Here is a 42939-nt window from a genome sequence, read left to right as displayed (position 1 = left end):
GGCTCAGGGCCGCTGGGCGAGGAGTTCGGCCGCCCGTTCGGCGAGGTGCTGGGCATCGGGGTCGTCGGGGTAGCGGGCGAGGCGGGTGCGCAGGTCAAGGGCGGAGTCGCGGACGCGGGTCGACTGAACGCCTTCGGCGGCGTCAAGGAAGCGGGTCCAGATGGTCAGGGCGCTGTCGAGGTCGCCCTGACGAAGGTGGAGGGCGCCGAGTTGGCCGAGGACGTTGGCCCGGCTGCGGCGGGTGTCCAGCCCGTGGACGACGAGCGCCTGGTGAAGCTGGGCCTGGGCGCCGGTGAGGTCTCCCATCTGGGCGAGGATCATGCCGGAGACATGGGACCAGCGGCCGATGGTGAAATGCGATGCCCACGAGGTGCCCGAGGGTGCCTCGTGGTCGTGCTCGATGTGGGTCTGGGGTGAGGCCAGGCTACGGGTGGCGAGCCGATGGTCGCCATCGAGAGCGGCGGCCTCGGCAAGGGGGATCTCGTAGTAGGCCCGCGCCCTTCCCCACGGTCATGACCAGTCTGTTCAACAGCGCCTCCGGGGCGAGGCGGGTCACGACGTCGGCTCCGCCACCCCGCCCTCGCCTCAGCGCGGTGTCCTCACACCGGTCACAGAGGTAACCGCAGGAACTGCACCATGCTGCGCATATCAGCTGTCAGCGTTCTGCGGCCGTCCACGACCAGCCGCAGCACATCGCGGGCGTACCGCTGGTGGGGCAGCCATTCGGGGGCTCCGCCCCGGAGCGTCTGGAGCGTGTCGAACGACTCCGCGAAGCGACCCGTCCTGGCGTACGCCATGGCGACATCGAGCAGGTGACGATTGTTGATGCTTCCGCCCGGCCTGCGCAGGGGAAGAGGGGTCTGTTCGGCCAGCCGCAGGACCTCGCTCGGCTGGTCCCGCACCATGGCGTGTTCGGCGCGCATCAGATGAACGCTGGCGGGTCCGAAGAGGCTCAGATCCGTTGAGCGTGAGTGCAGTCGGCCGATCGCGGCCGCCGCCGAGTCCGCCATGCGTAAGGCGAACTCGGCGTCGCGGTCCTGGTTGTTCCGTACGGCGATGGCCGACACTCTCAGACAGAGCAGCCCCCAGGACGCGAGTTCATCGGGAGTGGCCCGGGACAGGCGCGGCTCGATCTCATTCGCCCATTGCCCGCCCAGGGCCAGTGCGGTGTCCAGCCTCCCCTGGCGCATGAGGAGCCAGCATCGGGTGCTCACCGCGGCGGCGGCATCGGGCAGGGAGTCCGCCAGTTCGAGTGCTTGTGTGAGCGCTATCTCCGCCGCGTTGTAGTGACGCGTCTGGACCATGAGCCGACCAGCCATCCGCAGTGCCTGAGATCGGATACGCCGACCGGGCTTCCCTAACTCCTCCGCGTCTCTCAGCAAGGAGGTTAGGAAGGCGGCTAGTTGGGCGTATTGATCCGCGCGGAACAGCGGCGCGGCGATGTCCAGCGTCCCCTGAGTACCACGGACCGTCGGTGGATCGTCCAGGGCGTCCGCATGCGTGGCCCTGTGCTCCAGCGCGTCCTGGACCGGTGCCCAGAGGCTGGGGTCATACTCCGGTGACGAGCCTTCGTGGCGGCCAGACGTCACGAGCTTCATGGTGGGAACCTGGAGTGCGACAGCGAGTTTCCTGAAGGACTCCATGCGCGGCGTTCCGTACTCTCCCTGTTCCAGCTTCCGGATCAAGGAGAGGGAGACTCCCGACAGTCCCGCCAACTCCCGCTGGCTGAGTCCACGACGCTTACGTACCGACTTGACGCGCTTACCCGCGGCATTGTCCATGGCGCCAGATTACGCGCCCTGGGTACTGGACTCCTCACTCCGTGTGACAAGAGCGGTGCGGGCGGCCCTGTCGGGCCTCGCATTTCACGGGCGCGGGGCCACCTCGCTCTGCCGCCGTTCCGGCGAGGGGCGCGTTCGCGCCACGAGATGGACGGCCGACGGCCCGGGCGCGCGTGCGGCCCCGCCCCTTTCCCGAACCTGGGGGGAAAGGAAAGGGGCGGGGCCCGATCGGGAATTACGGTGGTGGTGTCGCCGTCAGGGATTCCCGGGACGTTGGATTCAGCGGGCAAGTGCCTTCTTGAAGCGCTTGCCGTTCGGCGCGTCGTAAATGGTGTCCCACAGCTTCTTCGAGCTGAGGTTGGTGTAGACGCCGGGGGCGCCCTGGCCGGCGCAGCCGTGGCCCCAGGAGACGATGCCGATCTGGTACGGGGCCTCGCGGCCGCGGACCGTGCGGAAGAGCGGGCCGCCGCTGTCGCCCTGGCAGGAGTCCTTGCCCTCGACGCCCGCGCACAGGTGGGAGGTGGGGTTGTAGCCGGGGTAGCTGATGCGGCACTCGTCGTGCGAGAGCAGCGGCTTGCGGACCTCGCGCAGCCGGTCCGGGAAGGTGGGCTGGGCGGTGTCGATGTTGCCCCAGCCGGTGACGGTGGCCTTCTGGCCGGGCCGGATCAGGGCGTCGGTGCCGGGGGTCGGCAGCGTGACCGGCGTGACGGTGGAGACCCGCTTGTCGAGCAGGATCAGGGCGATGTCGTAGGCGAAGTTCTTCGCCGGGTTGTAGCGCGGGTGGACCAGGATGGAGCTGAACTCACCCTCGGACGGCGCGGCCTTGCGCAGGACGCCCTGCTTGGTGTTGCTCAGGACCGTGCGGCCGATGGCGATTTCCAGGTCCTTGGGGTCCATGCCGTCGACACAGTGGGCGGCCGTCATCACGACGTAGGGGCTGTAGAGGCTGGCGCCGCAGAACTGGCGGTCCACGGCGCTGCCCTTGCCCTTGAAGAGCAGCGCGGCCATGAAGGGGTACTTGCCGTCGGGGACCTGGGAGCCGCCTATGACGCGGGAGCCCGGGTTGGACCGCTCCGCCGGGTCGGCCTGCTGGCCCGCCTGCGCCGGGGCGGCCACGGCGAGCATGCCCGCCGTCGCGAGTGCGGCCGCCGAGGCGAGGACGGTGCGGCGGGCACGGCCGCCGGACGTTCTGAGTCGCACGATGAAACTCCGATCCTGCTGTGGGGAAGGGGATGCGGCGCGCCACGGGCAGGAAATCGAAGGGCGGCGGATAATCCGCGCGGAGGGTTGTGCATGGCCGAGCCGTCCCTCATCGAAGGGAATTGCGGCATATAAAGAACCCCCCATTCCCCAAATAGCCTGTTCCGCAACGACGTTGGGAAGCTAGCAGCCGGATCGACGGCCAGTCAAAGGATTCTCCGTATGAAATGCGCGGGAGTTTTCCGGCTGGCCGAACGGCATTCTCCGGGCCGTAGGGAGAGACGGTGGTACGCGACAACAGGTTCGGCCAGATCGCGTAATTTTCCAGCCAACTTGCTTAACTCGGACAGCAGGGAGGGCGGGACGGGACGGAGAACGGGGCGGAGAGCGGGGCGGTCAGACGAAGTTCACCCCGGCGCGCCGCAGCAGCGGGTCGTCCACCAGGTTCCACAGCGGGACGGCGTAGTTGCCGACGCCATAGCGCCCGCCGAAGTGCAGCCCGAGGACGCGGTGATCGGCGAGGTCGAAGACCGGGGAGCCGCTGTTGCCGCCGAGTGTGGAGCAGTCATGGGTCAGCACGGTCCCCTCGGGCAGCAGCGCGGTGGTGGTGCCCGGCTGGAGGCGTTTGACGTTGTAGACGTCCATGAAGATCCGGCTCATCGCGACCGGTTCGTTGCGGCGGCCGTCATAGGCGGGATAGCCGACGCAGTACACCAGGTGGCCGGGGACATCGGGCGGCGCGTCGGCGGCGATGGCGAGCGGGCGGGGCGCCGGGGCGCCGCCGTCGTCGCGCGGGGCGACCCGGAGCAGGGCCAGGTCGTGGTCGGTGTGGACCCCGTGGACGCCGGTGACCTCGTAGACGACATCGCCCGGGGCCAGGGGGCCGGGCGCGGCGCCGTTCCCGTATCCCCCCTCCGCCGTGGCGATCCGGGAGGCCATGCCCTCCTTGAAGGTCCATCCCGCGCCGCCGACCCGGGTGAACTCCACCGCGACATGACGGTTGGTCATCACGGTCTCGGGTCCGACCAGGAACGCCGTCCCCAGCCAGTCCAGGCTCGGATGGCCGCTGACCTCGACCCGCCCCACCCGCAGGATCGAGTCGTGGATCCCGGCCCGGCGGCCGTTGAGGACGGCCCAGTCGCCCGCCTGGTCCGGGAAGTCCTGGCGCTGGACCAGGAGCGCGGGGCGGCCCTCCAGCAGGACGATCGCCTCCATGCCGAAGGACTCGTCGTCGCTGATCTCGTCGGCGCGGCCCTCCGCGAGCTTCTCCAGCCCGTCGGCCCCGGCGGCGAGGACGCGTCCGCGTTCCTGGCGGGCCCGTGCGGAGACGCGTGCGGCGGCCTCCTCGTCGGCGGGGAGCGGGGACCCGTCCGGGCGGAGCTCCTCCGATTCGGGCACTTCGGCGTAGAGGCCCTCGCGGACCCGCTGGGCGACCTCGTGGAGGTCTCCGAAGACCCGGGTCGTGTCGGTGGCCACGGGTGAGGTGCCGCTGCCCATCTTCATCCTCCTCCTCAGGGGCCGCCGGTCTGCGCCTGGGTGATCTCGGCGTGGACCTGGGGGCTGTGGGTCGCCAGATGGCTCATGATCTGGCTGATCTGGGTGCCGACATTGACAAAGGCGGTCTCCCGGCCCTGGAACGCGACGTCCTCGACGCGGCGGGTCCCCCGGTGCAGGGCGACGACCCGCCAGTCGTCGGTGAGGACCGGGGAGCCGGACGAGCCGCCCCGGGTGTCGGTGAAGTACCGGACGTCGCGCTCGTCGGTCGCGTAGACGAGGTTGTTCCGCAGCGCGACACGTTTGGGCTGGCCACCGGGGTGCTGAATGATGTTGACGGCCATGATCTCGCCGTCGCGTACCGTCAGCGGGTCCCGCGCCAGGCGCAGCACCGGGTGGGTGGAGGGCTCCGTCAGCCGCAGCACCGCGTAGTCCAGATCGGCGTCGGCGGCGGCGAGCTCGGCGATCGTGGTCTCCTGCGGGCCGTCGTCACCGGCGTCGGCGCTCTCCTTCTCGTAGTCGAACCGGGCCCGGGCGCCCTTCGCCTGGAGCCTCAGATCGTCCTCGGCCGCGAGCGGGCGGGTTCCGCCCTCGCTGGTACGGGCGTTGACCACGTGGTGGTTGGTGACCAGCAGTACGGGGGTGACCAGCCAGCCGGTTCCGGCGTGGGGGTAGCCGTTGGGGGTGCGCGGCTCACCGCCCTCGTACGGATAGACCTTGAGGCGCGCCACCGCCGCCCCGGCGCGGTCGCCGCCGCGCAGGAAGCCGAACGGAACGGTGTCGTCCCGGTGGATGATCTGCTCCTTGATCTCGGCGAGCTCGGCGTCGGGCACGGGCGGCCGGAACTCCGGCTCGCCCCCGGCGCTGCGCGCCACCGTGTCCAGCGCGCCTTGGAAGAGGGCGAGCGGGGCGGCCTCGAAGGTCTGCCCGGTGGCGTTGCGGAGCCAGATCTCCAGCGGTACCGAGCCGTCCACCAGCCGTTCCACCCGGTTCATCGCGGCGAGGTCGGAGTGGACCTGGTGCGCGGGCGCGGGGAGCAGCGGCAGCGTCCCCCGGTAGCGGGGCATGATCCCGTCGAAGAGCAGCGGCCGTACCGCCGGATCCGCCAGGCCGGTCTCCAGCGCGGCCTCGGTGAGCCGCCGGAGTTCGTCGGGGGTGAGATAGCTGGTCATGGCGGCGGGATGGGAGATGACGACGGTACGGGCGGTGTGGGCGGTACAGGCGGTACGGAGGGGGGTGGGGCGGCCGGGTTCGGCGCGGGTGCTGGTGGCCGCTGCCCGGCGCCCCGGTCGGCCGGTACCGGCGCGGGTGCTGGTGGCCGCTGTCCGGTGCCCCGGCGGGTCCGGACCGGAGCCGTGCCCGCGCCCATCGCCGCCGCCACCGTGGCCCGGATCGCGCCGCTGTCGTCCCGTACCGCCAGCAGTCGGCGGGCCAGCGAGTTCAGCGTGCCCCGGTCACGGGCGAGACGCAGGATGCCACCGGTGCTGGCGGGAGCCGGGGGAGGAGTAGCGGCGGGGACGGAAGCGGGCGGGGCGGAGGGAGAGGCGGGCGCGGGCGGGACCGTGGGGCCCGCCGCCTCCCTCAGAATCGTGTTGAGCGGCCCGAGCAGCCCCGGCTGGCGCGCCACCGCCGCCCGGATCGCCGTCGCCAGGGTCTCCAGTGCCTCGTCGTCCATCGGCAGCCCCACCACCTCCAGGGCGTGGTCGAGGGCGCGCGGATCGCGGACGTACACCTGGGAGGCGACCGCGCGGACCAGCGCGGGCTGGCCCTCCAGCACCGAGTCCGGCAGCCGCCGCAGCCGGTGCGCGAGTTCGCCCTCGGCGTCCCCGCCCGCATCCCCGGCGGCACCGCCGTCCGCGCGCCCCTCCTCGTCCCGTACGGGCCCGGTCCGCGCGAGCCGGGCGCGGGCCAGCAGCGCGCCCATCGCCTCCAGCTCCTGGCCCAGGCCGACGGCGATGTCCTCGGCGGCGCGCAGCTCGCGGTCGGCGGTGGCCGGGTCGCCGCTGTCCTCCGCCAGCCGCGCCGAGAGCAGCAGCAGTTCCAGCCGGCGCTCGGCGCAGCCCGCCGCCGTCGCGCCCGCGATGGCGGCGGCGACCTCGGACCGGGCCTCCGCGTGCCGCCCCAGCCGGTCCAGGGCCTCGCCGAGGAGCGGGTGCAGCGTGCTGCACGGCGTCCAGGGCCTGCGTTCGCGCATCCGGGTGAGCGCCGCGTCCGCGAAGCCCTGGGCGAGCAGGTCCTCCACCTCACGGGCGGTGATCCGCTCCCAGTCCTCCTGGTCGGCCCCGGCCAGTACCCGCTCGGGCGGGTCGGCGCCGCCGAGCTTGGCCGTCAGCAGGGCCGCCGCCCGGTGCGGCATATCGCGCTCGGCGCCGACGAGGAGGTGCTCCACGCCCGGCACCCAGCGCGCCTCGACCGTGCGCGGGTTCTCGCCGAGCCGCAGCCGGTGGTAGATCTCCTCGGCCCGCGCGGGCAGTCCCTGGCGCGCGGCGTAGTAGGCCACCGCCCGGCGTTCGACCGCGCGCATCACATCCGTACGGTCTCCGCCGGGCAGCCGCAGCATGATGGCGCGGACGTCGCCACGGTGGCGCACGGCGTCGGGTCCCACGCGTTCGACCAGGTCGAGCCGGGAGAGTTCGGTGAACAGACGGCGGGCCTCGGTGGCGTCGGCCACCCGCACCCCGCAGGGCTCGGCCAGGACGTGTTCGACCACCCCGGGGGTGATCACCCGGAGCACCAGCCCCGGGCGGGCCAGCCGCCGCACCTCGGGGTCGGCGATGTGGTGCAGGATCCGGTCGTACAGCAGTCCCTGCACCAGCATCTGGTCGACCTCGCGGAAGACGGCGTCCCGCCGTTCCGGCAGCTCGCGCAGGACCTCGCCCGCGTCACCGCCGCGCTCCCCGGCCAGGACCGCCGCGCGCGCCGCGAGCCGCAGGCTCAGCGGATGGCCGCCGACGCGTTCGGCGAGGACCCGCGCCACCTCGGGATCCTGCACGCCGGAGGAGATCAGCAGCCCGATCGCGGCGCTCTCGTCCAGCTCCGTCAGCTCCAGCTGCCGGGGCTGGATATAGCGCATCGGATGGTCCACGGACGCCCGCCCCGAGACGATCACCCGCATCCGGGGGTAGACCGTCTGGAACGCGGCACCCATGCCCCACATCCGGCCCAGTACGGGCGAACCCCGGTACTGCGCCGCCTCGAACGAGTCCACCGCCAGCACCAGCGGCGCCCCGTCCTGGCCCGCCGCCGTGACCGCCCTGAGCAGCACGTCCGCCAGCCGGCGGAAGAGCCCCGACTCCTGCTCGGCGGCCTGGGACTGGAACACATGCGAGGAGGTGCGGCCCAGCATCGAGCGGGTGGTGGCGAGCTGGTGCAGCTGGGTGACCCGTTCCTCGCCCGCGCGCTGGCTGCGCACCGTCCGCTGGGCCTCCTGGGCGAGGGACTCCAGTTCGGCGCGGTGGGAGGGGTACTGGACGGCGAGCTGACGGGCCATCTCGGCGATGAGGGTGAGGGGTTCGTGGACGGAGAGGGTGGGGCGCTCGAAGTCGATATAGGCGAACGGGAACGCGGGCCCGGTGCCGTCGTCCTGCCCCCGGACGCTGTCCAGCAGGAACCGGGCCAGCAGGGTGCTCTTGCCCATCCCGCCCGGACCGTGGATCACCAGCGGCGGCGCGGGCGCGTCCGGGCCGCCCTCGGGGATCGCCGTGACATGGCGGCGCAGCACGTCCAGTTCCCGGGCGCGGCCCTGGAACGGCCGCCGTACCAGCTTCTCCAGCGGCTGGAGCAGCCGGGCGCGCCGCATGGCGTGCTGGAGCGACTCGGCGTCCGGCAGCCCCGTGACGCCGGGAACCCTGGCGAGCCAGAGCACCGCCTGGAGGGTGTCGGCGAGGACGTAGGGGTCCTGGGTCACCGGGGGCGGGCGGCCCGCCAGGGCGTCGAGGCAGATCCGTTCGACGCCCGTCTCCCCGGGGACGGCGTCCAGATTGCGCCCGAGCGCCTCCCCGGCCGCCTCGGGACCGGCCAGCGCCGCCAGGACCGTCTCCCGCAGCTCCCGCTTCAGCGTCCACACCGCCTGACCCGCCCCGCCGACGGACCGGCAGTCGTCCAGCAGCTCCCGCGCGGCGTCCCCGGTGGGCCGTTCCTGACCGGCGGTACGCACCAGCAGCGGATCGAAACGGGTCAGCAGCGCCACCGCCTCCCGGTAGCGGCGCCGGGCCTCCGCCACGGGCGCCGCCTCCGGCGGGTCCGCGCGCAGTTCGTCCCGGAGCCGTCCGACGAACCGCTGGAGGACGGCGTCCGCCTCGGGCGCGAGCGCGCCGGGCGCTGTGGTGTTGGTGGTGTTGGTGGGGTCGGTGCTGGGGTCGGTGGTCGGCGCCGGGGGCTCGGCGGACTCCGTCTCCGTGGTCCCGGGCGGGGCTTCAGACGGTTCGGGCGGTTCAGGCGGTTCAGCTGGTTCACACGGCGTGGCAGCGGCTCCGGCCGCCGCCGGTACGGGAGGGAACGCCGCCGACCGTACGGAAGGGGTCTCAGCCGGTGGTCCGGAGGCGGCGGCGCGCGGTGGTCCGGAGGCGGCGGCGCGCTCCGCGCCGGTGCCCCGTGCCCGTGGGGCGGGCGCGGGTGCCGCGCGGGGTGGCGGGTCCACGGCGTGGGAGCGGGCCCGCTCAGAGTGACTGGTAGACACGGACCGCCCCCTCCGCCGCCGTACCGACCCGCCGCATGTACTCCGCGTCGTCGCGCGGGGGCGCCACCCGCAGCACCTCCCGTACCGCCGCGTCCACGAACGCCGCGATCACCGGCTCACCGGCCCGCGCGCCGCCCGGCAGCCGGGGCGGCGACTCATGGAAGTACTGGTCGAAGAAGTCCCGCAGATCGGCGGGTTCGGCGGCGTGCGCGGTGTCGTGGCTGACGCTGCCATGCAGGTCGTAGGGGAGCTGGCGCATGGTGGGGCCATAGCCGAGGAGGACGAGCCGGGGCGCCTGGTCACCACGGACGGCGGTGTGCTCGTAGATGGCGAGGGCGAGTTGGCCGATCAGGTCCCACACGTCGGAGCTGGCGTCGAGACGGTCGCACTCGTCGAGGACGAACCAGAGGCGGCCCTCCGCCGCCGTGGCCCGGCCGACGACCCAGTGCGCGGCCTCGTCGATCGACGGCAGCAGGTCGTTGAGTTCGGTGGGGTTCAGCGGGGCCTGCGCGCCCGCGAAGGCGACGAAGCCCGCGAGGCGCCGGATGACCTTCTCGGCCGTCGCGGTGCGGGACAGGGTGACGCGCGCGGGACGGAAGCCCTGGTGGTGACCGACGTGCCGCAGCAGCTTGTAGGTGTAGGAACGGCCGCTGCCCGGGTCGCCGTCCACGACCAGCACCGTCTTCTCGGGGTCGGCGACGAAGTGCCGCAGCGTCTCGCGGAGGCCGCCCCGGCCGATGAAGACCTCGGAGCCGCTCTCGAAGACACAGGTGCGGAAGGTGTCCTCGGTGGTGTGGGCGTGCCGGTCCTGGCGCAGCCGGTCCCGGTACTCCGCCGCCCGCTCACCGTCGGGGAGGACCGCGAGCCGGTCGATGGCGCTGAGCGCCTCCAGCAGCCGGAGTTCGCCGTCGATGCTGGTACGTGAAGCCTGAACGAGCGAACGTGCGTTCTCCATGCTGACCGCCGTGAGCCTGAGGGTCGAGACGAAGGCGCTCGGGAATCCGTATTCGACGAGGCGGGCGTACGGGTCGGTGGTGTCGAGGAGATAGTCCCGTACCAGGACGGCGACGAAATCCCACTCCTTGTCCTTCAGCGACATGCCACACCTGCTTACGGGCTCGAAGCGCGGGAACCCATATCACCGATGCTGGCACCGGGCGTGGCGGTCCGCAAGGCACGCCGGGTACGGGCGGGCCCGCCCGGGCATTTCCGTGGAATGAGCAGGGCCATAACCGCTCACGGGCGGGCCGGACGCGGTGACGCTCCGCGTCGACAAGGCGCACCGGCGGGTTCCGGCGTTCACCCGTGACGCCCTGGCTCCCGGCCGTCGAAGAATTCCCGGAACGCGGTTCTCACCTGTCGATTCCCCAGATATTCACGGACTCCGTGGTGATTCACGCTGTCATTGATCACCAGGGATTCGGTGATACGGAATTCCGGCTGGTAGTGCGGTCGGAGGGTATGCCCGTTGGCCACCAGGTCCCGCAGATCGCAGACGTTGTGCCAGCGGCGGACGCCGGACGGCACGGCCGGAGGGGCGGCGAGGTGGTCCCGGATCTCGGTGGCGGCCAGCGGGGAGCCGAGGGTGAGCAGGAGATCGGCCTCACGTCCGCTCTCGGCGAGCACCTCGTAGGCGATGACCGAGCCGAGGCTGTGCGCGACGACGGCGAGCGGCGCGCCGCCGGCCCGGTTCAGCTCCCGGCGGACCACGTCGCGGATCGCGGGTCCCGCGCCGCCGAAGAAGTAGGCGTAGACGTCCTGGAAGGTGTACTTGACCAGGGTGCGGAAGACGACCGTGCGGGCGAACCGGGGCAGCGGCAGCAGTTCCTCCGTGGGCTCCGGCGCGGCCGGTGGCCCGGGCCCGGCGGTCAGGCCCGCCACGGGCTCCGCCCCGGCCGCCTCGGCGTCGGCGAGCGCCTCCGCGAGATAGGTCATCTCCCTGAGCCAGCCCCCGAGCGCGGGCCCGGCGGGCGGCCTCGTCTCCGTCGGGACCCGGCCGTACGGCCTCGGCTCCCCGCGCCGGGCACCCGCCGCGCAGACGGCCTCCGCCTCGACGGTGGCGATGAACTCGGCGGGCGGCTCCAGCCGGGCGCCGGGCGGTCCCCCGGCGGAGGGTCCCTCGGCGGGCGATTCCCTGGTGGACGGCTCCCTGGTGGACGGCTCCCTGGTGGACGGCTCCCGCCATGTGCCAGGTGGTCCCCCGGCGCCGGGGGCACCCGGCCCCGCGTCGGCCATGGACGCCGCCCCCGGCCCGCCCGTCCCGCCCTCCAGCGGATCCCACCGGGAGTCGGGCAACGGGGTCTCGTAGCGCAGCGGGGCCCAGTAGGCCATCCGGGAGGTGGTCCCCATGTCCGTGCCGAACAGCGCCGCGTCCCAGATCGACTTGAGCGACTCCGCGCGGACCTTGTTCCCGATGCCGTGGACATAGACGACGATCGGGTCCATCGCGTCTCGCCTCCCGGCACCGCGCGGGGACCGCCGGTGCGGGCGGCCGCCTGGGGACCGCCGTGGGCGGGCGGTCCCCGTCAGTATCGGGCGGGGGTGATGGGGACGCCATTCGGTACGAGGGCGCCACCTGGGGAGCGCGCCCCCTTGTCCGCCTCCATACCGCGCCCCTGTCCCGCTCCATGTGGCGCTCCGCGCCCCTGCCCGCCTCGGTGGCGCCCGGGGACCCGGGCGGGCAGGGGGAGCCTCACGCGTCGAGCGCGATGTCGTCGTGGGACTCCAGCCGTCGCCAGCGCGCCTCCGGGTCGCGGGCGGGCGGCATCCGGTCGGCGGCGGGCAGCGGCCCCAGATCGAGGGAGGCGACCTCGGCGATGTCGGAGACGGGCACCTGGTAGGTCCGGAACGCGCCCAAGGGCGGCGGCTCCCCCGCCCCGGCCCCGGCGAGGGCGCGGTCCGCGTCCCGGGTGAGGTCGGGACTCTGGTCGAGCACATAGGCGGTCGACGCGAGCCGCCCCTCCTGGAGGAACGCGGTCACCTTCCAGAAGCGCAGCGGCACCTGGACGCCCCGGTAGGGCGGATCGGAGTCATGCAGCACGGGCCCGGTGAAGACGGTCAGCTTGCGGTCGAACCGCGCCGCGTGGTCCAGCAGATAGTTCTCCAGCCCCTGCCAGAGCTGCCTGCCCTGGTTGAACTGCGCCGCCTGGGGTGCCGCGTTGGTGAAGTGGAAGGTGTCGGCGTTGGCCCGTACCGCCTCCGCGCGCTCCCCCCACACCGGGTCGAGCCGCCGCACCAGGTGCCCCCGGTCCAGGTCGTTGTGGGCGTAGACGTGCGGCCCGGTCTGCTCGTCATCGGGCAGTCGGGGGTCCATCCGCCAGGAGTCGTCCCGGGGCACGTCCTCCAGCAGGCGCGCGCCGTCGATGGCGACGGCGGTGGCGGCGGCCATCCGGCGGTCGGGCCGGAAGACGACGGTGAAGTGGGTGTACGGCAGGAGAACGGTCTCCACACCGGGGAGGGTCACCACGGGGAGCGGCACCGGGACACCGAGGAAGAGCTGGTCGTACCCCGAGCGGCCGGTCAGGTTCTCCGGCCGTGCCTCCGCTGGGGCGTGAGGGTCTGCTGGGTCCATGCCCGCGTCTCTACCCGATACGCCCGATCAAGCCGCTTTCCTCCCTTTCGCTCCACCCTCCTGGCCTAGCCGCGCCGCGCCCGCCCCTTCCGTACGGGAACGGATACCGCGAGCGGCGGTACGGGACCGGACGCGCGGCCGGGCACGAACAGCCGACCAGCGCGGCGGGATCCATCGGTACGAGGGGAAACATCCCGTACCACCCGACCACAGGACCGTTCAGGCGGTACGGGAGAGAGGGGGGATTGACCTGACCCGCGGCCTGGAACCCATGGACCGGCACCCTCTCCCGGCGTGAAACACAGGAGTCTCCATGCCCACCGGCCTCTCCCTCCACCTCGGACTCAACCACGTCGACCCCGATGCCTATGGCGGCTGGGACGGCCAGCTCCTCGCCTGTGAGAACGACGCCCGGGACATGGCCGCGCTCGCCCGTGCCTCGGGCTTCGACGCGACCGTGCTGCTCACCTCCGAGTGCACGGTGGAGAACATCACCGCCGCCTTCCGTGCCGCCGCCGCCCGCCTGTCGGCCGGTGACATCCTGCTCTTCACCTACTCGGGCCACGGTGGCCAGCTGCCCAACCTCAAGGACTCGGACGACGAACCCGACGACCTCGACGAGACGCTGGTCTTCTACGACCGCGAGTTCCTCGACGACGAGCTGAACCGGGAGCTGGCGCGCTTCGACGACGGGGTGCGCCGGATCAGCCTCCTCGACTCCTGCCACAGCGGCAGCGCCATCGAGCTGCCGTCCGAGGAGCCGGGCCACACCCCGAGGATGATGCCGGTCTACAAGCAGCGCGAGATCTACGAGCGGGACAAGGCGGCGTACCAGGCCATCCAGCGCGAGCTACGGGCCGACCGGGGCGACGGCCGACCGGCGGACGCCCTGCTGATCTCGGCCTGCCAGGACAACCAGTTCGCCTCGGACGGGCCGGTCAACGGGAAGTTCACCGGAACGCTGCTGAAGGTCTGGGACGGCGGCGCGTTCGACGACGGCGGCTACCGGGAGTTCCACCGCGCGATCCTGCGCCGGATGCCCTCCAGCCAGAGCCCGAACCTGTATCTGTCGGGCAGCCCGGCCCCGGAGTTCCTGCGGGAACGCCCCTTCACCGTCTGAGACACCCTCCAGGAAGGCTTCCGGACCTCGTCCGGACCCCTTCCGAACCTCGTCCGGCCCGCTTCCGAACCTCGTCCGGATCCTTCACGAGGGGCATTCCGAGGACCTTCCGAGGCGCCGTCCGCGACACGGTCCGTAACGCTCCTTCCCGCCACACGGCCCCCGAGCGCGGTCCGGGCTCCCGGTGTCCTGGCGTGGGGCCCGGCTTCGACCCACCCCCCGTGATGGGTCGAGGCCGGTACCGCCACCCGGGCCGTCGGTCCGGGCCCGTACTCCGATTCCAGCGGGTCGGGGATTGTCCGGACAGCCCGCTCCGACCTTCCCGGACAATCCCCGGGGCGGTTGGGTGGAGGGAGAACGCCCCATTCCTCGTGACGGATGGGCGGTATAGGCGCCTCTGGGGTGGATGAGGAAGAGGGGGACAGATGGGCCGACGTGAGATACCGATCGACCTCGAGGGCGGACCGGTCCAGCGGTTCGCCCATGGCCTTCGGGAACTGCGCGGGGCGGCGGACGGGATGACCTACCGCGAGATGGCACGGCGTACGCACTACTCGGTGACCACGCTGGCGGCGGCGGCCTCCGGGGACCAGCTCCCGTCGCTGCCCGTGACGCTGGCCTATGTGGAGGCGTGCGGAGGGGACACCTCCGAGTGGGAGGCGCGCTGGCTGTCGGACGGTGTCAAAGATTTCAGTGGCGCAAGATTCATTTCAGTGAAGATTTCAGTAGCGCGCGAAAGATTTCAGTGTGGTCGCTCTGTGTGATTGTGGCCACCGGTCGTAGTTGCCTCTTAGTTCGGGGCCTGATGGCGCCATCTCTGGAGGAGAGTTCCGCCGCGAACCTGTTGACCTGCGGGCAGTGTGTCGGCACGGCCTTCTACCGACTGGAGGGCATCGGAGCGAATTTCCGCTGCCAGCGCTGCCGGCAGCACACCCCCATCGTCCGGTCGGCCTGGAAGGGACAGGAGCTGGAGCCGCAGTGGTCCTACGGCCTCGACGAGGTCGCCTACCAGGGCCTGCGCTCGAACGTTCAGGTGCCGGTCTCGCGCTCGCTGAGCTGGCGCACTCCTTCCCGCACATGCCCGAAGCGGTCGTCCGCTGGGACGGTTACCAGGACCTTGAGGTCGACCTCTGGGCCATCGTCGGCCGGATCGTCATCGGCGAAGCCAAGATCAGTGATCGTCTCGGGCAGACGAAACACGCCGAAGCGTGGCGCTACGCCGCTCTCCAGGGCCTGATCGGCGAGTTCAGCGCGGACGAGTTCGTCATGGCCACCGTCGGCTCCGCGTGGATCCGGCGGACCGAGACCCTGGTGAACGAGAAGATCGCGTGAGCGGCCAAGGTCACCTGGCTCATCAACCTGCGCTGATACCCGGCGCCGCTGCAGCACCACGACGCGCTCCGCCCCCTGGGTTCAGCCTCCTGCCGTCGAAGCGCGGTGTCCGGTGATCGGCGGCAGCAAGGGGCGGGGCAGGCGGGCAGAGCCCGTCCTGTTGGCTTCAGCTGTGGCGACTGTGCTCGCCGAAGCAGTCCAGGGCTAGTGCGTCCAGCTTTGCCGAGACGGACTCAACGCGATCAAAATCGAACAAGTGTGCAATAAGTCATGACGGTGAGTCTTGCGCGTCTGTAGCCTGTCCGGCACGCTGAAAGGACAAGTCCTCTGCAGACTGTTGCTGAGTAACGCCGCTGCCATTGAGGAGGAGCCAGCTGTGGAAGTGCTCTCGCCTCAAGGCGCTCTGCTCGTGTCGTGCATTGCCCGTCTGCCGGAGCGTTCCCTGCCGCGGCATGCGTGGGCGGCCGAAGTCCTTGTGGAGCAGCTCTGGGCAGCATCGCCTGGCGAGCATGCCGAAGTGTTGGGCGAGGTACTTGCTCCGATGATCGGGCGAGGGGGCGTTGATGCGCGGCGCGTGCGGGCCGAGATCTGGGAACTCGCGCGCTCGGGCGCGCTGGTGCCTGTCGGCGCGGGAAGCGCGGCGAGGTACGAGGCGGCCGACTTCGCCGAGGCCATGGCCGACAGGGACCTGTCACCGCAGGAGGGGCAGGTCATGGAGTTCGCTGTGCGTCAGCTGACGGCCAGACTGTTGGCGCTCTCGAAGACGGCCCGCGCGGCGCTGTGATCCAGGCTGGGGACCGTTGCGTCCCTTCCCACTCGGCGCCATGAGAGCGTCTTCTTGCGGTGTGTGGCCAGGATGATTCCGCCCTCTTTAGAGGGTTTCGCGGTGATGCGCACGCGGGTCTGCGGGCTGAGGAGGAATGGTGCCTCCCAGGTCTGTTCCTCGGTCTCCTGCCAGTCCGCGATGCGGATCTTGGCGATCTGGTCGCTCATCTCCCGGGCCGTCTGGAAGCGGCGGGCCGGGTCGGGGTCGGTGGCTTTCTGAACCAGCTTCCGCAGCGACTTGCACACCCAAGCGGGCAGGATCGCGTCCTCCTTGCGCAAAGGTGGCTGGCCGGCCAGGAGCGCGTCGACCACGTCGGTGGTCGTGTACGAGGCGTAGTCGAATCTTCCCCGGAGCAGTTCGAGAAGGACCACGCCGAGGGAGTACAGGTCGGAGGAGCGGGTCAGCGCCTCCCCGGTCAACAGCTCAGGCGGAGCGTACAGGTGAGGCGCGTTCACGCAGGGGGCTCTGCCTGTGTCGTCCATGGCGCCGGCCAGGCCCAGGTCGCCGATCTTCACCGTGTCGGCGTCGCCGGTGAGGAACAGGTTCGGGCTCTTCACATCGCGGTGAAGGATCTTGTACCGCTCGTGCATCTCGGTCAGGCCCTGCAGGGCCGCGCGGATGATGCGCAGCGACTGGGCCGGTGTGAAGTGCTCGCCCTCGAGCATCGCGTCGGTAATGCTGCCGTTCTCGTAGTAGGGCATGAACACTTCGACTACCTGCATGGGCGCTTTGTAACTGGGGACGCTCGCGACCGAACGCACCTTCACCACGTTCGGGTGGTTGATCATCTCCATGACCCGGGGCTCCACCAGGTCCGCGCCCTGGACTTCGGACAGGTCAATGCGTTTGCCGACCAGCCACGTCTCCAGGACTGGATCTAGCCACACGCGCACCTCACGCAGGCCGCCCGGCATGCTGTGGAGGCACTCGTAGTCCAGGATGAGCGGTCTCTCGCGCTCGTTCACTGCCCTTATCCTTCGTTGCTCTTGCTGGACATCTCGACGGCGTAGGCCTTGGCCGCGGCAAACGCCTGCACGCGCCCGGCCGTCCAGTACAGGGGGAGCTGAGCGAATCCGGCCTCTTTGCAGTCGAACGAGGCCAGCTTGGGCGCGGGGACGCCGACGAGCTTACCGATCCGCTCCGTGCTCCACTCTTCGCATGTGACCCCCTGCTCCACGCAGGACAGCATGAGTGCTGTGATCAGCGAGATGCGGTCGAATGCTTCGCGGTACACCCACTGGTTTTTCCTGCGGGTCGCCACGATGATCACGGCGTCTGGCTGCAGCACACGGATCTCCTGGGCGATCCTCTGGTGGGTGTCCCCCAGTCGCTGAGCTCCCGTCAGGCCGAGTGCGGGCACCAGGCGTTCCGGGGCCCCTGGCGGGTGAGAGATGTCCTGCGTGCCCTGGTCGGCAGTGAGTGCTCCGTAGTGGATCGCGCCTGCTGAGACAGCCACACCCAGGACCTTCATGCGTCACATCTTTCCGGGAAGTCCCGGCCTGCGGCCCTTGAGGGGCAGGCCGGTTGAGAGCGGATCGTTGTCATGACTGCGGCGGTCAGCCGCGCCAGCTACCCCTTGATCAACCGCAGGTCGGGCCGCACGGGCGCCGACTGCCTGCCGCCTCCGTCGACGCCGATGGGGACCAGGCCGAAGACGTACTCATTGAGTTCCTCAGGATAGATGTTCAACTCGGCCGCGACATCTGCCGGCGACATGCTCAAAGGCTGACGCAGCGCCTCGAACACCTTTGCGAGCAACTGGCTGCTCTCTCGGACAAGGGAAGAGCCCGGCTCGTCTCGGCGGTATCCCCTGCGCGCGAGCTCCTTGACGGTCTGGGTGTAGCGCCATTCGGAGAGCAGCTCAAGTTTGCGCAGCCGGTAGGTCAGGGCCATGGCCGACACGCCCCACTTGCGCTTGGCGCTCAGTATCCGTTCGAGGGAGGCGTTGTTGAGCCTCTGGGCGAGGATCCCGGCCCGCGGCATGAGGAAGGCAGAGGCGAAGTCGTTGGCCTCGCCCTCGGAGTCTCGCCCGTGGGGGATGCGGTGCTCGCAGTGCAGTACGAGATGACCGAGTTCGTGAGCGGCGTCGAAGCGGCCCCGTTCCCCGGTCTTGCGGGTGTTCAGAAAGACGTAAGGGGTGCCCGCGTTGATGGTCGAGAAGGCGTCGATGTCCAGGCAATCCGACGGCAGGGAGAACACACGCACACCGTTGGCCTCCAGCAGGTGCACCGTGTTGGGGACGGGCGCCTCCCCGAGCCCCCATGCGGCGCGCACCTGCTCGGCCGCTGCCTCCGGCTTGAGATGGGGGTACGTCGGCACGTTCGGCCTTGGCAGTTTGAACAACCCTGCCAGCCAGGTGTTGAGCGCCACGGCCACGGCCCCTGAGCCCAGCGCGCTGTCACGCTCCGAGGCTGTCATTTTGGACGGCGCCCTGAAACTGACCGCGTCCAGCTGCAGTTGGGCCGGCGGAGGAGCCTCGAAGAACGCGACCGGGTAGTGAAGCGCGGCCGCGAGGGAGGAAAGCGTCTCCGGCGACGGAGGTCTGCGGTGGTTCTCGAACGCAGTGATGCTCTGCGCCGAGAACCCCGATCGACGGGCCAGCTCGGCCAACGTCATCCGTCGCCTCTTACGGGCAAGGACCAGCCGTTCAGGGGTGAACACTTTCCTCAGCTCCCACGTCCGCACTTCTACATTTCGGTCAGCCCCCCAGCAACTCCACGACAACGTCCGGGCCGCTGTCGTCGCCCGGATCGTCCAGCAGCGCGATGTCCGCACCGGGGTCGCCCAGGTTGGGCAGCACCAGAGGGATGCGCTCCTGCCACTCATCGACGAACTTCCCGTTCATCTTGATCGGCAGGGACAGCTCGGCTGAGATCACTCCCTTGTCCCACTTGTAGAGCAGGCACCACGTCGGGATCTGGTCGAGCTCACGGCCGTACAGCACCTCGTCGTGGCTGAGGAACGCGAACTGGCCGTTCCTCTCCACCAGGCGGGCCATGGCAGGACCCTTCGGGTTCTTCGACTTCACTCGGGCATTCAGATCGCCGACGCCTCCCTGGGCGCTGATCGCCGTGACCGCGTGACTCATGCTGGGGTGGATCATCCGGAGGATGCTGTCCCGTGAGGTGTGGCCCCACCCGTCCGGGTTGAGCGTCTCGGCGAGATACCGGTTGGTGCGGCTCCAGAACGTGAACCCGGCCATGGCCGGCGCATCGAAGTCGGTGCAATTGCGGACATCGGCCGCCGCCAGGTCGAGCGCCCCGTGGAAGAGGTCATTCGAGAAGTCGAGCTGCGCGAGCCGCTGCACGCACCACTCGGGATCCAGGTTCTGCACAGCCCCTCCAGACAACCGTGGGTTTCAAAAACCATACCTCATTCGAGGTGACATTTTTGAAACCGCGATCATCATCGCATGTCAGTTCGAATGTGTCATCTCGTCAGGCCCTACTGCGGACGTCCCTCTGGGACCGGGTGTCAACGGGGTGTGTGTGACTGTGCACTCGTGACGATCTTGCCTGGGCGGCCTTCTCAGGTCTCCTCCGCCCGGCGCTCGGCCTGCTGATCGCGCACTGAATGGCGGGACTGGAGGGAGCGCCGACGAAAGGCGCTGATCAGCATGTACTCCGCTCCGGGGCAGGCGGCTTTTGTCGGTCGAGACCGTTGCGGCGAGTGGCGGGAGGGCCAGTGCGAGGGGGAGTTCGGCAGTGTGGCGGGCGAGCCGGGCCGCGAGCGCGGTCGCGGGCTCAAGCCCAAGTCGGTTCATGGTCTAGGTGCGGTCCGTCTCGTATACGGCGGCCAGGTGATCGACCCAGCTGAACAGCGATTCACCGGGCTGCGGTAGCGGGACGACGGGCAGCCTGCGGGGCGCCGTGCGTGTCGGCTACGGGCTGTCCTCACCGGTCGGGTGCGGCTGCGGCATGGGGATCCTGTTCGGCCTGGTCGATCCGGGACGGCGGCAGGCGCAGCTGCCGCCGGTAGGGGAAGGGTCTTGACGATATGAAGTTGCTGCTGGAGGGGCCGGGATGGTGCTCGGGTGTCAGTGTCCGGCGGGACCGCTGGAGCGTGGCGAACTCGCCGGGGCCGAAGACATCGTCGAGGAAGCGGTGCAGCCGGACACTGGCTGCTCTCGGATCGGGGGACCGGTATGCCGTCAGGTAGTGGCGCATCCTGACGCGGCGTCGTATCTCCAGCAGCTCTCGGGCGGTGGCGCTCATGTCACGGGAGCCCAGGATCCTTCCGATTACGCTGAGCCTGCAGGACCTGGTGATCGGGTCGCGGTAGGCCAGGTGGGTGCCGTCGGAGAGGGTGCGGCCTGGTTCCAGGAATCCGCTGGAGTCGACCACGTAGCCCGGGGCCGTGGCGCGCTGGGGTGAGTAGCAGCGCTGCAGGACGGGATCGGGGCTATCGAAGGAGCGGACTTCGAAGACGGGGCGGTCGAAGAGCGCGTTCAGTACGTGGTAGGTGCGCAGCCACGCGCGGGGCCGGGCACGGGAGGTAAGCCCGTGTCGCAGGTGGTTCACGGCATCGAGTACGACGGGGTCGCTGACCGGCGCGGTGTCGATCTCCGACAGGGTGATGCCGCAGTGCTCGCGGCGCGTGCCGGGCGGGAGGAGGTGGGGGTAGGGGTCGCGAAAGCCTCTGCACCGCAGCGCTGAGCCCCACCGTGAGCTGGTCCTTTCCGGCGTGAACGGGGTGTCGCAGCGGGGGCAGAAGGAGACCAGGTAGCACAGGCGCACCGGGCAGGCCACGGCCCACGGCTCGTACCACCACAGCGGCCAGCGGCCCTCGGGGGTCAGGCACCTCGGGCAGAACGCCCAGGTTTCCTTCGGCATCCGGGACGCTGAAATGCCGGTGTAGGGGGGCCCGATGTCGTCGAGTGTCATCACGGCGAGTTCCCGGGCGGTCAGGCCCGTCGCCGTTTCCACGACCCGGGATGCTTGCGCCGGCAGCTGCATCGTGTAGCGGATCAGATCCCGCGCGGCCCATTGCGGCGTGGTCTGCACCAGGCCCAGCGCGTGCATCATCGGGCCGCGGTGGACCTCGTAGGTGTGGGCGAGGTGGTCGACCCAGCTGAAGAAGGACTCCCCGGCCAAGGGCAGCGGGACCACCGGAAGCCGCCTGGGCAGCCCGCGGGGAATGCTCCGGTAACTGACCTGCGTGGACACGTGAGTGCTACTCCTCGTCGTGACCCTGGAACAGCTCGTACGGCTGGACGCCCCGGGCCTGGGCGAGGGCCGGGATCCGGTCGACGGACACGCTGTGGACGGCGGCCTCGACCTCCGCTTAGAAGGGGCGGTCCATGCCTGCGGCCTGGGCCAGTGCCGCGAGCCGGCGCAGGGCCCGCAGCCGGGTCGAGAAGGCCAGCCGCTGGGCCGGGAGACGGCCGGAATCGCTGTTCGTCACAGAGGAAACCGTGGTACGGTCCCAGGCTTGTTGGAGATCTCCTACAAGCCTGGTGTGGAGGGGTGCGGGAGGGCGGCTGCCCGCAGTGCTGGTACCGCAGGCCGGTGAGCCGCCCCGCGCGGGCCCCAGGTGTGACAGCTCTGACCTGTGCCCTGGGGCGCGAGGCTGCGGCTCCCTGATCAAGTGGTCTCGTAGGACCAGCTCTGGCCGGTTTGGCGGTATTCCTCCACGGGGATGGGGTTGACTCCGTTGCGCATGCGGGCGGTGTAGAGGAGTCCGTCGAGGTGGTCGATCTCATGGTGGACGAGGCGGGCGAGGCCGCGTTCGTACAAGGTGGTCACCGTCTCCCCGGTCAGGGCGGTGGTCTCGACGGTGATGGTCAGGGGGCGGGGGACGAGGCCGCGAACGTCGAAGAAGCTGAGGCAGCCCTCGTACTGCTCGTCCGTGCCGCCGGAGCGGTCGGTGATGCGGGGGTTGATCAGGGTGATCGCCGGGGCGTCGCCGGTCGGCTGGACGATGGCGACGGCCCTGCCGATGCCGATCTGCGGGGCGGCGATGCCCATGCCCTTGGCGAAGGGATGGACCTGGCTGATGCGGTCGATGGCGGCGAACAGGTCGTCGACGACGCGTTCGGCTTCCTCCCGTTCGGCGGGAAGGGTAAAGGGGCGGGCCGGGGTGGCGAGTATCCCGGCGCCGCTCTGGACGACCCCGAGGTCCCGCATCCGCTGGCTGGGCCGCTCCTGCGTCACGTGAACTCCCCTTGCTGACCTTGTTGTCCGGTGGCACGACCAAGTGGTGCGCGAAAGCGCCACTCCAGACGGTACCGAGCATGCAGGTCCGGTGTGGCGGTGATCCAGGTGAAGACCCGCAGACTGCCGTCGTCGCTGCGGACGGGCGGGGTCCGCAGGGGTGAGGCTTCGGCGGTCATGGAGGTTTCCGTGCCCCAGACGACGGGGTCGAGGGCGGCGGGGAAGGCGAGCTGTACCTCGAGCTGCCCGGTGGGCAGGCGGACGGCCCGCTGGAACCAGTTGCCCCATTTGTCGTCGCTGACGGTGTAGGCGTACTCGATCCACACGGATTCGCCCGGGTAGAGCGGGAAGCGGCCGTGTTCGTTGTCGAAGAGGAGCCAGACCTCTTTGAAGGCGTCACGGTCGTGTTTGGCCTGCCAGCGCATTGTTTCGCCGCGGCAGGTGGCTGTGAGGGTGAGTTCGTCCCAGGTCAGTGGGTGGGCCCTGTAGTGGGCGTTGGACTGCTCGGGATCGCCGGGGTAGCGGTCGACGGAGATCCGGATGAGGTAGCGGGTGACCGGTTCGGTGCCGGTGTTGCGCAGGAGACGGCGCATGGTCAGCCGGTAGGCGTGTCCGTCGTAGTCGAGCCGGGCGGCGTCGTGTTCGACGACGAGCGCGGAGCCGGCCGCGTACGGCTGCTCGACGCGGGGCTGTGGTGGCAGTGAGGGCTGCTGGGTGCCGTTCGCGTGGGCTCTGGCCCGCTCGTAGTCGCGCCAGCGGTTCCAGATCGCCTTCCCGGCGTTGAGGGTTTCGTCGGCCTTGCGGGAGAACTCCGCGGTGGGCTTGGTCCGTCCCGCCTCCATGTGGCTGAGGTAGGACGGGTCGAAGCCCATGGCCTTGGCGAGCGCGCGCTTGGACATGCCGCGTACTTCACGCCAGCGGGCGAGTTCCGCCGCGTAGTTCTCCACCGCGATCTCGACGCTGATGGGGTCCTGGTGAGCATCCATGAATGGCCCGCCCCCGGGGGTCCTGGTTGGTGAGCGTGAGTGAACCGTGAGTGATATGGGTTCACCATCCTGTCACGGCCGGTGCAGCCGGTTTCCTTCCCTTCACGAGCCCGGACCGATGTCCCGGGCCAGCCAGGGAAGCGGAGGCCGACCATGCGTGTGCTGTATCTGCTGAACATCTCCAACCCGGACCGGCTGTCGGCCGATTCGGGGTGGATCTTCATCAACGTGCTGGCTCCGGCACTCACCGACGCCGGGGCGGCGGTGACGGTGGCGGCTCCCGCCCCGGCGGGAGACGACCGGTGCGGCTTCATCCGAACGAGGGTGCCCGGCACGAAGTACCGGGCCCGGCTGTCCCCCGACATCGACGCGCTGGTGTCCATGGTCCAGGCCGAGCGGCCGGACGTGGTGGTGGCTAACCAGGTCGAAGAGGCCCCCGCCGTCCGTGCGGCCCTGCTGGAAGCCGGATCGTCCGCTCTGCTCGCCAGCTACTGCCACTACCTGCCGTTCTCGTTCACCGACGGGGGCCGGCTCCTGTCCGATCCTGCATTGGACGACGCCGGGCTCGGGCAGTCCGTCCTGCTCGGATTCATGGCGGGCCTCGCCGCCAGCGACCGGGTACTGGTCCACTCCTCGGTCGCCGCTTCCTGGGTGTCGGCCGCCGCTGCCCGGACGGGCATCGAGCTGGGCGGCCGGCTCCGCATCGTGCCCCCTCCCCGCGACGAACTCCTGGTCCACGACCCCGCCACCCCGTACGACACGGACAGGGGGGAGGCGATCGGTGTCTACAATCACCGCCTCTACGCCCACTACGGCACCAGCAAGTTCGTGGACCTCGCCCGCGAGCTGTCGGCTGCGGGGCGGGTACGGCTGCGGGTGATGGACCTGTTCGGCGACCGCAGTGCCGAGCGCCGGGGCCTGGACGACAGCCCCGAGCGGATGCGCGACGCACTCGCGGCCCTGCCGCACGTCCAGATCGTCTCCGACCGCGGCGACCGCGTCCGCTACAAGCGCATGCTGAGCGGGGCCCGGTTCGGCATCGCCCCCTTCCGGCCCGCCTGCCCGTGGTCGATGTCGGTGATCGACTGCCAGGCCATGGGACTGCCGGTGATCTCCCCGCGCATGGGCTGGTTCGCCGAACACATCGACCCCGAGCTGTGCTTCACCACCCCCGCAGAAGCCGTCGACCTGGCCGAACGCCTCGCCTCCGACGACGCCTTCCACCAGCTCCACGCCAAACGCGCTCACGCCTGCACCGCCGATCTCACCGCGGACCGGGTCGCCGCCCGCTACCTGGAGGCCCTGACGTGACCACCTTCGACGCCCTCCTGCTGTCCTACGACGAACCGATGGCCACCACGCTCCACTCCCGTCTCCAGCGCGTCCTGGGCGGCTCGGTGAAGCGCCTGCACGGGGTCCACGGAATGCGCCGGGCCTACCGGCTGTGCGCCGAGGTCGTCGACCGCGAACAGTTCTTCCTCGCCGACGGCGACTTCGCCATCGACACCGAGTTCCCGGCCGCCGCCATCGAACCCCTGGACGAGGGGGTGTCGATGCGGGTGTGGCGGGCGGTCAACCCGGTCACCGGCCTGTCCTACGGCTACGGCGGGCTCAAGCTGATCCGCCGCTCGGCCCTGAGGGAGATGGGCCAGGCCGTCGACGTGCTCGCCGCCCTGCCCGGCCGGATCGAGTTCGCCCCCGCCACCGCGGGCATCACCCGGTTCAACCAGAGCCCGTTCCACGCCTGGAAGGCGGGCTTCCGCGAGTGCGCGATGCTCACCCGCGGCAGCGAGTACGGGATGAGCGGCGACGACGCCCGCTCCCGGGTCGAGGCATGGACCCGCCCCGCCGGCGGAGAGTTCGCCGACTACGTCGCTGCCGGGGCCCGCGACGGCATCGGCTTCGCCCGCCAGGCCGCCCGCGATCCGGAGCGGTTCGAGCAGCTGAACGACCCCACCTGGCTGCGATCCCGGTTCACCGCCGCCCACGGCGACCAGGCGGCCTGCGGGTGAGCACGCCCCTGGTGCTGATCGAGCTCTACGCCGACCGCCTGGGAGGGCACCACCAGCGCACGCTGACCGCCCTCGCCCAGACCCGTCCCGGCACCCTGGTCATCACCCCCGGCGGTGCCCCCTGGGCCGTGAGGGACGCTCTGCGGGACGCCGATGCCCGCCTGGTCACCCAGGCAGCCGGGCGCCCCGCCCGCCTCATGACAGCGTCCTCCCGCGCTCTGGAGCGTGTTTCCCGGGCGGGGCAGCGGCTGCTGCGGCGGTGTCCCGCCCGGGTGCGGCGCTGGCCCCACCAGATCACGCTGGTCTCCCGTCTCCTCGCGGAGGCGGCGGCCCTGCGAACCGCCCGCCGCCTCGCCCCCGGGGCGACGGGCGTGGTGATCCTGTCGGCGAGCGAGGCTCTGCACGGGGCCGCCGCCGGCCTCGGCGGCCTCCCGCACCTGCGGTTCGTCCACGAACTGGTCACCCGCGAAGACGCCGGGGTGCGGCTGCTGGGCCTCCTCGGCCGTCCGTGGGAGGACCGGGTCATCGCGCTGTGCCCGACCCGCACGGTCCAAGAGCAGGTCAGCGGGGTGTTTCCCCGTCTGAGGGTGAAGGTGAGGGCCTTCGCGGTCGACGACGGCCTTCCGCTGACCCCGGCCGAGCTGAGCGGGGCGAGGACGGCGTTCTCGATCCCCGACCAGGACGCCGTCGTGTGCCTGGTGGGCGGCTGGTGGCCCTCCAAGGACATCACGGCCGTCGACGCCGCCCTCGCCCGGCTGACCGAACCGCTGCACCTCATCGTCGCCGGAAGCCCAACCGACCCGATGGTCCTGGCCCGCTGGCGGGACCTCCCGCTCGTCCACCTGCACACCGTGCCCGGCCCGGTCAGCGAGCCGGTATTGCGACTGGTCTACGCGGCCAGCGACGCCGCCCTGGTCGCCCGCCCGCCGGACACCGGCAAGGAGTCCGGCCTGGTCATGGACGCCGCCCGGCTGGGAGTCCCCCTGATCGTCTCTGACCACGACCCGGCCCTGACCGCCCGCCTCGCCCAAGAGCCCTGGGCCCGCGTCTTCACCGCCTCCCGGCCCGACCACCTCGCCGGCGCCCTCGACGCACTGGTCCGCCAGCCCCTCGCCCTGCCCGGACCCGATGCCCCCGCCGCGGTCGGCATGGCGACCGCCACCGGACAGGCCGCCTTCCTCATCCAGGCAGCCCGCGAACTCCAGGAGCCCCTCTCATGTCCCCCTCCCCCGCCCTGATCGCCGTCATCGGGCCCGTCGAGCCGGACCTGCTCACTTCGTGGATCGCCCACTACCGGCAGCTCGGCATCGAACGGTTCCAGCTCGGCTTCCACTTCCCCGACCATGTTCCCACCGCCCGCCGCCACGAACTCCAGGCCGCCGTCCGCGAAGCCGGTGTCATCCCCCAGGGCACCAGTCACGGACCCTGGCACGAACACACCAACACCCAGATCCGCGACACCCTGCGCCGACAGGCCGGCCCCGGCTGGCACCTGCTGGCCGACGCCGACGAGTTCCACCAGTACCCCGCCCCGCTCAGCGAGATCACCGCCCGCGCCGACCAGCGCGGCAACTCCGTCGTCGGCGGCCTTCTCCTCGACCGGGTCGCCGCCGACGGCCGCCTCATCGACTGGACCGCCACTGGCAGTCTCGACGTCGCCTACCCGCTCGGTGGTCACCTCTCCCACCGGCTCCTGCACGCCGACCCCCGCAAGATCGTCCTGGCCCGCCACGACGTCCGCGTCGCCTCCGGCAACCACCGGGCCCCCGGACACCGGCCCGACTCCGGCCACCTGGCCGCCGTCCACCACTTCAAGTGGCGGACCGGTGTGGTGGAAGACCTCCGCAGGAGGGTGCACCACTTCCGCAGCGGGCTGTGGCAGGAACAGAGCACCGCGGTCCGCGAGGAGGCCGACCGCTTCCTCACCCACCTCACCCGCTACCACGGGGTGATCAACGTCGCCGACCCGCACCTGACCTTCCGACGGGTGACCCTGGAGCACCTGCCCGTGCACTGGCTGACCGAGGCCCACGCCATCCACGCCGCCTGGAAGCCGCCCACCCCGGCGGCCAGGGGCTGACACACTGAAGAGAGACCCTGCGGACCTGGAAGGACCTCTCATCGTGGCACCCCTCGCCGTCCTGTTCATCGGCATCACCGGCTCAGGGAAGACCACCCTCGCCCAGGCCCTGACCGCCCACGGCTACACCCGGCTGTCCGTCGACGAGGAAGTCCACCGCCTCCACGGCCGCTACGGCATCGACTACCCCGAGCACACCTACTTCGAGCGCGAGCGCCCCGCCCTCGCCGCCGTCCTCGAACGCTTCACCAAAGAACTCGAAGCCGGCCACGACATCGTCCTCGACCACGGCCTGTGGCGCCGGGCCGACCGAGACACCTGGACCCGGGCCGCCCGCGCCGCCGGCGCCCATCCCGTCCTCGTCTACCTCCCTACCAGCCGCACCGAACTCCTGGAGCGGCTGGAGGCGCGCAACCGGCGGGACGACGCCAACGCCCTGACCGTCACCCCCGAAGCCCTCGACGACTTCTTCGCCCGCTTCGATCCCCCGGCCGACGACGAAGACGCCATCGTATGGACGGGACAACCAGACGCCCTAGCCACCGCACTCCGCGGCATCCGCCGGGGAGAGAGCCCGCGTCAGCCGCCGTCGTGACCATCCGTCTGGGCCCCGTGAAGCTTGACCAGCGCGTCGGAGGCAACCGCCTGGTTGATGATCTCGTGCAGCTCAGGACTGGCCTCGCCCAGGTACGACGGCACACGCCCGCCGAAGTCCCGAAGGCGTGCCTGGCTGACCACGGAGAAGCCCTCTTGCACGGCAGCGGTCACATCCTGGCTCTCCAAGACCGTTCCGATCACATGGAGCTTGGCCGCCTGGGTCACCGGATCACGCTGCCCCTCCCACACGAATCCGATCCTTGGATCGGATGTCGTGCGCCGCATCGGTGAGAGGAATCCTGACCCGGACGGCCGCCAGGTGACAACGGGGCCGTTCTCCCCCCATTCCCGGGGCGGAATGTCCTTCTCGGCGGTGGGGAAGCGCTCCTGAAGGGCCGGGTCCGGGCTGGTGAAGGCCCGGACCCGCAGAGCGTTCGGGTCTTCGAGGAGCGTCTGCAGGGCCCGCAGGTCGGTGTACCACTGCTCGTCCTCGTCCGTGGGAGAGCCGGGAACGATGAGCCGGGTTAGCCGGTGATGCGTGCGCTGCACCACGGGGTCGGCGACCGGCGGCGTATCCATCTCCCACAGGGGCCGGCCGCAGCGCGTGCGCTTGGAACGGCGCTTGGCGTTTGACGGGAGCCTAGACGGTTCGTCGTCGCGGTCGAGGAACCCCGGGCACCGTCCCGGCGCGTCCGAGCGCAGGATCGACGGGGAGAACGGAGAGCCGCAGCCGGGGCAGTGGGACGCCATGTAGCGACCGTGGTCGGGACACATCACCGCCCACGACTGGTACCACCGCAACGGCCATCGGGCGGGAGGTTCGAGGCAGGGCGGGCAGAAGGACCAGGTCTCTTCCGGAGCCCAGTCGTATTCGGGGTGACGTCTGAGCCGGCCTTCGCTCTTCTTGACGAAGCCGAACAGCGTCATGTCGCGCAGGGCCTCCGGGCTCAGCCCCGTCACGGCGTGCAGCGACATGGCGGCGGGAACCGTCAGTTCAGCGGTGTGGCGTGCGAGACGGAACGCGTGGGCGGTCTTCGGTTCCAGACCGAGCCGGTTCATGATCTGTGTGCGGTCTACCTCGTAGGAGGAAGCGAGGTGATCGACCCAGCTGAACAGAGACTCGCCGGGCAACGGCACCGGCACGGCGGGCAGACGCCGCCGCGGTGGCCCGGCTGGAGTGGGCTGGGCATCGTCGTGTTGCCTGCTCCGGGGAAGAGCCGCTGTGGTTCCGGGAACTGGGGGAGGCGTCGGCGTATCGTCGTTGTCGTGTTGCGCGTTCACTCGGACCTCTGGGGATAGGGCAGCAGCTTGGATCCGGCCGCGGGGTGCACACGGTAGGGCGAGTGGGTGTTGATGTAGGCGGGACCCTGATAGGGAAGCGCCACAAGGCCTGTCCGCAGGGCCTCGCGCATGTGCTCGGTGTCGTGATGGAACGGGCCGAACACCAAGGCGGTCCCGTGCAGGGTGGGATTGCGCCAATGAAGGCGGTTCCACGGGTGCTCGGGGCCCGGCTGGTGGAGGTTCAGCCAGAGCACCGACCGCTCCGGACGGTAGCGCGTCGCCGAGAGCCGCTGGGCCACATGGGCGGCAGCTGCCATCCACAGCGGGTCGGTCCACAGCGGGGACAGCTCGGGCTGGGTCCGAGGCCAGGGACCGCCGTCCAGGGAGAGCGCGGGCCGGAGTTCCGGCTGAGCCCTTCGCAGCATCTCGGGGGTCAGGCGCTGGGCGGCGAGGGCAGTCAGCGATGCGAACTCCTCCTCCCGCGCGGATTCGTCCGCCGCTCCGTACAGCCAGCGCATCAGCCGTTCCTGCCCCTCGATGGCGCGGGTATCAGTGACCGGGAGCGCGGCGGCCTCGTCCAGTCGCCCGCGGCACACGGCGTTCGGCCCGTTCCGCAGCGGGAGGCCGGCCCGGAGCGAGGCGGCGGCATCGGTCGCGGGCTGCATCAGGCGGCACTCACGGCTGTCCCGCCCCCAGCACAAGCCGCTCTGCACTCTCCCGCACCTAGGGCAGCGGTTGCACAGGTAGATCACATGGTCCAGGCAGGCGAAGCTCCAGGGCAGCCTCCACTCCAGTCGCCAGCGGCCGTTCCGGGCCAGACACCGGGGGCAGAAGTTCGAATGGCGGCGCAGAGCCCACGCCCCGGCGGACCAGGTCATCAGCGCTCCCGGATGCCCGTACGGCGGGCGGGGGAGGTTGGGCAGTGCGGTGGCGGTGAACCGCGACAGCAGCATCTTGCCGATGGCCTGTTCGGAGAAGCCGGTCGCCGCACCGAGTGCCTCGATAGAGGGCGTGGACAGGGCCAGCCCCGCCGTGGTCGGGCGCATCTACCCCCGGGTGCTGAGTCCGAGGGCGGTGATGATGTCCGGGCCACGTACCTCGTAGGCGAGACAGAGCCGGTTCATCCAGCTCGGCAGTGACTCCCGCCTGCCCGGAACGGGAACCGCAGGAAGCCGTCGGGGAGCCCCGGGCTGCGGCCGGGGCGAGTCAGGAACCTGGGCTGGCACGCCGAGTGCGCCTAGAGCATTTCGTTGGGGTCACCGTCTGACCATAAGGAAGATGTCGATGATGTGGAGTCCGGCGAGGTAGCGCGTTGCGGTCTGTCGTATCGAGCGGCCAGGCACCTATGGAAGGTCAAGGGTTTACCTGTCGCCCGCCGGTACGGCAAGTCGTCCTGGCAACAGACCTACTCGCCGAGGCAGCTGTACCCGACTGGTCCTCTCATCTGGGCCCCTGAGAGTAATGCGCCCGCAGGCGGCTGGATTCTGAGGCTATGAAAGCTCGCGAAACATGCCGTCGATCGTAACGCGTTCGGAAGCCGATGTGGAGGATCCGGAGAATCCGTAGCCCCCCTCAGAATCATACTGACGGTAGGAGAATCCGCGTTCTGCGTAATACTCTTCGATCGAGTCTCGGGCAGACTCGATTTCCGATCTCATGTCGTCGATTACACCGACCCTGGTCGCCACATCTTCAACTTCACTGACCCATTGGTGATCGGAATCGCGACCCTGTTCATTGCCGGACAGGTTCTCTAGATCCTGTCGCAGCCCGGAGCAGGCGCTCTCGTGAAATTTTTCCGAAGGGTCGAAGTGCCGCATTAGGGCTGGAGCGTATAGTTCATAGAACTCTTCGAATGCGATCACGTCATCTTTGGTGTACATCGATTCGCCCCAGCTCTCAAATGCCCATTTCAACTCTCCTTGGACATGATCTGGATCCTCTGCGTAACGCATCATCAGTACTGTGTTGAAGATTCCCCAATCGTCAGGCTCCATGTACCGGGAAGACGTGCTCTTAATTAGCTCGATCGCCACTGCGAGGAGCTCGTCGAATGATTTACCCATCAGCTGGCGTGTCGGCTCTAGCGACTTGAGGAGAGGTCTGATTGTTCGCGCGTGCGCCCCAAAAGGTTCGCGTGGATCGGATCTGTCGGATTCTCTCTCTCCGGCAATCAACTCCATCATTTTCCTGACAATGGAGGTCGAGTGAAGGGTCACGGTATTGGCGAAGTTCTGGAATCGAAGCTTTCCGCCAAGCTCGGATACTGCATACTCCAGAAGGGTGCTCACCTGGGCCAGGTGTATCGCGTCCTCGATGATGGTCACCAGGTAGTCCGGTTCTTCGTCAAGGAAGGCGAGAGTGAAGTCGCGTACGCTCGGGTTTGCGTAGGCGATCGTCGTGACCTCGTTATTTGTCTCTACGCGGACGAAGGTGCCTTCCAGTACTCGAAGTGCGCCGGTGTATTCCGTCGGCTTCGCCCCTTTTTGAACCAAAGTCTTGAGGTTGCTGGAACTGACGCCATGGACGGGGAATGAGGCAAGTGTAAGCGTTATCCATTGGCCAAGGTCAGAAAGTCCATTGTTGAAGACAATCCTCCAGAGATCCAACGGGTGGTCAAGTGTGTGGTTAAGGGTGCGCGCGAATTCATCCGCCGAAGAGTGAGGCCGCTTGATGACTAGCTCAAGGATCCGCGGAGAGAAGTTCTTGTGGTTTACGACTGCCCAGTAGGATGAATTTTCTGCGTACTCTCTGACAACTTCTCGCGAGAGAGTGGAGAAGTAGATATGGTTGTACAGCATGCGCGCCCGCTGGACCGGGCCGTAGTCGGCGATGTTTATTACGCACTCGACGACTCGAAAGTCGGCTTGAGCGATGGGCTCGCTGATGAGTCGAGTTTGTTGAAGGATCTGCGATCTCGTTGTCATGATGAGCCGCTTGTCTGGGCTCCGTGCAACACGGTCCATCAGGCGAATTATCCAACTGTCCTTCGCGCGTCTTTCGCTGATGTCCGTCTGTCCGAGGAAATCGTCATACAGGAAAACCTGTTTGCGGCCGGACTTGTATGCACTCCATGCGTCGTCAACGTCGGTTGCCACTGAAACGATTTGCCATTCCTCGTGCCAGTGCCTCAGGGCGAGCATTTCGGCAAGCATGCTCTTGCCGACTCCGGGTGAACCCGTCAGGACGACGACGTGCTTCTCGTCGAGCAGTTTGTGCGCTGCGTTGAAGTTGTCGGTATGGACATACAGCTTGACTCGGTCTCTGATGTCCTCAAGCAGTGCCTCGCTTCGCTCCCAGATGCCGCTTTGAACAATGCGTTCCAGGATTGTTGTCGAGGCGAGCCAGAGCTTGAAATGTTGCTGCTCCACCCTCGGGTGTCGCGTGATCAGGTCATTGATGTCGGTTTGGGACAGTAGGTCAGCGGTGTCGGAGAGCCATGGACCGAGATCCTCTGCAAGGGTGTCCTTCTGAGTCCTGCTCAGGTTTTGGGATGTGACGAAGAGATAGCGGTCGGGTTTCTCTTTGTTCATCTTTGGGACTTCGCGGCGTGCCGATGCGCGGAGATCTTTGAACGACGAGCCGAGGTAGTGCTTGCACTGGACGACGACCTTCCCCTCTGGTGCTTTCGCCCGTAGGTCGATGCCTCCGTCGCGGCCACGGCCGAATGCCTCCAAGCGCCAGTGGTACTCGGCTGCGAGGAGGTCACGAATCAGTATCTCGAAGTCGCTGGGCGAGAGGGTGCGGAAGTCGTAGTCGGCCAAACCGTGTGCTCCAGCAGGGTGATTGGGCCATCAGCTCGCACGCTGAGACGGGGCCTCGACTTTACCGGCTAGAGGTCGCCCGGCTCGGTGTCCTGGAAGAGGTCGGCCGGCTTGACCCCCAGGGCTTGGGCGAGTGCGGGGATGCGGTCGACGGAAACGCTGTGAACAGCCGCTTCGACCTCGGCGTAGAAGGACCGGTCCATCCCGGCCGCCGCAGCCACGGCGGTCTGGGTCAGCCCCGCCCGCGTACGCAGAGCACGCAGCCGTCGGCCGAAGGCCAGCCGCTGGGCCGGGACCTCGGCATTGGAATCACTGTTCGCCACAGCCGGTAACCGTAGTACAGCCCCACCTTTGTAGGAGACTTCCTACAAGATCGTTTCGGGGGTGTGGCGATGGGGGAGAGCTCTGTCCCGCGACGGCTTCCGGCGGTGCTGGTCCCCGTGGAGGGGGAGTCGTTCGCCTCGTGGCTCAGCCGGGCGGCGGCCGACTGGCAGCTGGCTCCGGGGGAGGCCGCGCTGGCTCTGGGGCTGGAATGCCGCCCGGGGGTCGTGGTGCGTCCGCTGCTGTTCGGCGTCACGCTCTCCAGACGGAGCCTTCGGCGGGCCGGGGCCGCCACCGGGCTCGGAGCACGGGACCTGCATGCGATGCAGCTGGCCCGGTACGCGGGGACGGCTCTGGAACTCGCCGGACTGGACCGCCCGGCCTCGGAACCGTCGCTCGCCGTGCTCGGCCACCAGGAGTGGGCCCTGTTCACCGCCAGCCGGGCATGTCCGAAATGCCTGGCGGAGCGTCCGGTGTGGCCGCTCTGGTGGCGCCTGGGGATCGCGGCAGTGTGCCCGGTGCACCACGTCCTGCTGGTGGATGTCTGCCGCCGCTGCCGGACGAGACTGGGCCAGGGCTACAACGGTCATCCCCGGGGGCTCCCCTCCCGCCGCCCGGAGATGGACCTGAGCCGTTGCAACAACCGCCGTCCGGCGGGCAGGCAGCGCAAGGCCGGGCTGTGCGACCAGAAGCTGGCCGCTCTGCCCGCCACACCGGTGCCGGCCGCGCTCGCCGCCTTACAGCAGCGGGTCCTGGACATCGCGGACGGCCAGACCGAGCCGCGTGTCGCCGGACGTACGGTGCCCGCCGCGGAGTTCTTCGCCGCGCTGCGGTTCACCACCGCAGTGGCCCGGCTGGTGGCCACCGACGACGACCTCGCCGCGTGCTCCTTCCTGCCCGATGAGGCGGCCGAGGCGTTCACCGCCGAACAGCACGCGCGGCAGCGGGCTACCCGAGGCGGCGTGGGCACCCAGATGGGGGCCGTCCCGCCCGCCGCAGCCAACGCCGCGGCTGCCCTCGCCCTGACCGAGCCCGTGCTCCTCGGCCCCGGCCGACGGTCAGGCTCGGACCTGCTCAGCGAGTGGATCGGCCGGGCCGTCGCCCGGCGCCGCACCCCGGGCAAGGGCGATCCGCTGCGGGCCGTGCCCCGCCCAGCCTGCCTGGAACCACTGGTGCGGGCCGCCGCCCCGCCGGCCACCCGCGTCGCCGGAGCCTCGCCGCCCGCCCCGCTCCCGTGGTCGCCTTCACCGCAGACCATCTGCCCCACCTCGTGGACGCCGACGACTACACCGACCTGCTGGCACCCCACCTGCCGGGTACGGCCCCGGCCAGCGGGCGCCGTCTCGCCGCCCTGTGCCTGGCCCGCCTCGTGGGCGCCCCGAGCTGGCAGCAGGCCGCCGGCGACCTGGCCATGGACCCGCTCAAGGCCGCCCGAGCGGCCAACACCCTGGTCCAGCGGATCACCGACCCCGACGCGTTCTGGGACAGCGCCGAACGGCTCGCCCGGCGGCACCACCGCCGCGGCCTCGTCGACTACGGTGCCCGCCGCCGGGCCCTGGCCACGCTGACCGCCGTCCCCCACGCGGTGCTTTATCCGGTGTGCCGCCCCCTGGACCACGACGTCACCCTCCAGCGGCGCCGACACGCCGCGGCCTGGGTCTGGCAGCACTTCACCGGCGGTGACGTCCGCGAAGCACCCGCCTACGACCCCCGGCTGTGGCCATCGGCCAGCACGGAGTCCGTCCGGGAAGGGCGGCGCCGCTTCGCCGCCTGGGTCCCCGACACGGTCGCCGCCCATCTGACCGCTTACGGACACGGCCTCCTTCACCCCGACACACCAGGAGGGACATGAGCCCGAAGAGAACCCGCACCCTGACCCCGATCCGGCACGCGGACCACCAGCTGTTCATCCGCTTCTACGACGCGGGCGGCATCGAGCGGCTCATGCCCGCCAATCAGGCCGCCGAGGTGCCCTTCGAAACGTGCATGCCCGCCCGGGACATCCCCTCCTACGCCGGACAGAAGCACACCCCCGGCTTCTACTGGGCGGCCAGCAGCGACACCGTCGTGGAGTACGAGAGCTTCCTGGAAGCCCGCTGGATGAAACTCCTCGACTTCGACTCCAAGGTCGCCTGCTTCACCGCCCAGCCGTTCATCTTCGAGGGCGTCGACGCCGACGGCACCTGGACCCACTACCCCGACCTCTTCATCCGCCGCACCGACGGCACCGTGCTGCTGCTGGACGTGAAGAACCCCGAACAGATCGACAAGCCCAAGGTCCAGCACCAGGCCCGCCGCACCGCCGCAGCCTGCCAGACACTCGGCTGGGACTACCAGATGGTCGGCGAACCGGACCCCCAGCTGTGGGCCACCGTCGAATGGCTCGCCGGCTACCGCCGACCCCTGAACGCCGCGGCCCCCGTCGTCCACGTTCTCCTCTTCCGGGCCCAGAACCCCGTCAGCATCGCCGAACTGCTGTCCCTGTGGCCCGACCCCCAGGTCGAACGCGCCGTCACCTACCACCTCATGTGGCGTCAACACCTGCTGTTCGACCTCACCCAGCCCCTGCGCGACCACACCCCGGTATGGGCCGCGCCTGCCCTGGAGCACACCTGATGGACCAGCGCCACCGCATCGCCGCCACCGACTGGATCGAGTTCGAGGAGGAACAGCACCAAGTCACCGGCATCACCGGCGCCCTGATCCGGCTCCGCTCGGCCTCCGGACACCACCAGACCATCATGCTCAGCGTCCTGCTGACCGACCCCTCCTTCCGGGCCCGGACCGTACCACCGCCCGAAGCCGCCGACACCGCCGCAGGCCTCGACCCCGGCGGGGTCCTGGCTCTGCTGCCCAAGGAAGTCCGCGACAACGCCCTCAAACTGGAAGAACACCTCAAAGAAGCGACCACCGGCTACCTCTCGGGAGACTCCCTCGCCGCCCAGCCCGGCGAACCCCGCCCCGAGTACCACCCCGACCTCCCGCTCAGCACCCGCGTCGAATCGAAGGCGGCCGAACTCGGCCTCACCCCACGCCGGATCTGGCAACTCCTCGACGAATGGGAGGAGAACGGACTGTGGGCCCTGGTCGACCGGCGCAAGGCCCGCCTCAAGAACCCGCTGCGCAACATCGACGACCGCGTGATCTCCGCGATCCGGGAACAGGCCGCCGCCGAACGCTTCGACAGCTCCTCCAGCGTCTCCACCCGCTTCCGCCGCCGCACCCAGAACCGGCTGGACGCCGACTACGGACCCGGCACGGTCCCCCTGCCCAAGGAAGACACCTTCCGGCGCGTCGTCAAGATCCTGCTCCACCGAAGCCCCTCCGACCCCGCCTACCAGCGGATCTCGGACGCCAACCAGCCCGACCGCACCTTCGGCAACGTCATCGCCCACCGGCCCGGCCAGGTCGTCATGCTCGACACCACCCCGCTGGACGTCTTCGCCTACGACCCCGTGATGAACGACACCTACAACGTCGAACTCACCATCGCCCTCGACATCGCCACCCGCTCCATCCTCGCCTGGCGCCTGACCCCGCTCGGCACCAAAGCCATCGACATCGGCCTGCTCCTCGCCGACGTCATGACCCCCGAACCCATGCGCCCAGCCTGGGCCGCCGCCCTGCGCTACCAGATGCTCCGCGTCCCCTACCAGCGCCACCTCAGCCTGGACGAACGCCTCGCCGAAGCCGCAGCTCGCCCCGTCATCTACCCCGAGACCCTCCTCTACGACCACGGCAAACCCTACAAATCGGATGTCGTCCGACGCGCCTGCCGCAAATGGAAGATCGACATGCAGGACGCCCGGAAACTCCAGCCCACCGACAAGCCCCACGTCGAACGCCTCTTCGGCACCATCCGCGAACAGTTCTCCATGCACGTCGCCGGATACAAAGGCTTCAACGTCGCCCACCGCGGCAAGAACCCCGAACAACAGGCCCGCTGGACACTGGACGAGATCGCCGAGTTCTTCGCCGAATACGTCGTCGCGGTCTACCAGAACAAGCACCACGCCGGGCTGCACCTGCACGGCTTCCCCGACCTGAACGTCTCGCCCAACGAGGCGTACGCCATGGCACTCGGCGCCGCCGGCTTCGTCGACTGCCCACGCGACCCCGCCATGTACTACGAACTGCTGCCCATCGCCGACGCCGGACGCACCATCAACACCTACGGGGTCGAACTCAACTACCTCGTCTACAACGCGCCGGTGCTCTACGGGTTCCGGCGGGCCAAATCCCCGTACAACGGCGAGCGCTGGCCCATCCGGTACGACCCCCGGAACCTCCTGCACGCCTACTTCCACAACCCCAGCGACAACGAGTGGTACGTCCTCGACTGGACCAAGGCGCTCAGCGATCTCCAGCCCTTCACCGACATCACCCTGCGAGAGGCCAAGCGCCTGGTCGAACTCCGCGGCGGAGACCCGAAGGACAACGACTACCAGGAGAAGATCGCGCAGGCCCTGTGGGACCTGCAAAACCGCACCGACGCCCCCGAGACCTGGACCAAGGCCGACCGCAAACGGCACACCCGAGACCGCCACCGCGCCCAGGCACAGGCCCAGGACGAAGCGCGCTCCACCCCCGCCATCACCGCCCCGTCGCTCGTACCCCCCGGCAGCGTGAAACCGGCCATCGCGTCCCTCCACGCCGTCCCCGACCCGGCCGACGACGACTTCGACCCCTTCACCGTCCAGCCCGCCGAGGTCTGGAACTCCCCCACCAGCCAGGAGGGCTGACCACCATGCCGACCACACCCCCCTCCGACGGCGAAAGCAGCAGCCCCTCCTACGGCCCCGGCGACTTCAGACACCCGGGCCTCTCCGAGCCGCGCACCAAAGAGGAATGGCGCGAGTACCTCGACTACCGCCTCCCTCCCCGGCCGCTGCTGCTGGACAGCGAGACCTACGAGAAGCTCAGCCCCGAAGAACGCCGCCGGCACAACCAGGCCCGCGCCGCCCATCACAGCGCCCTCGTCATCGTCCGCACCAGCCAGATGCACACGATCCACCACCAGATCCGCCGGCGGATGATGACCAACGCGCACCAGCCCGCCGGAGCCCGCCGCGGCATCGTCCTCGACGGCCCCGCCACCCTCGGCAAATCCACCCTGGTCAAGACCTTCGCCTACGACTTCGAGCACACGCTGCGGCGCGACCACCCAGAGCGCTTCACCTTGCAGTACATGGTCGACGACCACCTGATCGACTACACACCCGTCGTCTACGTCAACATCCCCTCCCAGGCCACACCCAAGGACCTGTCCATCGCCCTCGCCGAGTACCTCGGCCAGAGTTACCGATCGGGCGCGACCAAGACCGACATCACCCGGCTCGTCCTGGAGAAGATGCGCCTCGTCGGCGTCGAACTCGTGATCATCGACGACGCCCACTTCATGGACCTCTCCCTCAAGGAGGGCAAGGTCGTCAACGACCACCTGAAGTACATCGCCAACCACACCGCAGCCACCTTCATCTACACCGGCGTCGACCTCAAGCACTCCGGCCTCTTCCTCGAAGGCACCGGCGCCGCCCGCGTCACCCAGACCGCAGGCCGCAACACCCTCCTCCACATGACCCCGTACGCCATCAAGACCAAGGAAGAGAAATCCGACTGGGTCTCCGTCATCAGCGCCATGGAGGACGCCCTCGTCCTCTACAAGCACCAGCCCGGGACCCTCGCCGGACTGTGGAAATACCTGCACCGCCGCACCGGAGGGAACATCAGCTCCCTCGCGGAACTCATCCGCGAAGCCGCAGCCGACGCGATGCTCACCGGTACAGAACGGATAGACCGGAAACTCCTCGACAGCATCGTGATCAACGAACACGCACAGAGCACCTACGAGACGTTCTGGCGGGATGAGCCTCAGCCGCCCGCGCCTGAGCCTGAGCAGAAGGACAAGCCCGAGGAGGACGACGGTGAGGCCGCAGCCGGATAGAGAATCACCGGAAAGCGTGATCCCAGGCGAGACCTGCCAGGGGTGAACCGGGCCTTCCCGGGAGCCAGTCCAGACCGATGGCTGGTTCCCGGACCCCGGCGGCGGGCGTCGTATCGTGACGTGTGATCGATCCCGCCGTCGGCCGCGTCCGGCGCCTCCCCGTCGTACCAGTACCACTTCCGCGTGAATCGCTGCTCAGCTGGCTGACACACCTGGCCGCCGAGTACGACGTCCCCCGCAACCAGATAGCCGAAGCATGCGGAATCGTACGCACCAGCAAAACCCTGCAAATCACCGACTCGGGGCCGGAATCCGTCATGCACGGCCTCGGCGACACCGACCTGATCCGGATGGAACAAACCACTGGACTCTCCCCGGACAAGACACAGGCCATGACCTGGCAGCGCTTCACCGGAACCGTCATCAACCCCCAACTCGGCAAGGACGCCCGCGGAAACCGATTCCGGGTGATGAAGGCAAACTGGATCGACCCCCGCGAACTGAAATTCTGCCCCACCTGCATCGAAGAGACCGGCGGACGCTGGCCCCTGGAGTGGTGCACGCCATGGACATTCGCCTGCCAGCGCCACAACTGCTATCTGCTAGCGGAGTGCCCTTTATGCCGGACACCACTACGCGCCGGCACCGTGAACTTCAGGCAGGGCAACTGCCAGGGAAAACAACGGCACCGACTCACCGACGCCGTCCAGCGGTGCGGAACGGAGTACCAGAACTGGCAGGCCCCCACGCTCCACGACGAGGCGCTTGTCGAACTGCAACACCTGCTCGAAAAGCACCTCGCATCGGCGCAACCGGACGCCCGTCACGCCCAAGGGGACTTCGCCGATCTGATAGCCATGGCGAATTTCGCGCTCTGGGTGGCAGATCCGGAACACCTGGACGGCGCCGACTTCGCTATTACTGAAGCCTTCGCCGAGTTCTGCGCCGCAGCCATGACTGGAACTGGCCGATCCTCGCACCCAGAACCCAAGCCCATGGCGCGCACGGCAGCTTTGCGGATCGCCTCAGAGATTGTTTTAAGCAGCAACCCATGGTCCACCGCCCGCGAGATCATCGACTTCGCCTCCCGGCCGCTACCCGTCCAAGTGCTACCGCTGCACCAAGCGTGGCGCAAGCGCCCACCCCAGGGCACCACGGGCCGTCTGGAGCGAATCGTGCGGTCGATGAGGATCGCGGTCCCTGCGGTGCGCACCCGCGACGGCCGGATCATCACTTGACCAATGAATTCCCGCCGCAGTGATTCCCGGCGGGTTCGGATCCGGGCGATGATCCGCTTTCCCGGCGTACCCCTCACTTGCCGTCCTCGATCACGCTGGGTGAACAGCAACCAGAGCCCTCGGCGGGTCTGCGCGGACAGTGAAATCTTTTGTGCGGCGAGTGTGATGTAGGTCACCGCACAAAAGATTTCACTGTCCAGGTCAGAGCCTCGGGCACTGAAATCTTCGGTGCGGTTCGACACTGGCACACGACGGACGAGCTGCTCAGCGCGGGCGTGACGGTGCGGATCGTGGCGGACCAAGAAGGCGTACGGCCGCCGTGGCGCGGGCTGGCCCGCTACGAACCCGGTGACCGCGGCCTCTTCTTCGGCCGGGAGCACATCATCACGGAACTGGCCGGGCTGGTCGCCGCCCACCGGGTGGTCGTGGTCACCGGGTCCTCCGGCAGCGGGAAGTCCTCCCTGCTGCGGGCGGGCCTGGTGCCCCGGCTGCGCCGGCCTCCTGAGGAGGAGGACGGGGGGCTGGTGTGCGCGGGGATACGGATCCTGACCCCGGGGGCGTGTCCGGCGACGACCCATGGGAGGGCGCTGGAGGGCGCGCCCGCCCCCGGCGAGGACCACGCCCCCGGCGCCCCCGGCGAGAGCCATGCCCCCGGCGACCCGGGCGACACGATCGTCCTCGTCGACCAGTTCGAGGAGGTCTTCACCCTCTGCCAGGACGGCGCCGAGCGGGCCCGGTTCCTCGATCTGCTGCTGGCCGCGCGCGACCCGGCCCGGCGGCTGAGGATCGTCATCGCCGTGCGGGCCGACTTCTACGGCCACTGCGCCGAACACCCCGGACTCGTCGCCGCGCTGCGCGCCGCCCATCTGCTGGTCGGCCCGATGAGCGCCGCCGAGCTGCGCCAGGCCGTCACCGGCCCGGCCCGTGCCTCCGGGCTGCTGGTGGAGCGGGAGCTGACCGCGCGGATCGTCCGGGAGACCACCGGCCAGCCCGGCGCGCTGCCCCTGTTGTCCCATGCGTTACTGGAGACCTGGCGCCGCCGTAACGGACGGACCCTCACCCTCGCCGCGTACCACGCCATCGGCGGCCTCAACGGCGCCATCGCGGACACCGCCGAGCATACGTACTCCCAGCTCAGCGAGGCACAGGCGGCCCATGCCCGACGGATGCTGCTCCGGCTGATCACCCCGGGGCAGGGTGCCCAGGACACCCGCCGCCCCGCCGCCAGAGGAGAACTGGAGGCAGCGGATCCGGGCGAGACCGGCCAGGTGCTCGAACGCCTGGTCCGGGCCCGGCTGATCACCCTGGACGGCGACACCGCCGATGTCGCCCATGAGGCCCTGATCACCGCGTGGCCCCGGCTGCGCGGCTGGATCGACGAGGAGCGCGGCCGGCTGATCACCCACCGCCAGCTCACGGCCGCCGCCTCCGCCTGGGACGAGCTGGACCGCGACCCGGGCGCCCTCTACCGGGGCACCCGGCTCACCGTCGCCCAGGAGGCGTTCGCCGGTTCCGGGGACCGTGACGCCCTCACCCCCCTGGAAGACGTGTATCTGGCGGCCAGCACCGCCGCCCAGGAGGCGGAGCACCGGACCAGGACCCGGACCGCGCGCCGGCTGCGCCATCTCGCCCTCGCCCTCGCCCTGCTGCTGGTCATCGCCCTGACGGCGGGGTTCGCGGCCTGGCAGCAGAGCCAGTCCAGCGGTGAGGAGCGCGACAACGCCCTGGTCGCCCAGCGCACCTCCCTCTCCCGCCAGCTGGCGGCCCAGTCCACCGCCCTGCTCGGTACGGATCCGGATCTGGCGTCGCTGCTGGCCGTGCACGCGTTCCGGACGAGTCCGACGGCGGAGGCGGTCAGCAGCCTGTACGGGGCGGCGGAGCTGCCCCTGCGGCTGAACCGGCACCTCGACGGCGCGCACGGGGCGGCGGCGTTCAGCCCGGACCTGCGGACGGTGGCGTTCGCCGCCGACGACATCCGGCTGTACGACATGGCGGACGGAAAGCTCCGTTCCGTCATTGAGCGCCGGTCCGAGTCGACCCTCGCCACCGCGGTGTTCAGCCCCAGCGGTGGACTGCTGGCCGTAGCGGGGGACGAAACCGCCCAGCTCATCGACGTGGCGGCCGGGCGAGCCATCCGGACCCTCTATCTCCACGACGCCACCGACGACGCCGCCGACACCGCCAACGACGCCGACGACCTCACCGCGCTCGCCTTCAGCCCCGACGGCACCCTCCTCGCCAGCGGGAGCCGGGACATGACCGTCCGGCTCTGGGACGTCGGCAGCCATGTCGCCCGCACCACGCTGACGGGCCATACGGGCACCGTCTCCGAGGTCGCCTTCAGTCCCGGTGGAGAAACCCTGGTCAGCATGGGCGATACGACCACCCGCAGCTGGAACGTCGACCTCCCGAGCCCCTGGGAGTCCATCCGGCGGATATGCGGGGTGATCGCCGGGGTGAGCAGGTCGGTGTACGAGGGCCAGTGCGTCTGGGGCCTGGCGCGGGTGAGCCGGAGCCGCTCCCGGAGACCGGCATCCGGGCGCCGGCTGAGCTCGGGCGGGG

The 42939-nt window shown here is 69.7% G+C and carries 35 protein-coding genes and 1 pseudogene; 16 read left to right on the top strand and 20 right to left on the bottom strand.

Annotated elements, in window-relative coordinates; all coding sequences use genetic code 11:
* Positions 1-3: 3 nt before the first annotated feature.
* The 9 genes from ACFVIM_RS06885 to ACFVIM_RS06845 all read right to left on the bottom strand — a co-directional run bounded on the left by ACFVIM_RS06885 (position 4) and on the right by ACFVIM_RS06845 (position 12724).
* The gene (locus tag ACFVIM_RS06885; protein WP_384299466.1) at positions 4-321 is read right to left on the bottom strand and encodes a hypothetical protein; all 318 of its coding nucleotides are present in this window, start codon (positions 319-321) and stop codon (positions 4-6) included.
* A gap of 287 nt (positions 322-608) precedes the next feature.
* Entirely contained in the window at positions 609-1781 is a 1173-nt protein-coding gene (locus ACFVIM_RS06880; protein WP_384299463.1) for a helix-turn-helix domain-containing protein, read from the bottom strand.
* 279 nt (positions 1782-2060) lie between these two features.
* Complete coding sequence (locus ACFVIM_RS06875; RefSeq protein WP_384299461.1) at positions 2061-2981, bottom strand: S1 family serine peptidase; 921 nt, start codon at positions 2979-2981, stop codon at positions 2061-2063.
* Between the two features lie 396 nt (positions 2982-3377).
* Positions 3378-4478, bottom strand: coding sequence for a trypsin-like serine peptidase (locus tag ACFVIM_RS06870; protein WP_384299468.1), 1101 nt, complete (start codon positions 4476-4478; stop codon positions 3378-3380).
* 14 nt (positions 4479-4492) lie between these two features.
* Positions 4493-5647 (bottom strand): trypsin-like peptidase domain-containing protein, encoded by a 1155-nt coding sequence (locus ACFVIM_RS06865; RefSeq protein ID WP_384299459.1) that lies wholly within the window; start codon positions 5645-5647, stop codon positions 4493-4495.
* Positions 5644-9153 carry an AAA family ATPase gene (locus ACFVIM_RS06860; protein WP_384299456.1) on the bottom strand — a complete coding sequence of 1170 codons (3510 nt, stop codon included), beginning with the start codon at positions 9151-9153 and terminating at the stop codon, positions 5644-5646. The genes ACFVIM_RS06865 and ACFVIM_RS06860 overlap by 4 nt, the downstream gene beginning before the upstream one ends.
* Positions 9134-10252, bottom strand: a complete 1119-nt coding sequence (locus ACFVIM_RS06855) for a hypothetical protein (RefSeq protein WP_384299454.1) — start codon at positions 10250-10252, stop codon at positions 9134-9136. The genes ACFVIM_RS06860 and ACFVIM_RS06855 overlap by 20 nt, the downstream gene beginning before the upstream one ends.
* Before the next feature lie 200 nt (positions 10253-10452).
* Positions 10453-11598, bottom strand: a complete 1146-nt coding sequence (locus ACFVIM_RS06850; RefSeq protein WP_384299452.1) for a hypothetical protein — start codon at positions 11596-11598, stop codon at positions 10453-10455.
* A gap of 247 nt (positions 11599-11845) precedes the next feature.
* The gene (locus tag ACFVIM_RS06845) at positions 11846-12724 is read right to left on the bottom strand and encodes a DNA/RNA non-specific endonuclease (protein WP_384299450.1); all 879 of its coding nucleotides are present in this window, start codon (positions 12722-12724) and stop codon (positions 11846-11848) included.
* A 313-nt stretch (positions 12725-13037) separates the two neighbouring features.
* On the opposite strand from ACFVIM_RS06845, the gene ACFVIM_RS06840 reads away from it, so the two are divergent.
* The 4 genes from ACFVIM_RS06840 to ACFVIM_RS06825 all read left to right on the top strand — a co-directional run bounded on the left by ACFVIM_RS06840 (position 13038) and on the right by ACFVIM_RS06825 (position 15960).
* Positions 13038-13844, top strand: coding sequence for a caspase family protein (locus ACFVIM_RS06840; protein WP_384299447.1), 807 nt, complete (start codon positions 13038-13040; stop codon positions 13842-13844).
* Between the two features lie 425 nt (positions 13845-14269).
* Positions 14270-14608 carry a helix-turn-helix domain-containing protein gene (locus tag ACFVIM_RS06835; protein WP_384299445.1) on the top strand — a complete coding sequence of 113 codons (339 nt, stop codon included), beginning with the start codon at positions 14270-14272 and terminating at the stop codon, positions 14606-14608.
* 313 nt (positions 14609-14921) lie between these two features.
* Entirely contained in the window at positions 14922-15176 is a 255-nt protein-coding gene (locus tag ACFVIM_RS06830; protein WP_384299443.1) for a hypothetical protein, read from the top strand.
* A 376-nt stretch (positions 15177-15552) separates the two neighbouring features.
* Complete coding sequence (locus ACFVIM_RS06825) at positions 15553-15960, top strand: hypothetical protein (protein ID WP_384299440.1); 408 nt, start codon at positions 15553-15555, stop codon at positions 15958-15960.
* On the opposite strand, the gene ACFVIM_RS06820 is transcribed toward ACFVIM_RS06825, so the two are convergent.
* The 7 genes from ACFVIM_RS06820 to ACFVIM_RS06790 form a co-directional block, all read right to left on the bottom strand.
* A complete protein-coding gene (locus ACFVIM_RS06820) occupies positions 15906-16967 on the bottom strand; it encodes a protein kinase (protein ID WP_384299438.1) in 1062 nt (353 codons plus the stop codon). The two genes, ACFVIM_RS06825 and ACFVIM_RS06820, sit on opposite strands and share 55 nt — an antisense overlap.
* Positions 16968-16972: 5 nt before the next feature.
* Positions 16973-17473, bottom strand: coding sequence for a hypothetical protein (locus tag ACFVIM_RS06815; RefSeq protein ID WP_384299436.1), 501 nt, complete (start codon positions 17471-17473; stop codon positions 16973-16975).
* Between the two features lie 98 nt (positions 17474-17571).
* Positions 17572-18663, bottom strand: a complete 1092-nt coding sequence (locus ACFVIM_RS06810) for a helix-turn-helix domain-containing protein (protein WP_384299434.1) — start codon at positions 18661-18663, stop codon at positions 17572-17574.
* Positions 18664-18700: 37 nt separating this feature from the next.
* Positions 18701-19336, bottom strand: a complete 636-nt coding sequence (locus ACFVIM_RS06805; protein WP_384299431.1) for a hypothetical protein — start codon at positions 19334-19336, stop codon at positions 18701-18703.
* Between the two features lie 559 nt (positions 19337-19895).
* On the bottom strand, positions 19896-21167 hold the full coding sequence (locus tag ACFVIM_RS06800) for a TniQ family protein (protein WP_384299429.1): 1272 nt from the start codon (positions 21165-21167) through the stop codon (positions 19896-19898).
* Between the two features lie 417 nt (positions 21168-21584).
* Positions 21585-22154, bottom strand: coding sequence for a peptide deformylase (locus ACFVIM_RS06795; protein ID WP_384299427.1), 570 nt, complete (start codon positions 22152-22154; stop codon positions 21585-21587).
* Entirely contained in the window at positions 22151-23140 is a 990-nt protein-coding gene (locus ACFVIM_RS06790; protein ID WP_384299424.1) for a helix-turn-helix domain-containing protein, read from the bottom strand. The genes ACFVIM_RS06795 and ACFVIM_RS06790 overlap by 4 nt, the downstream gene beginning before the upstream one ends.
* A 153-nt stretch (positions 23141-23293) precedes the next feature.
* Here ACFVIM_RS06790 and ACFVIM_RS06785 point away from each other — a divergent pair, with 153 nt between their 5' ends.
* Genes ACFVIM_RS06785 through ACFVIM_RS06765 form a run of 5 tightly spaced genes read left to right on the top strand, consistent with a single transcriptional unit; the run spans position 23294 to position 27827 of the window.
* Positions 23294-24451, top strand: coding sequence for a glycosyltransferase (locus ACFVIM_RS06785; RefSeq protein ID WP_384299422.1), 1158 nt, complete (start codon positions 23294-23296; stop codon positions 24449-24451).
* On the top strand, positions 24448-25152 hold the full coding sequence (locus ACFVIM_RS06780) for a hypothetical protein (protein ID WP_384299420.1): 705 nt from the start codon (positions 24448-24450) through the stop codon (positions 25150-25152). The genes ACFVIM_RS06785 and ACFVIM_RS06780 overlap by 4 nt, the downstream gene beginning before the upstream one ends.
* Positions 25149-26390 carry a hypothetical protein gene (locus ACFVIM_RS06775; protein ID WP_384299417.1) on the top strand — a complete coding sequence of 414 codons (1242 nt, stop codon included), beginning with the start codon at positions 25149-25151 and terminating at the stop codon, positions 26388-26390. The genes ACFVIM_RS06780 and ACFVIM_RS06775 overlap by 4 nt, the downstream gene beginning before the upstream one ends.
* Positions 26369-27232: a hypothetical protein gene (locus ACFVIM_RS06770; protein WP_384299415.1), complete on the top strand. Its 864-nt coding sequence runs from the start codon at positions 26369-26371 to the stop codon at positions 27230-27232. Before ACFVIM_RS06775 ends, ACFVIM_RS06770 begins: the two co-directional genes overlap by 22 nt.
* 43 nt (positions 27233-27275) lie before the next feature.
* The gene (locus ACFVIM_RS06765; protein WP_384299413.1) at positions 27276-27827 is read left to right on the top strand and encodes an AAA family ATPase; all 552 of its coding nucleotides are present in this window, start codon (positions 27276-27278) and stop codon (positions 27825-27827) included.
* Here the strand turns inward: ACFVIM_RS06765 and ACFVIM_RS06760 are convergent.
* The 4 genes from ACFVIM_RS06760 to ACFVIM_RS06745 all read right to left on the bottom strand — a co-directional run bounded on the left by ACFVIM_RS06760 (position 27812) and on the right by ACFVIM_RS06745 (position 33197).
* The gene (locus ACFVIM_RS06760) at positions 27812-28972 is read right to left on the bottom strand and encodes a TniQ family protein (RefSeq protein ID WP_384299411.1); all 1161 of its coding nucleotides are present in this window, start codon (positions 28970-28972) and stop codon (positions 27812-27814) included. The two genes, ACFVIM_RS06765 and ACFVIM_RS06760, sit on opposite strands and share 16 nt — an antisense overlap.
* Before the next feature lie 134 nt (positions 28973-29106).
* A complete protein-coding gene (locus ACFVIM_RS06755; protein ID WP_384299408.1) occupies positions 29107-30156 on the bottom strand; it encodes a TniQ family protein in 1050 nt (349 codons plus the stop codon).
* 444 nt (positions 30157-30600) lie between these two features.
* Positions 30601-32874, bottom strand: coding sequence for a restriction endonuclease (locus ACFVIM_RS06750; protein ID WP_384299406.1), 2274 nt, complete (start codon positions 32872-32874; stop codon positions 30601-30603).
* Positions 32875-32942: 68 nt separating this feature from the next.
* The gene (locus ACFVIM_RS06745; RefSeq protein ID WP_384299404.1) at positions 32943-33197 is read right to left on the bottom strand and encodes a helix-turn-helix domain-containing protein; all 255 of its coding nucleotides are present in this window, start codon (positions 33195-33197) and stop codon (positions 32943-32945) included.
* Between the two features lie 69 nt (positions 33198-33266).
* On the opposite strand from ACFVIM_RS06745, the gene ACFVIM_RS06740 reads away from it, so the two are divergent.
* From ACFVIM_RS06740 to ACFVIM_RS06710, 7 genes and pseudogenes are all read left to right on the top strand, one after another.
* Complete coding sequence (locus ACFVIM_RS06740; RefSeq protein ID WP_384299401.1) at positions 33267-34763, top strand: TniQ family protein; 1497 nt, start codon at positions 33267-33269, stop codon at positions 34761-34763.
* Between the two features lie 29 nt (positions 34764-34792).
* Positions 34793-35047, top strand: coding sequence for a hypothetical protein (locus tag ACFVIM_RS06735; RefSeq protein ID WP_384299399.1), 255 nt, complete (start codon positions 34793-34795; stop codon positions 35045-35047).
* Positions 35044-35811 carry a TnsA-like heteromeric transposase endonuclease subunit gene (locus tag ACFVIM_RS06730; protein WP_384299396.1) on the top strand — a complete coding sequence of 256 codons (768 nt, stop codon included), beginning with the start codon at positions 35044-35046 and terminating at the stop codon, positions 35809-35811. Before ACFVIM_RS06735 ends, ACFVIM_RS06730 begins: the two co-directional genes overlap by 4 nt.
* Complete coding sequence (locus ACFVIM_RS06725; RefSeq protein WP_384299394.1) at positions 35811-37937, top strand: Mu transposase C-terminal domain-containing protein; 2127 nt, start codon at positions 35811-35813, stop codon at positions 37935-37937. The genes ACFVIM_RS06730 and ACFVIM_RS06725 overlap by 1 nt, the downstream gene beginning before the upstream one ends.
* Before the next feature lie 5 nt (positions 37938-37942).
* Positions 37943-39139 carry a TniB family NTP-binding protein gene (locus ACFVIM_RS06720; RefSeq protein WP_384299392.1) on the top strand — a complete coding sequence of 399 codons (1197 nt, stop codon included), beginning with the start codon at positions 37943-37945 and terminating at the stop codon, positions 39137-39139.
* 122 nt (positions 39140-39261) lie between these two features.
* Positions 39262-40377: a TniQ family protein gene (locus ACFVIM_RS06715; RefSeq protein ID WP_384299389.1), complete on the top strand. Its 1116-nt coding sequence runs from the start codon at positions 39262-39264 to the stop codon at positions 40375-40377.
* Between the two features lie 290 nt (positions 40378-40667).
* Positions 40668-42939: pseudogene (locus tag ACFVIM_RS06710) on the top strand (hypothetical protein); the annotation flags it as partial.

The sequence above is a fragment of the Streptomyces sp. NPDC057638 genome (assembly GCF_042800315.1).
Taxonomy (GTDB): Bacteria; Actinomycetota; Actinomycetes; order Streptomycetales; family Streptomycetaceae; genus Streptomyces.
Note: the sequence above shows the minus strand (reverse complement) of the source record. Positions and strands in the feature narration are given on the sequence as shown.

Coding starts and splice junctions, on each gene's coding strand:
- ACFVIM_RS06855 (WP_384299454.1), bottom strand. CDS start 10,252: ATGTCGCTGAAGGACAAGGAGTGGGATTTCGTCGCCGTCCTGGTACGG.
- ACFVIM_RS06730 (WP_384299396.1), top strand. CDS start 35,044: ATGAGCCCGAAGAGAACCCGCACCCTGACCCCGATCCGGCACGCGGAC.
- ACFVIM_RS06845 (WP_384299450.1), bottom strand. CDS start 12,724: ATGGACCCAGCAGACCCTCACGCCCCAGCGGAGGCACGGCCGGAGAAC.
- ACFVIM_RS06850 (WP_384299452.1), bottom strand. CDS start 11,598: ATGGACCCGATCGTCGTCTATGTCCACGGCATCGGGAACAAGGTCCGC.
- ACFVIM_RS06815 (WP_384299436.1), bottom strand. CDS start 17,473: ATGAAGGTCCTGGGTGTGGCTGTCTCAGCAGGCGCGATCCACTACGGA.
- ACFVIM_RS06725 (WP_384299394.1), top strand. CDS start 35,811: ATGGACCAGCGCCACCGCATCGCCGCCACCGACTGGATCGAGTTCGAG.
- ACFVIM_RS06770 (WP_384299415.1), top strand. CDS start 26,369: ATGTCCCCCTCCCCCGCCCTGATCGCCGTCATCGGGCCCGTCGAGCCG.
- ACFVIM_RS06785 (WP_384299422.1), top strand. CDS start 23,294: ATGCGTGTGCTGTATCTGCTGAACATCTCCAACCCGGACCGGCTGTCG.
- ACFVIM_RS06885 (WP_384299466.1), bottom strand. CDS start 321: ATGATCCTCGCCCAGATGGGAGACCTCACCGGCGCCCAGGCCCAGCTT.
- ACFVIM_RS06835 (WP_384299445.1), top strand. CDS start 14,270: ATGGGCCGACGTGAGATACCGATCGACCTCGAGGGCGGACCGGTCCAG.
- ACFVIM_RS06880 (WP_384299463.1), bottom strand. CDS start 1,781: ATGGACAATGCCGCGGGTAAGCGCGTCAAGTCGGTACGTAAGCGTCGT.
- ACFVIM_RS06755 (WP_384299408.1), bottom strand. CDS start 30,156: ATGCGCCCGACCACGGCGGGGCTGGCCCTGTCCACGCCCTCTATCGAG.
- ACFVIM_RS06720 (WP_384299392.1), top strand. CDS start 37,943: ATGCCGACCACACCCCCCTCCGACGGCGAAAGCAGCAGCCCCTCCTAC.
- ACFVIM_RS06865 (WP_384299459.1), bottom strand. CDS start 5,647: ATGACCAGCTATCTCACCCCCGACGAACTCCGGCGGCTCACCGAGGCC.
- ACFVIM_RS06840 (WP_384299447.1), top strand. CDS start 13,038: ATGCCCACCGGCCTCTCCCTCCACCTCGGACTCAACCACGTCGACCCC.
- ACFVIM_RS06830 (WP_384299443.1), top strand. CDS start 14,922: ATGCCCGAAGCGGTCGTCCGCTGGGACGGTTACCAGGACCTTGAGGTC.
- ACFVIM_RS06740 (WP_384299401.1), top strand. CDS start 33,267: ATGGGGGAGAGCTCTGTCCCGCGACGGCTTCCGGCGGTGCTGGTCCCC.
- ACFVIM_RS06790 (WP_384299424.1), bottom strand. CDS start 23,140: ATGGATGCTCACCAGGACCCCATCAGCGTCGAGATCGCGGTGGAGAAC.
- ACFVIM_RS06870 (WP_384299468.1), bottom strand. CDS start 4,478: ATGGGCAGCGGCACCTCACCCGTGGCCACCGACACGACCCGGGTCTTC.